We start from the raw sequence: 56,778 nt of genomic DNA, 5'->3' as shown, positions 1-56,778 counted from the left end.
CTGACCGATGCCCAGCCCACGGTCAACCCAAACTGGACCGTCGAGAAGGTCACGGAGACGTTGGCGGAGCCGAAGAAGCTGGATGATGGCACCACCATCACCAAGCGGACCAGCCAGATCGTCTACACAGCCAAGGCCCCGCTGGACCCGCATCTTCGTGATGCTTTGGTTCTCTCGGTCAAACTGCCCGACGCCGCGGGCAAGACGCTCTACTTCCCCACGCTGCAGACCTGCGAGCAGGGCCAGACTGACTGGTCGGAGATCCCAAAGGATGGACAAGACGAGCACGAGCTCAAAGCACCGGCCCCGTCCGTCACCATCACACCTGCCGAAGCCGAAGGTGACCACCACGCAGCAGGCACGGTGTCCACCGAGCAGGCGTCATCGGTAACCGACGATGGATCACAGGCCCGCAGCTGGGCCGGCCTTATCGCCGGCATCGCTGGTTTGGGCCTGGGCGGCGCCGCGTTCTTCCGCGGCCGGTCAGCAAAGACAGCAGTAGTCAAGGACGACGCCAAGTAAAAGCGTGAACCTTTAGAGGATTGGCGTTCGGAAAGATTACGATCCGGACGCCAATCCAATTTCCTTGCCGTGGCTCAATTGACTCCCGTCACACCCAGCGCAAGGCTGGTGCCCATGTGGACTCAGCGCATCAAAACTGGACTTGTGACGACGACGGCCGCAGCCTCGCTGCTGCTCCTTGCTGCTTGTGGGCCAAGCCCAAGCCCGGCTGGAAGCAGCAGCGCCCCTCCCACCTCCTCTTCCGCATCTCCGACGTCGGCCTCTCCCAGCGCGAGCAACTCGCCTTCGCCGTCCGGAACGGCCACCTCCGCAGCGCCTGCGGCCGAAGGCCAATGCAAGGCCGGTTCCCTCACCGCCGCCACTGATTCCACCGGCGGCGGCGCTGCTGGGAGCATCTACGAGAAACTGGTCCTGACGAACTCCGGAACCACGCCTTGCACCTTGGAAGGCTTCGCGGGAGTTTCCCTGACGGCCGATGCCAACGGCGCCCCTATCGGTGAGCCCGCTACCCGTGAAACCACTACGCCCGTCACCAAGATCGAGCTTGCCCCAGGGAAGTCGGCGTGGGCTGAACTGCGTTACACCCAGGCTGGAAACTATGGCGATTGCACCAAGGTTCCGGCGGCTGGTTACCGCATCTACCCGCCTAACGACACAGCCTCACTGTTCGTCGCCGAGCAACACGATGCCTGCAGCAACGCAGGCATCAAACTCCTGACCATCACTGCCTTCCAGGCTGTCTAACCATCAGCACACGGCTCGGGCTTATTCTGTCTGAGCCGTGGGGCATGATGGAGGAATGCAGGAGCAGCAGGCGTCCATCGGCGCCATAGGCCGTTTCAGCCAGGCAACCAGGGAATGGTTCCTTGGCGCTTTTTCCGCGCCCACTCCCGCCCAGGATGGTGCGTGGAACGCTATCTCGTCGGGCTCGCATGCCCTGGTGGTGGCCCCCACTGGTTCCGGTAAGACCCTCGCCGCTTTCCTTTGGGCCTTGGACCGGTTGCATTCCACGCCGTCGGATACGTTGCCCGGATTGGAGTCCGTCCCCGACGGGAAGGGCCGCGCGAAGCGTCCCAAGACAAAGACCCGCGTCCTTTATATATCACCCCTTAAAGCACTGGGTGTTGACGTGGAGCGGAACCTTCGCTCACCGCTCATCGGGATAACGCAAACTGCCAAGCGATTAGGGCTCCCGGCACCACTGGTGACAGTCGGCGTCCGTTCCGGAGACACGACGGCGGCAGATCGCCGCTCGCTGTTATCGAACCCGCCGGACATCCTGATCACCACGCCGGAGTCCCTGTTCTTGATGCTGACGTCCCGTGCCAGGGAAACGCTGAGCGAAGTAGACACCATCATCATTGACGAAGTTCACGCTGTCGCGGGAACCAAGAGGGGCGCCCATCTTGCGGTGTCCCTGGAAAGGCTTGATGCCCTTCTACCGAAGCCTGCCCAGCGGATCGGCCTCTCCGCTACGGTGCAGCCGCGTGAACTTGTTGCCCAGTTCCTGGCCGGTCAGGCCCCTGTGGAAATTGTGGCTCCGCAGTCCAAGAAGAACTGGAATCTCACAGTCACTGTGCCTGTGGAGGACATGTCGGACCTCCAAGGGGCTGCGGGCGCCTTTGACTCCGGCCCTGCTTCCGGGCTTCAACCCCAAGCATCCATCTGGCCCCATGTTGAGGAACAGATTGTCGATCTTGTCCTTTCCAAGCAGTCCACAATCGTCTTCGCCAACTCACGCCGCCTGGCCGAACGGCTGACAGCCCGATTGAACGAGATCTATGCCGAACGGCAAATGCTGGCCGCGGCCGGAGGAGAGTGGGGCGCTCCCGACAACGCGGAGGATTCGGGAAGCTGGGGCACCGGGCCGGCCACCAAGTCAGCGGGCGCTCCCGTGTCCACGGCGACGCCGGCCCATATGATGGCCCAGGCCGGCAGCACGAGCGGAGCGGATCCCGTGTTGGCACGCGCCCACCACGGCTCGGTTTCCAAGGACCAGCGGGCCATGATCGAGGATGACCTGAAGTCGGGCAGGCTGCGCTGCGTCGTTGCCACCTCATCACTGGAACTTGGCATTGATATGGGAGCTGTGGACCTGGTCATCCAGGTAGAGTCACCGCCCTCGGTAGCCAGCGGCCTGCAGCGTGTAGGGCGTGCCGGCCACCAAGTGGGCGAGATCTCCGAGGGCGTGTTGTTCCCCAAACACCGGGCTGACCTCCTTCACACCACCGTCACAGTCGAAAGGATGCTAAGCGGCCAAATCGAGCGCCTAAGCATCCCCACGAATCCTTTGGACATCCTTGCCCAGCAAACTGTGGCCGCTACGGCCCTGGGCAGCATCGACGTCGAGGAATGGTTCAGCACGGTCCGCCGGTCGGCGCCTTTTGCCAGCCTGCCCCGGTCCGCATTTGAGGCCACGCTGGACCTTCTTGCCGGCAGGTATCCGTCCGACGAATTTGCAGAACTTCGGCCACGCATTATCTGGGACCGGCATGCAGGAACTATTGAGGGCAGGCCAGGGGCACAGCGCCTTGCCGTCACCTCAGGCGGCACCATTCCTGACAGAGGCCTCTTCGGCGTGTATATCATCGGCACGGAAGTTGAAGGATCCTCATCCTCTGCCAACGCCGATGGGGAAGGTCCCAGCGCCTCCGCCCGTGCCGCGAAGGGTGGACGCCGCGTTGGTGAACTCGACGAAGAAATGGTTTACGAATCACGGGTAGGCGATATCTTTGCCCTCGGAGCCACCAGCTGGAAAATTGAAGACATCACTCACGACCGCGTTTTGGTCTCCCCTGCTTTCGGCCAACCGGGCAAGCTCCCCTTCTGGAAAGGCGATTCGCTCGGCCGTCCGGTGGATCTCGGCCGCGCTTTGGGGGCCTTCATTCGCGAACTCTCCGCGGCCGATCCTGCGCCGGCCATGGAACGCTGCCAAGCCAGTGGGCTCGACGCCTTTGCGGCGGGCAACCTGCTGCAATATCTGGAAGAACAGAAGCAGGCTACAAACATCGTTCCCAGCGATCGAACATTGGTCGTGGAACGCTTCCATGATGAGCTCGGGGACTGGCGTGTTGTCCTGCACAGCCCCTTCGGCATGCCTGTTCACGCGCCGTGGGCTCTGGCCGTTGGTCAACGCCTTCAGCAGCGCTACGGCTTGGATGGTTCCGCCATGGCCGCCGATGACGGCATCGTTCTTCGCGTCCCCATGATGGAGGACGAGCCACCCGGTGCCGAGCTGTTCCTCTTCGATCCCGAAGAACTCGAACAGATCGTCACCGCCGAGGTTGGGGGCAGCGCGTTGTTCGCCTCCCGGTTCCGTGAGTGTGCCGCCCGCGCGCTGCTGCTGCCCCGCCAAAACCCCGCCAAGCGCCAACCCCTGTGGCAGCAACGACAACGCTCTGCCCAATTACTGGACGTCGCCCGGAAGTACCCTTCGTTCCCCATCGTGCTCGAAACCGTCCGGGAATGCTTGCAGGATGTTTACGATCTGCCCGCCCTCAAGGACATTGCAGCCTCAGTTGAGCGCCGCGAACTGCGCATTGTGGAGACCACTACCCAGCAGCCGTCGCCGTTCGCGAAGTCCCTGTTGTTTGGCTATGTGGCACAGTTCCTCTACGAGGGCGATTCCCCCTTGGCGGAGCGTAGGGCGGCGGCCCTCGCTTTGGATTCCACGCTGCTCAATGAGCTTTTGGGCAGGGTGGAGTTGCGCGAGCTTCTTGACGCGGCGGTCATCGATGCCACGGAACGCGAGCTGCAGCGTCTGGTGCCGGACCGTCGCGTGCGCGGAATGGAAGGTGTCGCTGACCTCCTCCGGCTCCTTGGTCCACTCAGCGTCGAGGAAGTGATGGAGCGCCTTGAAGAAGCGGCGGATGCGGGCTCACACCTTGCCGCACTCCAGAAAGCCAACCGCGCGCTGAAGGTAACGATCGGCGGCGTCGAACGTTTTGCAGCAGTGGAAGATGCTGCCCGGCTACGCGACGCCATTGGTGTTCCCCTGCCCATGGGCGTGCCGCTTGCCTTCATTGAGCCTGTCCACGATCCCCTGGGCGATCTCGTCTCACGGTATGCGCGCACCCACGGACCGTTCACAGCAGCTGAGGCCGCATCCAGGCTGGGACTGGGGGTCGCCGTCGTCAATACTGCACTGAAGCGGCTCGCTGCCGATGGTCGTGTTGTGGAGGGTGAGTTCCGGCCGCATGCCGTGGCGACGGAGAGCAGCACCGTGGAGGCTGCAGATCCCGAGCTCATGTCCGCAGACGCACCGCCGTCCAGCGAATGGTGTGATGCCGAGGTCCTGCGGAAGCTCCGGCGTCGATCCCTGGCTGCCTTGCGCGCAGAGGTTGAGCCCGTTGACACTGCCGCCTATGGGCGGTTCCTGCCGGCCTGGCAGAACGTGACCGCACCCGGGAAATCCCGGAGCCAGGCATTGCGCGGACTCGATGGCATCATCACGGCGGTCGATCAACTCTCAGGCGTTCCCATCCCCGCTTCCGCATGGGAGCCATTGGTGCTCTCGAGCCGCGTGGCGGACTACAAACCAGCCATGTTGGACGAACTGATGGCCGCCGGTGAGTTGCTGTGGTCCGGGGCTGGGGCCTTGCCTGGGAACGACGGCTGGATCAGCCTCCACGTGGCTGACTCCGCCGAGCTGACGCTCAATCCGGCCCCCGATTTCGAACCCGGCGACGCCCAACAACGGCTCCTGGACTACTTGGGTGCAGGTGGCGGCTACTTCTTCCGCCAACTCACTGAGGTGGCGGGCGGAATGGACTCTGTGTTGAGCGATGATGCCGTGGTCTCGGCACTCTGGGACCTGGTGTGGGCCGGCCGCGTCACGGGCGACACCTTTGCTCCCGTGCGCGCCATGATCGCCGGCGGACGTACAGCGCACCGGCAGGTCGCCAAGGCACCTCGCGCCCGTGCCCCGAGAATGAGCAGGTTGGGGCGCTCCCACGGTACGGGCCTTCTGGGATCCCCCGGGCTTACAGGCGGGCGTTATGGTTCCGTCTCCGGCACCGCTCCCGCCCCGCCATCAGCCGTAGGACGCTGGTCCGCGCTGCCTTCGCCCGAACTTGACCCGACCATCCACGCACGCGGCACGGCAGAGCTTCTGCTGGACCGGTATGGCGTGGTCACACGGGGATCGGTCATGGCAGAGAACATCATTGGCGGATTCGGGCTTATGTATAAAGTTCTGGCAAGACTCGAGGAAGCAGGGCGTTGCCGCCGTGGCTACTTCATTGAGCATCTGGGAGCCGCCCAATTTGCCGTCCCCGCAACGGTGGACAGGCTCCGTTCCTTCACCGAAGACGCGCGTATCAACAAGGCAGAACCCGCGGCTTTGGCACTCGCCGCCACGGACCCGGCCAACCCTTACGGCGCCGCGTTGCCTTGGCCTGCACTGTCCATCGATGCCGGTTCCGGACACCGCCCCGGCCGGAAGGCTGGCGCACTGGTGGTGATGGTCGACGGCGCGTTGGTCCTATATGTTGAGCGCGGCGGTAAGACTCTTCTCACCTTCAGCCATGACGACGCCGTCCTGGCGGTCGCTGCCGAAGCTTTGGTGGACGTGGTGCGTCGCGGAGCAGTGGACAAGCTTTTCATGGAAAAGGTCAACGGTCACGACCTCCTGGATACGCCGATTGCTGCTGCGCTTGCGGCTGCCGGAGCCTACTCGACGCCGAAGGGGCTGCGGATCCGTGCCTGAGGGAGATTCCATTTGGCGTGCAGCCTCGCGCCTCAACGCGGCCTTGGCCGGGCAGGTCCTTACAGCTTCAGACTTCCGGGTGCCGCGTTTCGCCACCCTGAACCTTGCGGGTTGGACAATGACCGAGGTGGTTCCGCGGGGCAAGCACCTGCTCATGCGCGTGGTGGGACCTGAAGACGAGGAACCCGGCGCGAGCAGGAAACCCCGTGAGCTAACGATCCACTCCCATCTCAAGATGGAAGGCAGTTGGATGGTCTACCCGCCCGGAGGTCGCTGGACCAAACCCGGGCACACTGCACGATGCGTGTTGCGGACGGCTTCCGCTGATGCGGTCGGGTTCTCGTTGGGCATTCTCGAGGTGGTGCCAAGTGGCGAGGAAGATCGGATCGTCGGGCACCTGGGGCCTGATCTGCTCGGCCCTGACTGGGATGAGGAAGAAGCCCTCCGCCGGCTCCAGGCTGAACCCGACGTCCCCATCGGCTACGCCCTGCTCGATCAGCGGAAGCTGGCCGGGATCGGCAACATCTACCGCTGCGAATCATGCTTCCTTTCCGGAATCCACCCCGCGTTGCCTGTGGGCTCAGTGCCGGATCTCGCCAAGACCGTCAACGATGCCAAGAGACTCCTGGGCGAGAACCTCGGTCCAGGCCTGCGGACCACCTTGGGTCCCCGGGCGATGAGGCCCGGCTACTGGGTTTACGGCAGGGCACGCCAGCCATGCAGGCGCTGCGGAACGCCTATTCGCCGCGACGTCCTTGCAGCGCCGGATGGAACCGAGGAGCGCGACATCTACTTCTGTCCCAGATGCCAACCCCTCCCGTAGTCCGTGGGTAGCGTTGGGACGGCTGGCCGTCAGGCGGCCGGCGCGGCCTCCACAGCCTCCGTAGCTTCAGCCGGGGCCGGAGCCTTGGCAGGTTCAGGGACCATGAACTTCGGCAAGAGAACCTGCACGATCGGACCGATTGCCAGCGCGTAAACTACCGTACCGACACCTACGGACCCACCCAGCAAGAAGCCGACGGCCAGGACCACTACTTCAATTCCCGTTCGGACAAGGCGGACAGACCACCCTGTCCGGCGAACCAGCCCCGTCATCAGGCCATCACGGGCTCCGGGGCCGAGGCGTGCTCCGATGTAGCAAGCGGACGCGATCCCATTCAGGATCACCGCGCCGGCCAGCATCGCAATTTGTCCGCCCAGGTGTGAGAACTCCGGGATCAGCCATAAGCCCAGATCAGCAAATACTCCCACAAGGACGGCGTTTGCCAACGTTCCGAATCCGGGCATTTGCCGCAGGGGGATCCAGAGGAGCAGGACGAGGAAACTGACCGCGATCACCACAACCCCAATGCTGAATCCGGTCTTTTCCGAAACGCCCTGGTGGAAGACGTCCCAAGGGTCAAGGCCAAGATCGGCGCGGATGAACATGGCCAGGGAAATGCCGTACATCGCGAGGCCGATCAGGAGTTGTGTGATTCTTCGGGTCATCATAAAACCATGGTCCTCGAAAACTGGCCTTGTATTCCATAGCCAGTTTGCAATACTGGTCCTATGCCCGGCTCACTGAATCCCACCGCACTCGTCCGCCTCCTTGGCTCTTGGAGCAACGGCGCCCTGCCCGCCTACCGTGAGCTGGCCGATGTCGTGCGTTTGCTGGTGATGGATGGGCGCATTCCGCTGGACGTCGCACTACCCAGTGAGCGTGCGCTGGCGCAGACGCTCGGCCTGAGCCGCACCACTGTCACTGCGGCCTACGCGAGCCTTCGCGAACAAGGTTTCCTCACCGCAGGCCAAGGCAGCCGCGGCCGGACAAGCATCCCCCACCGCGACGCACCCGTGAGCGTTCCGGGCCTTGCTGCGCCTGAAGGACTCCTGGACCTGGCCTACGCATCGCTTCCGGCCGCCGGCGAAGTTGTCCACCGGGCGTTCGCCGAGGCCCTCACTGAATTGCCTGCGCTGCTCCCCGGCTTCGGGTACGACGCCCTTGGAGTGCCAGCCCTGCGGCAGGCAATCGCGGAGAAGTATGCCGCGGAAGGAGTACCCACTACCGCGGATCAGATCCTGGTGACATCCGGCGCGCAGCACGCCCTCAACGTAGTTCTCCATACCCTCGTGGGAAAGCAGGACAGGGTTTTGGTGGAACACCCCACATATCCAAACGCCCTGGATGCCATACGGGCGGCGGGCTGCAAAGTGCTGCCTGTCGCGTTGCCACCCCACGCTTCCCCTGCTTGGGACGTTGATGCCATGGTGTCCACGATGAACCAGCAGCGCCCCGCAATGGCCTACCTTGTCCCTGACTTCCACAACCCCACAGGGCGCATCATGTCCGATCTGCAGCGCCGCCGTTTAGCCCGGGCGGCCGCTGCCGCCGGGACCGTGCTGGTGGTGGACGAGACATTGCGCGGATTGAACCTCGACGCCGTCAAGACCTCGCCGATGTCAGCCTTCAGTGCCAGGGTCGTTTCGATCGGCTCGCTCAGCAAGTCGCATTGGGCCGGACTCAGGACGGGCTGGATCCGGGCGGACGAAGCGATGATCACCCGGTTCGTGGCGACCAGGACCACCATGGACCTCGGTGGACCCGTGGTTGAGCAGTTGGCTGCCGCGCGACTGGTGAGGTCATTCGCCGAACCGCTCGATGCCCGCCTGCACGAGCTGCGTCACAACCGGGAGTCCCTGCTCGCACTGCTTGCCGAACACCTGCCGGAATGGGAGGTGGAAAGGCCCCGCGGCGGACTCACGGCTTGGTGCCGCCTGCCCACAGCCTGCAGCACTGCTCTCACTGTGCTGGCGCCGGATTTCGGGCTTCGTTTGGCAGCCGGACCGCGGTTCGGAGTGGGTGGCGCCTTCGAGCATTACCTACGCGTCCCCTATACATTGCCACCAGCGCAGCTCGAATTCGCCGTGAGCGCCTTGCGCGCCGCCCAGGACAAGCTCGACGCCTCTCCCCAACTCCGCCGGACCCTCAAGGCCGGGCGGCCACCCGCCGTCGCAGTCGCCTAAGAGCCGCTCACCCGCTACTTGGGCGCCACGCCAGCAGCTGAACCCATGCGCTGTTTCGCCGTGTTGCTGCCCGGGCCGACGGGAACATGGGAAGTTGCCTTGGCCAAGCCAAAGAGCGGCATGCCGTTGTACACCACTTCAATGCCCGACGCCGGTACCTGGTACGTCTCGTGCCACACCCCGATATCGCCACTGCCGGAAATTTCCTTCATGAACTTCCGCCATGGACCCAAATGTGGGGATTCACGGTCCGCCGCGAAGCGCCTCAGATGCTCGGGACTTTCCCAATAACTGAGCAGAATGGTGGTGCGCCCGAACCATTGCTCACTCCCGAGCAACCCGGCCTCGGGATTGGCGGCAAGATGCCGCATCATCGTGGGCATGGATGATGCTACCCGCGCCACCTTGCCCATCTTCCACCACCGGTTGGCCCGCATCCCGATCAGGAAGACAGTCATTGTTTCTCCCCCGATGTCAGCCGTAAAACGTCCGGGAAAAATCTCCTGTGCCATGTCGCTCCTTTGGTTGGGAAACTTTGGATTCCCAGTTTCGTAACGTTGTTATAAAACGATGTTATGAAACACTTGGAGACATGGCAAGACCCATTGTTCATGATCAGCACGTTCAGCAACGGCTCCTGGAAGTAACCGCGGAGCTCGTGGACCGCGAAGGTCCCGCTCGTGTCACTCTCCGCGACGTCGCCGCGGCCGCAGACACCTCCACCTCGGCGATTTACTCGCTCTTCGGCGGGAAATCGCAACTCTTGACGGCCGCCGTCGACGACGGTTTTCGCTCTTTCGGCGAGTCTCAACAGGACGCGGCCAAAGACGGACTCCTGGGCCTGGGCCGGGCGTACCGCGTCTGGGCTTTGGAACATCCGGCGCTTTACCGGCTCATGTTCAGCGGCGCGGTGGCCGCGTATGTGGATTGCAGCCCGACGCCGGAAGTCGCCTCAGCCTCGATGCTCCCGCTGGTGGAGGCAGTAGTCGCCGCCCAAAGGGCCGGGAGGATCCGTTCCGATGATCCCTCCCTCATCGCAATGGCCATTTGGGGGCAGGTTCACGGACTCGTCAGCCTGGAGCTGGCGCGGATGAATGAACCCGAAACGGACTGGGCCGGGATCTATGACGCCTCCCTTGAAGCAGTCGCCCGCGCTTGGGCCCCTTAAGCCCAAAAGTAGGTAGCAGTTGATGCCGTTCTGAACGTTCAAAACGGCATCTACTGCTACCTACTTGGGGCAGGCCCGGAAGGTGACCCTACGCGTACACCTTCTCCAGGAACGCACCCCACGCCTTCGCCGTCAGCTCGGAGTCCCCCGAGCCACCGAATTCATGCACGGTCATGCCCACCGGCGCACCAAAAGCATTCCTGCCGAAGAAACGGAGCAGCGTGTCGGAGGTGCGCAGGCCCAGGAAGTTCTCGTTGGAGAAGTCCACCTCGCCACTCAGCCGACCCACGCCGTCGACGTCCACCTCAAACGGGGTACCGGCCGTCATGCCATCCACGCCCAAAGCCCTTTTCAGCTGCACGAATCCATCCGGAGTCTGCGAAGAAGCCGGCGCTTGGACATCCGTGAAGACCACGGGCTGCCCATCGAAATACTGCAGGTACTGGCCCAGGGTGTGGAGGTAAAACTCCGTGTGCTTGCTGGCGCCGTCGTACTGTTCGTCCCAGTTGTCGGCGAAGATGCCGCTGTGGACATAGTGCAGCTTGGCGCGGCCACCCTCGACGGGCTCCAGGACGTGCTCCAATTGGTTGAACCAACCATTGGGACCCTCCATCCGCGACACAAGGTGGCTGGGGTATTCTTCGACGGTTTTCACATCGGGCCACTGATCCGTGGGGAACATCCAGGCCGCCGTGTCCTTGGTAACCGCCTGCCACACCCGCTCTGGAGTGCCCGGCAGTTCGGCGTCCGCCACGATCTCGAATTTCCGGTTGTCAGTCATTGCGTTGTTCCTTTTCTGCTGTTTTTTCCGTTGACGGTGTCTTGAGTGTTGGATGAAGTACGACGACGAGCCGGTGCTTTCGTGCTCCGCCCGCCACTGCGGCAGCACCGCCGTCGTGGTACTTATCGACGAGCCGCGTGACCGCCACGCCGAGCTCTTCAGCGAAAGCGGCGCGTTCTGCGGCTGAGCGGAAGGTAATTTCGCCGTCGATCGCGAAGCTTGCGAGCTTCTTCTTGGCAGCGGCCGCACCGGAAATAAGCTTGCCCATTTCCTGGACTGTGCGGGAGGCGAGCGCCAGGAGCCAGAAGGCGGAGAACCTGTCGGAGAAACGCTGCGGATCCGGGGCCACCGAAGCCAACGCGACGGGCGAGATCAGGTACGAGGCCGCCGTCGCCTGAAGTACGCGCTCCGTGACGTTGCCTTTCCGGCGTTCTTCCACAAGCTCCACCAAGCCATGCCGCTCGAGAGCTTTGAGGTGATAGTTGACCTTTTGCCGGGGCAACCCCACCTTGGCGGCCAGTTGAGTGGCCGAGCCCGGCTCCGCCAGCTCTTGAAGTATGCGTGTGCGGATCGGGTCCAACGAGGCCTCTGCCGCCGCTGCGTCCTCAATCACTTCGATGTCCAACATGCTTCAAGTACGCTCACCGACAATTTTTATTGTCAAGAACTATTTTATCGTCGGCTAGAGCTGCGTTGTGGGAGCCACAGTAGAATTGTCCGGTGATGCAATCCCCCCTTCCCGTGCGCGACGGCGTAAACGCGACCCGCCTGCGCCTCCCGGACGAGGGGCCCTGGGACACTGCGATGGACTACATGATGCACCGCTGGGGACACATCGACCCCCAAGGCATCGAGGACCGTTTCGACGCCGGCGAAATCGTGGGCGAAGGCGGCGTGCGCCTGAGCAGGAGCACCAAGCTCGAGGACCACACCTTCATTTGGTACTACCGCACACTCCCCCCGGAAACGCGCCTGCCGGTGGACATCAACATCCTGCATCAGGACGAACACATCCTCGTGGTGGACAAGCCGCATTTCCTGCCAACGACACCCGGCGGCACGTACATCCAGGAGTCCGCGCTGGTCCGGCTCCGGAATCTGCTCGACCTTCCGGACCTCATCCCCATGCACCGCCTCGACCGCATGACCGCCGGCATTTTGCTGCTCTCAACCAACCCGGAAACCCGCGGGAGGTACCAGGTTCTCTTTGAGAAGCGCCAGGTACAAAAGGAATACGAGTGCGTGTCCGCCGCGGCACCTGCGAAGGGCTATCCCGCCGTCGAATTCCCCGTGGTGGTCCGCAACCGCATGACCAAGTCCCGCAGCTATCTGCTCGCCGAAGTTATCGACGGCGAACCCAACGCGGAAACGCGCATCGAACAGACAAAAACGTTCGACGCCGGGACTCACCAGCGCGCGCTGTATCGGCTGGAGCCGCACACCGGAAAGACACACCAGCTCCGGGTGCACATGGCATCGCTGGGTCTGGGCATCGTCAACGACGCCTTCTACCCGGACCTGTTGGACAAGGCCCCGGACGACTACAGCAAGCCGCTTCAATTGTTGGCCCGCGGTATCACTTTCGTGGATCCCATCACCAAGGAGCGCGTGGAATACCGTAGCCAACTGGAGCTCAGCGAAGCCCAAGGCTGACCTTGCTCTCAACGACGCCACAGCGCTGTGTTCAACGTGCTCGTCATCCCGGTGACCTGCCTGAGCGGGAGCAGCCCAGCGGAGGCTCAGGACTCAAACACAGACCGGAAGACCGCCGTCGTGTCCTCCGAAAACAGCACGAACTCTACCAACTCAAGTCCGCTGGCGGTCGTGGCACCAGCTGAAGACTCAGATGAGAACGACCTCACGGCGTCGAGTGCTACTTCGGCGACCTCGCGGGCGTCCCAACCATAGATCCCGGCGCTGATCGCGGGAAAAGCGACGGACAGCGCACCCACCTCCACAGCGGCTTTCAGGCTTTCGCGGAAGCACGAGGCGAGCAGCGCGGGATCGGTTTGCCCAGCGTGCCGGTTGGGGCCCACGGTGTGAATCACCCAGCGCGACGGCAGCCTGAATCCGGGGGTCACGACGGCGGCCCCAACAGGCAGCCCGTCCGGCAGTTTGCTGCGACGAACCTCGCGACAGGCCTCAAGCAGTTCTGGCCCGGCGGCCCGATGGATCGCTCCGTCCACTCCCCCTCCACCAAGCAGTGACGAGTTGGCGGCGTTGACGATCGCGTCGACGTCGCGCATGGTGATGTCCCCGTGCAAGATTTCGATCTGCATTGCGCCAGTCTCCCGCCGAGCGGCCGGAGCGGCAAGTGCGGTACGTTGTGCCAATGGACTTCATCGCCCCCGAGACGTGGGGATCCGCAATTTACTTGTGGATCGTTCCCATGGTGCTGGGCGATGCCATCTTCCCGCCGATCCCGTCCGAAATGGTGGTCATCACCGGTGGAGCTCTGGCAGCCGACGGACACGCCAATTTCTGGCTCATCCTGCTGCTAGCGGCCTTCGCGTCCTGGCTCGGAGACATGGCTGTCTACTTACTGTTTAAGCGGCGCGTGAGCCATGTACTGGATCGCTGGACATGGGGCAGGAAGGTCCACCGTGGAATCCATGAGGCCATCGCCAAGGCAGGCCGATCTTCCACTTACGGGGCTATCATCGGCGCCCGGTTCGTCCCTGGCGGCAGGCTCGCAACCTCGTCCGCAGCTGGAATCGCCAACGTCTCCGTCCGCGGTTTCAGCCTCTGCGCCGGATTGGGCGCCGTTCTGTGGGCCGTGTGGCAAGTCGGACTGGGCTACTTCACCGGCTCCGCAACCAAACTGCCGTTCTGGGCCAGCTCACTGATTGGCGTGGGCGTCGGCTTGGTCATTGGTGTGGTGGTCGGATTGATCGTCACGCGACGGCGCGGGAGCCGCTCCCCGGTGGATGAACCGTTCGACGGCGACGTGCCCCAGCCGGAGTAACGCAAGCCTAGATAGGCGACCAGCGTCCGCGGCTACGGCGCAACACGTAGAGGCTACCCGTCAGCGCAACGCGTTCGACGGCGTCGCGCATCATCGCGGCCGACGTCCGGGCTTCGTCGTTCTCACCCGAGTAGTCGCGGTCGTTCACTGTGAAGCGCAGGCTGAGCTGCGGGACGCCTGCGACGATATCGAGCTGGTTCGATTCGACATGATGACGGGTTTCCAAAGCTTCTATTGCAGCCGCCATGACCGATTCGGGAGGGTTGCCAGGCTTGAGGCCAGTGATCTTCAACTTGGTCTGGAACGACGGCATCCAACAACCTTAACGCCCAGGCGCAGCTGCTTTAAGCCGGAACGCTCCCCCGCCCCGTTGACGCTTCGTGGGGCGAGAGAGCATTCCGGAAAAACTGGCCGGATGTGAGATAAGGATCCGGAAAAACCAGCCGGATGTGAGTGAGCGTTAGCCTGTGTTCCGCAGGCCGGCGGCCACACCGTTGACGGTGATCAGCATGGCGCGCTGAAGCCGCTCATCAATCTCCGCACCGGACACCGATTCCTCGCGCACACGGCGGAGCAGTTCCACCTGCAGGTAACTGATCGGGTCCAGATACTGATCACGGATTTCCAGCGACCGCTTCAGGGTGGGCTGCGCGTCAAGGAGCTCGAGCTCCCCGGTCAGGCGCTCGATTTCGGCAACTGTGAGCTCGTACTCGTCCCGAATCATGTGGAACAAGCGGTGCAGTTCCTCTGGAACCAAGGAAGAAACGTAGTGTCCCGCAATCTCCATGTCGGTCTTGGCCAAGGTCATTTCGACGTTGGAAATCACCGAACGGAAGAAGTGCCAGCGGTCCATCATTTCCATGAGCTGGTCAGCGTCACCGGCTTCGCGTGCAGCCTTCAGACCCGAGCCTACGCCAAACCAACCTGGAACGATCTGGCGGGACTGCGTCCAACCGAACACCCACGGGATGGCCCGCAGCCCACCGAGGCCGGCCCCGGAATCGGGACGCTTGGAGGGGCGTGATCCGATGTTCAAGGAGCCCAACTGCTCCACTGGTGTGGACGCCAGGAAGTAGGCGGGAAGATCGGCGTCGTCGATCAATGCCCGATAGCGTGCAAAGGCAGCATCGGAAATGGTTTCCATGACATTTGCGTAGCGCTCGCGCTCGTTTTCGGAAGTACGCGGAGTCCGGTGCAAGGCAGAACCCTGCATGACAGCTGCCAAGGACAGCTCAAGGTTCTCGCGGGCAAGTTCGGGAAGGGAGTACTTGTCCGAGATGACCTCGCCCTGCTCCGTGAACTTAATTTCGCCCTCGAGCACACCATTGGGCTGGGCCATGATGGCGTCATACGTCGGACCACCGCCACGGCCCACGGAACCACCACGGCCATGGAACAAGCGGACCCTCACGCCGTGCTTGGCAGCCACATCACGCAGCTTCCGCTGGGTCTTGTGGATCTCCCACTGGCTGGTCATGACACCGGATTCCTTGTTGGAATCGGAGTACCCGAGCATGATTTCCTGGACGTCGCCGCGGAGACGGACCAAGTCACGGTAGGACGGATCAGAGAGCAACTGATCCACAATCTCAGCGGAGGCGCGGAGCTCCTCCACGGTTTCCAGCAGTGGAGCAAAGCCAATCTTGGCATGCGGCTTGGCCCCGAAGAGGTCAATCAAACCGGCCTCGCGTGCCAGCACAGCGGCGGCCAGGACGTCATCGGCGCCCCGGGTCATGGAAATGATGTACGTTTCCACGACGTCCGGACCATAAGTGTGCAGGGCCTGGCGGATGCTCCGGAAGACGTCGTAGGTGCCGTCCGCAGTGCCTTCGAGCTTGATCGGATGGCCGGAGAGCGGACGGCGTGAGGCCAGCTCGGCACCGAGGAATTCGAAACGTTCCTCGCGGGTCAAGGAGGCATACGGCTTCTCGGTACCAAGACGGTCCACGAGCTGTCCGACGGCGTCGTGGTGGTAATCGGCATGTTCACGGATGTCCAGGGTTGCCAAGTGAAGGCCAAAGGCGGCGATCGCACGGCGGACACGAGCCAAGGCACCGTCGGCAACAAGGCCCGCTGCGTGGTTCCGGAGCGACTCTTCGAGCAGGCCGAACTCGGCCAACAGCTCACTTGTGGTGGCGTAGTCGCGGCCGGGCTCGTGGTACGTCGAGGCGGAAACTCGGCGACCCGTGTTTATGAGCTTGGCTTTGATACACGTGAGCTTGAGTCGATAAGGCTCCTGGGCATTGAGCTCCAGGATGCGCTTGTCCAGACCGGGCAGGTTCTTGAGATCCACGTCGATCGAGTCCAACAGCTCCTGGTCAGCCCCGAACAAGGCGGTGGAGTTGGACAGGACCGAGATCAGCTCGTCGATCAACGCGATACTGATCCGCACCGCGTTCTGGTTCTGCAACTGCAGGATTTCGCGTGTAACGGCCGCAGTGACGTTGGGGTTTCCATCGCGGTCGCCACCGATCCAGGATCCGAAGCGCAGTGGCGCGCTGGCAGCGGGCAGGACCACGCCGTGCTCGGCAAGGAGCTCGGAGAGGTCAGTCAGCATCTCCGGCATGGCATCGGTGAGGATGCTGTTCAGGTAGTAGATCGCGTTGCGCGCTTCATCCACCGGCGTCGGCCGGACCTGCCGGAGCTCATCGGTCTGCCACATTTGGTCGATGATTTCCGAGAGTTGGCGATCCTGCCGGCGCCGGGCAGACGTTCCCTCTTCAGTGGGCTGGGCCAAGACGTCGGAGAGTTTGCGGACCTTGTCCAGCACTGAACGTCGGGAGGCCTCGGTAGGGTGTGCCGTGAAAATGGGCCGAACATCCAGCTCATTCACAACGTCCTGAAGGACCTGCGGCCCAGCTTGGCCGGCGATTTCCGTGACAGCCTTCGCAAGCCAGCCGTCCTTCTCCTGCCTGGTCCGAAGCCCACGGACGCGGTGGACCTGCTCGGCCGCATTGCTGAGGTGGAAATAGAACGCGAAGGCACGAACCAGATCCGTCGCCTGGTCCAGAGGCAGGGAGGCGAGCAACTCGCGGACCTGGGCAACGACGTCGTGCGCGCTCCATGGACCGGTCGCGTCGGCTCCGCCCCGCGCGGCCTCTTTGGATTCCTTGGTCAGCAGGCGGACCTGCTCCACGAGCTGCAGCAATTCCGGGCCGTGTTGTCGCACCAGGGACTCACCCAACAGGGTGGAAACGCGGCGCACATCGGCGCGCAGTTCTGCGGCGAGATCGGTGTCTTGATGGGCAGTGTGAACCATAGATACTTACCTTCGGGATCTGGTTTGGCTCGTACACTGCGCTGGATACTGTGAGCCGGGTTACTAATGTTTCCTACGGGATCTTACCCGCACGGGACTCTACTGCGGGAATACGTCTCAGATTTTGGCGTCACCGGATTGCTGCTTAGCGGCTTTACTCGTCGACGGCGGCAGGACCACCTTCCCGGCGAACAGTCCGGCCTCTGCGGTGCCCGGGCCGGCTACCAATTTCTCGTGCCTTCGCTGCCGCATTTCCTCCCGGGCTGCCGCCGCCTCCATTTTGGTCGGCGCACCTGTGGCTGGCTCGATCGTGGAGAGGACACTCCCGAGTGTGCCCGTTGCCCCCTTCGCCGAAACACCCTTCTGCACCAGTCGCGTGCCAGCCCAAACCGATCCCACAATCAGTGCAAGGCTTACTACTGCCGCCATCACGGATTCCATGCCCATGCGCTCAGGGTACGCCTTGGGATGAGCCCCGGACAGCCCGTAATTACCGGGACCAAGCGTTCCGCAACACCTCCCAATGCCCGGCGTCCATGAGGCTTGCGGGTGTCACCGACACGGATGTGGCCCCGCCCCGAACAGCCTCTTGCAAGGCCGTTCCGAACCTTTCCGCAGAGATCGTGCCGCCATCGGACCACAGCCCGATAGACAACGACATGCGGTCGCCCGCGCGGCGGGTCAGGGCTTCAGCGAGGTCCTTCGTCTGCGGCGAGCGCTCTGCATTGAGTCCTACGTACTCCCAAACGTGGAGCCGGTAGAGCTGCTTGAGCAAGAGGTCGTAGTCATGGCCGCTGTCAGCGCGATCCGCCGACGGTGAATCCCGCGGCGACCGGACGTCCATTTCCAGTCGTACACTATAGGGTTCGACGGCGGCTCCCACCCTCCGCACAATGTCCGCCATGGCTTCGCTCCGCCACGTGTTGATCCGGGCATCTGACTGATCAATGCCACCTTCATGGTTCCGGGGCCAGTCATCTTCACCGGTGGTGGCTTTGAAGTCATCGAAGTCTTCACTGCCAAAGGTGAAATCATCGAACATCAATTCCGTGAGATTCACGGCTGTGGGCCGGTACTTCTTCGCGACGGCGGCAGCCAAGGAAGCCAAGCGGGCGCCTGCCTTGCCGTGCCGCAGGGACGACACACTGGCGAAGGACTTGGATGGCTCTCCAGCGATATTTCGTCCTGCCAGGGAGGGGTCCTCACTCAGCGCACGGTCCAACAGGACATCGATCGTGAGGATCACATCACGTTGCGTGCCGTTTTTCGCCACCCCCAATGCTGAGATCGACTCCCCCACGAAGTCTCTTTTCGTGCTGGAAACCTCATAAGATCTGGCCTCTGCGTGGCCCGACCAGGGAAAAGCCGTCCAGTCTGTGCGGCCTACGGAAATCGACACAGCTGTTGCGTTCACTGTGTCCAATCGCTCCGCCAAGTCAACAAGGTGCGAGCTGTCCTCGTTGACGACGTCCTCAAAGCCAAGATTTACCATGCGGTCCACGGGACGATGCTCCGGTTCTCGTGCGCAGGCGGTGACGCCCGAGAATGCAACAACGAGGATCGAGGCGACCAACGAAGCAGTTAGCCTGGCAACGAACGTCGGAGGTCCAATAGCCTTCATACCCCTGCCTCGTAACGGGGGCTGGCCTCAGCGGCAGTTACGGAGATCACGCCGGTCCGTTGCAACTTGTTCCACACGGCAGGGCTGCCGCGGATCTCCTTGACGATTGCGCTGGCTAAAGCCAGTCCAACGAATACCGAGTACAGGGGCCACAGTGGCAACGTCCACAGAAAACGAAGATCCTTCCATGACCTGTTGAGGCCAATGGAGAAGACGATCAGCGCGAGGGATACAAACAATCCCAACCAACCAAGAATGGCGAGGACTTCAGCGGGTACGGGACCTGAACCAGCAAGGTACAGGAAAGGAAGCACCGCCAAGATGGCTAGTTGCAGCATAGGGATCACCACCATGGTGATGGCGTTGAACAAAAGGAACATGCCAAACAAGCCGTAACGCCTCCGCCCAAGCATCCCGATGTGCATCCGGAGGGTCTGCAGCAAGCCCCGGGACCACCGAACGCGCTGCCGCCACAACCCGCCCATCGTTGACGGCGACTCGGCATAAACCAGCGCTGAGGGCTGGAACCTTACCCGGTAGCCGGCCTTATAGACACGCCAAGTAAGCTCAAGGTCCTCACCGAGCGTGTCCTCGTGAAAACCGCCTACCAGCTGGACTACGTCACGGCGGAAGGCACCTATGTTCCCGGAGACGATTGGCAGGCAATGCAACAAGGACAAGGCTCTGCGGACCAGGCCGGTCCCGACATGGCTTAGAACGGCAAGCATCATCGTTTGAACGCGATTCAGGTTAACCGGCCGGTCGTCGCCGCACACCGCTCCCACCTTGGTGTGATCAAAACCCTCGAGCATGCGCATCAGGGTGTCAGGGGCAAAAATTCCGTCGGCATCGACAAACATCAGGATGTCGCCATTGGCCTTAGCGATGCCATAGTTGAGCGCAGCTCCCTTCCCCGCGTTCGTTTGGGAGAGAAATCGCACCCGATCATATTGATCTGCAAGCCCGGCCATGATGCTGGCGGTGGAATCAGTGGAACCGTCGTCCACCAGAATCACTTCCAGACGAAGATAACGGCTGGCAAGGATCGACTCGACGCAACTGGTGATCACGACGGCCTCGTTGTAGCCGGGCACGATCACCGAGACCAACGGCCGGTCAGTGATGACGGAATAACGATGCTTGGCAGAGTTGGAACGGTAAAGCCGATTGAAATACAAGGCCAGTGGAACATAGACGATTTTGACCACACCGAAACCGAGAATCAGTACGCCTCCAACCTGGACAAACGCCAGGGCAGCATCAAGAGGTGTCACGCAGGCCTTCCGGTCAATCGACCGGCCACATATCGGCCAAGAACGTTCTCCAGGAGTTCGGGGGCGAACGCACTGTTTGCGCCAAACCTCGCGTTAATTTCCAGTACCACCGGACTTCCGTCCTGCAGACGGCGCACGTCCACGTCGATAGGTCCAGTCAATCCGAGCGCGGTCACGGCTGAATCAGCCAATTGAGCCACGTCGGCACTCTCGGCTCCCTCAATCCTCCTGACGGACACGGCGTTACCCACCCGCCCCTCTTTGAGTTCTGTCTTCTCCAACACCACCACAAGATCGTCCTGACCCGGCTCCGGCCTGCTGTGGAGGACCACGGGCGCGTACTCCGTTCCAGGCGCGAATCGTTGCACGATCCAGGAATCGTCCAAGGAGGACCAGACGCGGGCCGCGTTCCGGCCGCCGTCGCCAGTCTTTTCCAGGATCTGAACCCCGCGTCCACCGCGCGAAATCCGTGGCTTGACCACCAGGGACCCCCCTAACCGCGCCATCGCCTCGTTGACAGAGGCGAAATCGCCGGGGAGCCCGAAATCGGGGACAGCGACGCCTGCATTGGCAAGGCACCTCATGGTGAGGAATTTGTCATTCGCGATTCGAACGGGCGCGGGTTCGGCAATGAGGACCTCGACATTAGGAGCGAAGCCTTGCCGGGCTTCGGAAACCAGCACGAGTTCATCGCTGACGGTCGGCACCACGAGCTCGATGCCATGGGCGCCCACGAGTCCCCGCAATTCCCACAGATAGTCGGGAGAACTGGAGGCCGATACCAAGGAGACCATGTCAGCCGCTGAACCGTGGACCGGTTGCATATCAACGCCCAGGACCCAATGTCCCAGTTCCCTCAGCTGACCCGCCAAGGAGGAGCCAGCTGGCCCTCCAACGCCTGTTACGAGTACCCGAACCATCAGAACTCCCCTACGGCAGAGCCAAGTAGTCGAACAGGTTCGAAACCCTCTGCATATGTCGTCTTCACTTGCGAGCCCCTGAACGCTGCGAGGCTGCGGACTCTTTCTGCACTCATATACGGCTTGCCCTTTTGGTTCCGGTGCATGGCAACGGCGTGAATCTTCACGTCCACATACCCCGCGATATCCACGAAGACACTGGGATCGAACTGCCGTGTGGATGAAGGACTCTCGAAGCACAGGATGGAGGAGTGCTGGCGGGCCGCCCGCATAGTCGCACTGTGTACGGCCTGATGGTCCTGGTGGTAGTCGTTACGGGAATGGGTGATCACAACGTCAGGGCGAAAATCGGCCATCACGGCTTCAATCGCTTGGACCATTTCATCCCCATGTTCCGCGAGGCTGGTGTCCGTAAAGTCGTGGACATGGACCTTGGACGCACCCATGAAATCCGAGCCCGATGCGGCTTCGGTGACACGGATGGAGCTGTCTCCTCCCTTTCCCCCCGAGCTCATCACCATGGTTCGGACTTCATGCCCGGCATCGGCCAATTTGGCGAGGGTGGCACCGCAAGCCAATTCCAGGTCATCAGGGTGCGCTCCTATGGCCAGCACCCTTCGAGGCTGAATGGCCACACCATGGTGAATCCTGAAGGCTGGCGCGACAAGAAAGCCCACAATCAACCCGGCTCCTGCGAGCAGGACTACAACCTCAAGCCATGGGCGCTGCGTCGGCCCCATTGCGCATCCCACCAGAGACAGCAGCAACAGGGCGCCCAAACTTGCCATGGCCCATCGGAGGCCATGCGGCGAGCTGAACCTGCGAACGAACCAGTTTTGACCGATCGGGAGCAAAGCCCAAACCGCCGCCAACGCGCCCAGCAAGCCCGCAGCGGCCAACAACGTCGCTTTCATATTTCCCCTAAATTGCACAGATAAATGGGCGACTGCCCTCTCGGGGCACCGCCTCTGAGGTAGTGGCCTGAGCAATAGGTTCGTGACGCTGTATCCAGCAGTGATTCGGGGTCAGTATTTGTGCACAAATTCGCCAGCTGCAAGACCACTTCCACTCAAGGAATATGTCAGGACACCGGCGCCCTTTTTTCGCTTGGACTGGGCTGAAACCTGAAAATGGAGGTCGCTCCGCCGTGCCGAACCTGTAATGCACGTGACGGCTGTCCGCCCCTCCATCGAGCACGACCACCCTTCCGGAGCAATCAATGAACTCTCCTGGATCCGTGCATCCGGCTCCACAGAGAACACGGCTTTGGCCGGTCCCAGGGACTGTGAACCGCCGATCCCAAAGTCCACCTCCATGGCCGTCATGCCGGAACCATGGTCCTTTGGTATCCGCACCGAGGCTGTCACCGCTACAAGTGACGCGGGAAGGGCAGTTGCCGCTGATGAGGCGGGGTCCGGCGAAGGAACAGATTGTTGCGAGGGCGGCTGGGATTCCATGCCGGAAGGTACCGGGGCGGCGACCAAGGGTTCGGCCCCAGCGTTTGAGCCCTCATGCCCGGCGCTTGACGGCGCTGGCTCAACTGCAGCTGGCGACGCCGGCGATGGCAGGCTCGGCATCGGCGTCGCTGTGGGAGTGGGGGCATGAGTCCCTACGAATGACTCCTGATGGGAGGAACTTGTCTCAATGGCCAACTGCTCCATGGGGACATCCGGCGTCAAGCGACCAACGATTCCAACCGCGCCCAGAGCCAGGCCCAATCCTGCTACCGCCACCATGGCCATTACCGCTGGTTGCCCGATAGCCGGGACCACTATCGCTGCCTTGATGGGGACCAGCCCTCCCAGGAAACCCAGTCCGGCACCCTTGGCTGCCAAGGTGGCGAGAGGTACGCCGGTCACCAGCGGAATAAGCACAGCCCTCATGGTTCCCTGAACGTCCTTTAGTTCCGAGAGAGCGCCGGTGCATTTCGAGCAACCATTAAGGTGTTGACGCATCTTGCGTTCAGCAATCCTTGAAAGTCCACCTCGAATGAAGGTACCGAGTTTCGACGCGAATCCAGCGCAGTCGCTGTCCGGTTCTTCCGCCACATGGGCCTGCAGGTATTGCCTCCTCAGGCCTTCCCGTGCCCTAAGCGCCAGTGCTGACACGGCATTCGCGGACAGACCCAGAAGCGGCGCCACCGCCGCTGGCTTCATTCTTTCCACGTCCAGATACCACAGCACGGCCTGCCACCGTTCGGGAAGGGCGCGAAATGCCTTTGCGACCGTATGGGATTCGAAGGCTTTGACTACAGCATCGGGATCCGGCAGCGTACGGTCAAGAATTGCGTCATCGCTACTGGGCAGCGACCTCCCGGCCTTCCGGTTCCGATGATGTGACAGACGGGTGACAGTGGACAGCAGATACGCCCTGAAGAAGGTGTCCGGCCCCCGTCCCGCAACCAGGCTCTGCAATACGGCTTGGAAAGCCTCGGCCACAACATCCTCGGCGTCACTTGGATTGTCCACGTTTCGCCGGGCCACTGTGGACGCGACGGACATGTGGCGTTCGTACAGTTCGTCGAATGCGGACATGTCACCGCCCCGCACCAACCCGATAAGATGACCATCGCTCTCAACTCCCGCGCTGGAAGCGTTGTCAGTACCTGTCCCGGATGCCATTTAAGGCAGCCCCACAACGTATAAAATCGTGCCCATATATACGCAGTGCGCATCAAGCTCAAGTCATGACGCGAATTTGTATAGGCTCTTTACCAAAGAGATCCTTCCACCGCTTTTCGTCATGAATCCTTAGTCGGACGCACTATTCGGATATGACATCGTTCCGGACAAAATCATTCGCCGAATGTACATTTTCCCGACACCTGTTGATGCGCAGATGGCAGACCACCAGTTATCAGAATGGTTGGCGGTTCCCCGCAGACTGGTTCCTGCCCGAGGTCCGCACGGTGGTGACATCGCTGGCAACTCGAGCCAATGTTCCACCTCCTACAGCAAGATCCTTGGGCGCGGCGCGGGCTAGGAACGGCGTTGGAATCAGCGAAACCATGACGGACTTCCGCGCCCTCTTCCTCGCGGCAGACCGGAACATGGATATAGAGGCTCTCCAATCCTTGGCTGAGGGATGGGCAGAGGCCGCCGATTCTGCACCAGCGATTTCGTGCACGGACGTTGAGACGGGCCTGGCCACGCAAGCCCATTTCCAGCGACAAATCCACGAACTCTCCATTTTTGGAACGGCATGTTCCCACCCTTACGCCCTTGCGATCCTGTCACTGCCCCAGCCCCTTGAGAGCCGCAGTCATCGCTGGACCCTGCTGGCGCGGCTCGGAGAAACTGTTCAACGGCAGCTGCACGGGACAGGTGCTACTGCCATGTACAAGAATTCTGCTGTCCACGTGCTGTTACCTCTCTCGGCGAACAACCTTGGGCAACTGATGGAGTGCAGGACTGCCATGGAAAGCCTGGGCGAAGGAGCCCTGCGACCCGCGCGCATGCAGTTCTTCCCGTTGGCAAATGCCTCTTCAGAGCCCGCGCCCCAGGACTACATTCCCGAGGCAATGTGAGTGAAGCCTGTTGGTGCCGTCACGAACAGCGTTGAGCCGCCACTCACCATGCGACGAGACACGCTTCCGCATTCGAAGGACCATCCAACACATGAAGAATCAGCTCCATCTAAAGTCTGCCTCCTTGGTGGCCGCGCTACTGGCTGTTGTGGTGACAGCCTTCGGGCTCGCCTGGTCGGCAGGGCCAGCCAATGCTGCCGTGATCCCGGGTGCGGCGGTCACCATCAGCACGGATTCGGTAGTTACGAACCAATGGGACCAAGTAGACCTGACCTGTCAGTGGTCCGTTCCTGACAACTCGCAACCGGGCGATACCTTCAACCTCCAGCTACCACCAGAGCTTCGATGGTTTGGTGCCGCGTCATTTGATCTTGACAACGCCGACGGCGTAACGGTCGCCAAGGCAGCAGCGAACGATGCCGGACAAGTGGTCTTCACGTTGACCGACTTCGTGGCGGACCATCCCAACAATGTGGGTGGGACGTGCAATTTCAGTACGCAATATGCTGTGCAGCCGGGCACCGGCGAAACGACGGAACTGAACTTCACCGTGGGATCCACAGTGGTACGCGTGCCTGTGGATGTCGATGGTCCATGCACCAAAGACTGCGATCCCGCTCCCCCTACTTCGGCGGGGAAGTCCATGTGGTGGGCCGACGCTCCCCAAACTGAACTTGAATCCATCTTTTACATGCCTCCGATGCCTTCAGAATCAAACGACGTCGTTGTCACCGACACGCCCTCCGCTGGCATGGAAATCGATTGTGACCACATCACTCCACGGGTGGGCAAGGTTGTCAGCAGCTCCGGAAACATCACCGAGCCAATGGACAACGAGCGATACCCCGCAACTGTCGAGTGCACTCCCCAAGAAGCAACGGTGCGATGGACAGGCCTGCCCAAGGGCGAACGGGTGGAGCTGTTCGTCGTCACCAAAGTGACCGACAAGAAGCTGGACGTCTACACCAACAGCGGAATCGTGACTATTGCAGGCGAGGAAACCCCCGTTGGGGCCGAAACCCGGCGGACGCGCGCTGACGGAACAGGCAACGGAACGGCAAGCCCGACACCGACGCCCACGCCGACGCCGAGCCCCACCACCGCAACACCCACACCCACGCCCAGCCCGAGCCCGAGCCCCAGCACCGCAACACCCACACCCACGCCTACAACAACACCCACGCCCAGCCCGAGCCCCACCACCGCAACACCCACCCCTACAACAACACCCACGCCGACGCCGAGCCCCAGCACCGCAACACCCACGCCCAGCCCTAGCATCAGCACCGCAACACCCACGCCCAGCCCTAGCATCAGCACCGCAACACCCAGCCCAAGCGCCAGCACCACAAGCCCGGTACTTGTAGCCACTGACGAGCCCACTCAGCCCGCAGAAGTTGCAGGACCAGAACCCCTGGCTACTACTGGCGCTCAAAGCCCAGCCTTCATCTACGCAGCCGCTGCACTGTTGGCCTTGGGATCGTTGCTCGCTTTCCTGGGCGTCAGGCGATCGGCTCGTCGTCAGCACTAAATAGCAAAAGGCCGAGTCGGATGGCCACGGACATCCCGATAGCCATGCAAGACCGCAAGGACTCATAGGCTCCACTGCGAATGGCGATCTCAAGCAAACGATGGGCCGCGCACACGATGCGCGGCCCATCGTTGCACGCATAGGGTTGCACTCATAGGGTTGCACGCATCCGGACGCATGGTCGGGGTTCCACACTCAATGCTGCACGCTTCCGGGAATGCACCGGTGCGGCGCATAGTTGAGGAGATTGCAAAGCCGCCCAACCGTGGCTCACATCTGACGAGGAGAATCATGAGCTCGCCCACCACTGCAACAGACGCCCAGCTTGCCCGTTGGGAGCGGTTCCGAACGTCTAGGAATGCAGCACTGGCGTCGGACCACGGGTGGCTGACGCTCACGTCGTTTCAGTGGCTCGAGTCGGAGCCGGCAGAAGTCGAGTTTGCCCCGGGCCTGTGGTCAACGGATGGCAGGACTGCAGCCCTCACGGCCACCAGCGAGGACGGCCTGACCCTCGTTGAGACCGGCGAAAGCGTTGATGGAACCGTGACGGCAACCCTGCAGGATGAAGAGTCCCTGATGTGGGTGCAGTACGGCGGCGATGACGGCAAGCAGGTGGTGGTGGAGCTTGCGATGCGCGCGGACAAGTATGCCATCCGGACCAGAGATGCGGGCTCGCCTGTTTTTACGGACTTCACTGGGGTTCCGACCTACGATTACAACCCGGACTGGGTGATTCAGGGTCGGTTCGAACCCTATGACCAGCCGGTGGATGTACCCATCGGAACGGCCAACCCCTTGGTGGACGGCGTTCATCGTTCGGTCGGGGAGGTGGTGTTCCGCGTTCCTGGCGTTGCCCATGAAGTCCGACTCCATGCTGAGGAAGAGAAACTCGGCGCTTTGAACGTGACCTTCCATGATGAAACCAACGGCGACACGACGGACGAGTGGCGGAAGGTATTCATCCCCCGCCCACGCCCTGATGGATCTGTGGTGATCGATTTCAACCGCGCCATCAACTACCCCAGCGCCTTTACCCCTTATGGCACCTGCCCGATGCCGGTCCGCGGAAATTCGATCGACGTCCGCGTTGAGGCTGGCGAAAAGATCCCTCAGGAGTAAAGCGCCGGGAACCCGGACAGCGGCTGGCTAGACGATGGCAGAGACACCCGTTACTGCACGGCCCACGATCAATGAGTTGATCTCGTATGAGCCCTCGTAGGTGAAGATGGCCTCAGCGTCGGCGAAGATCTTGGCAATTTTGTAGTCGGTGACGATACCGTTTCCGCCCAGGATGGACCGTCCCAAGGCCACGCTTTCACGCATGCGTGCACTGCAGTAGGCCTTTGCCAGAGCCACCTGTGACATGTCGGCACCGCCGTGCCGGGCACCTTGTGCGTCGCGGGAAATGCCCTCCTGAAGTTGGGCGATCCGCACCATCATTCCCATGCTGGCCACGGCGTTGCCGAGCATGTCCACCAGGTGCTGTTGGATCAGCTGGAACCGGGCAAGGGGTTTACCGAACTGCAGTCGTTCCACCGCGTACTGCCGCGCAACATCGAAGGCCGCCAACTGCTGGCCGACTGCCTGCCAGGCAACCATGATCCGTGAGCCGCGCAGGAGGTGGTTCGTGTCCGCGAAACTGCTGATTCCTGCGAAACGGTCTGATTCCGTGACGTGGACGTCTTCGAAGAGAATGTCGGCATTCTGGACTGTCCGCAGGGCGATCTTGTTCTCAATCCGGCTCCGGGTGATACCCGGTAGCGAGGCGTCAACGATGAATGCTCGTACAGCGCCATCGCTTTCATCTTTGGCCCACACCAGCATGTAGTCGCAGAACGTCCCGTTGCCGATCCAGCGCTTGGCGCCGTTGATCACCCAGTAATCGCCGCCGTCGGACTCGGCCCTTTCCACACGGCGTGCTGTTGTCTGCATACCGCCCGCGACGTCGGATCCGTGCTCTGGTTCGGTGAGCGCAAAGGCGCCTGTGGTGCGGAGGTTTGAGGCGTCGTCGAGGTATTTGTCCTGCTGGGCGTCGCTGCCAAAGTCGTAAAGCGATTCAACGAAGAGATCGTGGTGGACCATGAAGAATGTCGCGATGGAGGTGTCCACCCGTGTCATCTCGGCAATGACCAACCCGGCGAACAAATGTGTGTAGCCGCGCTGGGCCGGAGCACTGAGCCGGAGGGCCGCGAGCTTGGGCAGGATGTGTTCGGGGAACTCGGCTTTGTCCCACCACTGCCCTGCATAGGGGGCGATCTCAGAGGCAAGGAAGGAGCGGAGCTCGTTGAGCTTTCGCTGTTCCTGGACGCTCAGGAGAGACTCAAAGTCGAAGAAGTCAGCCGTAGGAAGGTCTGCCACAGACGCCGGTATATAGCGCCCCGAAGCCGCGGGAGCCGGCCCGCCGCTGTAGTCCCCCATCATTTCAGGCCCATGCGGATGGCGCCGTCCAACCGGATCGTCTCGCCGTTCAGCATGGCATTCTCGACGATGTGGGCGGCAAGATTGGCATATTCGGGCGCGCGGCCGAGCCGTGCAGGATGGGGTACTTGCTGGCCGAGCGACTCCTGGGCAGCTTGGGGCAATCCGGCCATCATCGGAGTCTCGAAGATGCCGGGGGCAATGGTGGCAACCCGGATCAGGGAGCGGGCGAACTCGCGCGCCAGTGGCAGTGTCATCGCCGCAACAGCACCCTTGGATGCGGCATAGGCTGGCTGGCCGATCTGCCCTTCGAAAGCGGCGACGGACGCCGTATTGATGATGACTCCGCGTTCCGGGCCGCCTAATTCGGTAGTGACCGGCTCATTTTCCACCATGGCCGCAGCTGCGAGACGGATGACGTTGAAAGTTCCAACGAGGTTGATCTGGATGACTTTGTTGAATGCCTCGAGCGGCAGGACGCCATCACGACCCAGGACCTTGCCCGGCGTCGCGATGCCTGCGCAGTTAACTACGATCCGCAGGGTTCCCAGCGAAGCGGCGGCGTCGACGGCGGCCTGGACCTGGGCTTCGTTGGTCACGTCTGCGGGGGCAAAGACAGCCCGTGGAGCTGAATCCCCACCAGCGGAACCCGCGGCATTCGAGCCAGCTCGGTTCGAGCCAGCCGCCGAGCCAATGGCGTTCAACTCTGCCGCGTAATCCTCCCCGGCAGAATTTGGCAGGTCCACCAACACCACCGACGCTCCGCCGTCGAACAAGCGCTTAGCGGTTGCCGCGCCCAAGCCTGACGCCCCGCCGGTGACCAGCGCGACCGTGCCCTTGATGTCCATCCATCCTCCTTGATGCAGAACTCAAATCCGTTAATGCATGTTAACTGGAATTGTGATCCGGCGCACCTTGGGCCCCCGATAGGCTGATTCCATGTCCACCGAAAGCAACCCCGCCAGCCAGCAACCACCCGCAACGGAGGCGGCAATGTGGGCCATTCGGGCAGATGAGGCCGCCCGTTCTGTCACACGCGCCTTCGGCAGACGGCTGCTTTTCCTCCCAGGCACCCACATCGGCGCCATCAGCATCCCCTCCCGGGGCATTCGCAGCCTTCTCGGTCCATGGCACTACTGGTGGCAGGCGCACTACGTCGACTGCTTGGTGGACACGGGTCGGCGGGAACTGGCCGCCAAGAGAAAGTTCGACGGCGACTCCCGCCCGAGCGCGGGACGGCTCGCTTCCCGGCTGGTCACCACCATGCGGTTCAGAAACTTCTTCCGGTACGTCAACGATTACTACGACGACATGGCCTGGCTGGCATTGTCCACGCTCCGGCTGGAAAAGCTGGCCGAGGAGACGCGAAAGCCCGGACGTCGCCGGAATGCATACATCCGCCGGAAGTTGACGCTTCAATTCGACTCAGCCTCCACGGACGACCTGGGTGGCGGAACATTCTGGAGTACCAAGAGGGACTTCAAGAACACCCCGGCAACGGCCCCTGTGGCCCTCTACTTCGCACGAACCGATCACCGTGAGAGGGCTCAAGCCCTGGTGAATTGGCTGAACGGTAAGCTCCTTCACCCCGATCGAGGCCTTTATCTCGACGGATTACGGCTGCGCAAGGGGCAAGTAATCCTCGAAGATGCGATCTACACCTACAACCAAGGGCCAATCCTTGGGGCACTCCTGGAACTGGGCGGAGTGGAGAACCTGGACCGCGCCGCCCATCTGGTCGAAGCCGTTGCGAGGGAGCTCACGGTGCCCGGCACGCAAGTAATTCACGGTGATGGAACCGGGGATGGGGGCCTCTTTACCGGCATCCTGATCCGTTACCTTGCACTCGCCGCGAGGGATCAGCGTCTCCCGGAAACCACGCGCAAGGCAGCCAGAGGCCTTGTATTCAGCACAGCCGGGGCCTTCTGGGATGGCCGCTGGGAGTCCACCAATGATCCCAAGTATCCGGGTCCCACCTTCTCCCCCAACCCCCTGCGCCCGGCGAGTGAGACGTATCCGGCGGGGACCGCCGTCGAGCTTTCCACCCAACTGCAGGCCTGGATGACGCTGGAGGCGGCAGCCACATTGGCGAGCTAGCAATTACGGCACGCAATAGTTCCGTAATTGTTGTGATCCTTGTCACATAAGCCCTTCAGGCTTTGGAAGCATAGGTTTGCCTAACCTACGCTTTTCTCAGCGGGTTCCCCCAAACCTTCCCGCTCACACGGAACAAGCCCAAAGCTTGGCACTCTGTGTCTTTGTTCGCAGAAAGAAGCCCTTATGAAGCTCTCCAAAAACGCGCTGGCGGGCATCGCCCTGCTCGCATCCGCCGCCCTTGGCCTCACCGCCTGTGGGTCCAATGCCGGCGCCCCTGCCGCCTCGGGTTCACCGTCGGATGCGGCCGCTTCGGGCGATGGCATCACGGTGTACAACGCGCAGCATGAGAGCCTGACCCAGGAATGGGTGGACGCCTTCACCAAGGAAACCGGCATCAAGGTCACCATGAGGCAGGGCTCGGATACCGAACTTTCCAACCAGATCGTCCAGGAAGGTGCTGCTTCTCCGGCAGACGTATTCCTGACGGAGAACTCCCCCGCAATGGCGCAGGTTGAGAATGCAGGACTGTTTGCGGACGTGGACAAGGCCACGCTGGATCAGGTCCCCGCTGAATTCCGTCCTTCCACGGGCAAGTGGACCGGCATCGCAGCCCGCTCCACCGTCCTGGTGTACGACAAGAACAAGATCAGCGAAGACAAGCTGCCCAAGTCGATGCTGGACCTGGCGAACCCGGAGTGGAAGGGCAAGTGGGCCGCTTCACCCTCCGGCGCTGACTTCCAGGCGATCGTCGCAGCGCTGCTCGAACTCAAGGGCGAAGCCGCCACGGAAGAGTGGCTCAAGGGCATGAAGGAAAACTTCAAAGCCTACAAGGGCAACAGCACGGCAATGAAGGCCGTCAACGCCGGTGAAGTGGACGCCGCCCTGATCTACCACTATTACTACTATGGCGACCAGGCCAAGACCGGCGAGAACTCCAAGAACGTCACGCCGTACTTCTTCAAGAACCAGGATCCTGGCGCGTTCCTCTCGGTCTCCGGCGGCGGTGTCCTGAAGTCGTCCAAAAAGGCCGCAGATGCCCAGGCATTCTTGAAGTTCATCACTGGCAAGACGGGCCAGGAAGTCCTGAAGAACGGTACGTCGTTCGAGTACGCCATTGCCTCGCAGGTGGACGCCAATGACAAGCTTGTCCCCATCAAGGAGCTGCAGGCACCCACCGTTGACCCGGCAAAGCTGAACTCCACAAAGGTCACCGATCTGATGACCAAGGCAGGACTCCTGTAATTCTGTGAGCACTGAACTATCGGCTCCCGACATTCCACAGTCGGCAGGGAGCACGACGACGGCGGGCAAGGGCAAACGTCCTCGCCCGCCATTCGGCGTTTCCACGGTGTCGTTGCTGGCGGTGTTGATCGCGCTGTTTTCCCTGATGCCCTTGGGCTACGTCATCTTCATGACGGCAGCGACAGGCTGGGACACCGCCGTCGAACTCATTGTTCGCCCCCGCGTAGGCGAGCTGCTGTTGAACACCATCATGTTGATGGTCCTGACAGTGCCGTTGTGCCTCATTCTTGGGGTGGGTGGCGCTTGGCTGGTTGAGCGCACCAGGCTACGCGGGAGCCGCTGGTGGGCAGTTGCACTGGCGGCACCGCTTGCCATTCCCGCCTTCGTCAACAGCTACGCATGGGTATCGGCCGTCCCTTCAATGGAAGGCATCTGGTCCGGCGTGCTGATCGCCACCCTCTCCTATTTCCCTTTGGTTTACATTCCCGCCGCCGCCACGCTGGGGCGCTTGGATCCGGCGATCGAACAATCCGCCGCGTCGCTCGGCTTGGGTTCCTGGGCCGTGTTCTTCCGAGTGGTGCTCCCCCAGCTTCGTATCGCAATGACCGGAGGTGCGTTGCTGGTCGCCCTGCACCTCCTTGCGGAGTACGGCGCTTTCGCAATGATCCGCTTTGATACCTTCACGACGGCGATCATGGTCCAGTTCCAGTCGACGTTCAACGGTGCCGCTGGAAACATGCTGGCCAGCGTCCTGGTCTTCCTCTGCCTGCTTCTGCTCGTTGCCGAAGTGAAGAGCAGAGGCACGGCCCGCTATGCCCGGATCGGCTCAGGTGCCCAGGCCAAAGCAACTCGGGCGCCCCTGGGCGGATACCAAGCCCCGGCGCAGCTCGCTTTGCTCGCGCTGACTGCGCTGGCGTTTGGGCTTCCTCTCTGGTTCGTCCTGCGCTGGCTTTTTGCCGGAGGTGCTGAGGTATGGGCCGCCGACGAATTCATGCCCGCGCTGCTGCAGACCCTCGTGTACGGCGCTGCCGGTGCCGCCGTAACCACAATCGTGGCTTTTCCCATGGCCTACTTGGCGGTTCGGCATCCCAGCTGGTTCAGCAAGATGCTCGAACTGTCCAACTACGTCACCAGCTCCCTGCCCGGAATCGTGGTGGGCCTCGCCTTCGTCACCGTCAGCATCCGCGCAGTTCCCGGCATCTACCAAAGTGCCAGCGTGCTGGTGGCCGCCTATGTTCTCCTCTTCCTTCCCCGGGCGCTGGTCAACATCCGCTCCGGACTGGCCCAGGCCCCCAAAGAGCTCGATGAAGCCGCTCAATCCCTTGGCAAAGCTCCGCTGGTGTCCTTCTTCAGGGTGACCTTGCGGCTCACCGCACCGGCGGCGGCAGGCGGGGCTGCGCTTGTCTTCCTGGCCATCGTCAACGAACTCACGGCCACGCTTCTTCTCTCGCCCAATGGAACCCGCACCCTGGCAACAGAGTTCTGGAGCAAGAGCAGCGAGATCGACTACACAGGCGCCGCACCCTATGCGCTGCTGATGATCGTGCTTTCCGCCCCGATGACCTACCTTCTTTTCCAACAGTCCAAGAAAGTGGCCGGACAGTGACCGAACAATCTCCACCCAGGCTCCCGTCACCCCGCGTGGCGCCGTCCATTGTGCCCACCACCAACACGCACTTGGACATCTCTGAGGTCACAAAGAATTTTGGTTCCCAGGCTGTGCTGAAGGGAGTCAATCTTTCCGTGGCCAAGGGCGGAACCACGGCCATTGTTGGTCCTTCCGGCTCGGGCAAAACTACACTGCTTCGCTTGATCGCAGGCTTCGAGCACCCAGACACCGGGACGATCTCCCTGAACGGCTCAACGGTTGCGGGCAATGGAGTGTGGTTCCCTGCGCACAAACGGCAGGTGGGATACGTCGCCCAGGATGGAGCGCTTTTCCCGCACCTGACCGTGGGACAGAACGTCGCTTTTGGGCTGGATTCCGGAAAGCTCGACGGCGGCCGCCGGGCCGTTGCTTCCCGCGTCCAGGAACTGCTCGAAATGGTGTCGTTGGACGGCTCCATGGCGAAGCGGCGTCCGCACCAGTTGTCAGGCGGGCAGCAACAGCGCGTTGCCCTGGCACGTGCCCTGGCCCGCGAACCGGAGCTCATGCTGCTGGATGAGCCGTTCTCAGCGCTAGACGCCGGGCTTCGCGTAGCTACTCGGCGAGCGGTGGCCAAGGTGCTCAATGCGGCAGGCGTGACAACCATCCTCGTAACGCACGACCAAGCCGAAGCCCTTTCCTTTGCCGACCAAGTAGCCATCATGCGCGGCGGAAAGCTGGCACAGATCGGCAACCCGTTTGTGGTCTACACACGCCCAGCCGACCGCGCCACAGCAGAGTTCCTCGGCGACGCCGTGATCCTGGATGCCTGGATGGAAGGGTCCCTGGCCACGTGTTCCCTGGGCGGGATTCCCGTCCGCCGGCCACCAGCACAGGGCAAGGTGCAGCTCATGCTCCGCCCGGAGCAGATCCGCATCGCACCGGACGGCCCGATCCGCGGCGTGGTTGTGGACACGGACTACTTCGGCCCTGAAACGACCGTCCGAATAAGGCTCGGCGCTTACACCGCGGCGGACGGCGTCCTGTCCGGAAATGGCCACCGCTACCCCGGCGGAGGGGAAATCATCACCATCCGGCACTGGAACGCGTCCATCACGAAGCCCGGCACCGAACTCTGCCTTCGCGTCGTGGGCGAAGGCGTGGCGTTCGCGCCCGAGGCCTGAGTTATCCGCGCTGGGAAGCCTGCCTGGGCTCCGAGGCCGGACGCTTCTTCTGCGGGTATGGCGCCTCGTGCCGGGCAAGCATCTCCACGAAACCAGCGATCTTCCGCTCCCTCGTGTCTGCCCTTTTGACGAGGTTGGTCCGGTGTATGAGGGCGAAGCGGTTCTGGGAGGTCAGGACATCGAACATGGCCTGCGCCTCCGGAACAGCGGCGATGGCAGCTGCGAGATCATCGGGAACCACTGAATCCGCAGGACCGGCGTAGGCAGCTTCCCAACGCCCATCGGCTTTGGCGGCGTCGACGGCGGCCCATCCCGCTGCGGTCATCTTGCCTTCCTGGTCCAAGCGGGCGATGTGCCCGACGTTTCGTGCTGACCAGATGCTCCGGCGCCCCCGGGGTGTCATGCGCTGGAAGAAGCTGTCGGCGTCGCGGCTTTTTGATTGGCCGTCGATCCAGCCGAAGCACAGCGCCTCGTCCAGCGCGGCGTCGTAATCCAGCTCCGTGACGTTCCCACCCTTTTTATGCAGGACCAGCCACACACCCGGGCTGTCGGCAGCGTGCGCCTCAAGCCACGCACGCCATTCGGCCGCGTCCTTGACGATCAATTCTTCGAGCTCGATGGGCATGGATTCATTCTGCGGCAAACCCGACCGCATAGTGTGGAGGTCAGAAGCCGGAGTGCCAGCGAAGCCAGCCCAGGAGGACCCATGTTGCGAGCCCGCCCCATCCACTACACATCGCACTTTGAGCAGTGGACCACGCTGCTGCAGGCGCTGGGTTTGGTGAAGACGGTGGACGACGGCGACTGGCAGGAGTTCGACGCCGGCTCGGGTCGCCTCGCGATGGGTCGGCTGGAGCACGGCCACCCACTGGATGGTTACACGATCTTCAGTGTCGAGGTAGGGAATTTGGAGGAGTTCGCACGCCGTACTGAGGAAGAGGGCAGTCAAGCAGAGCTCCATCAGGCCTCCTACGGGCCCACGGTGCGTATCTCGGCCGATGACGGTTTCGAGTTCTTTGCTTTCCCCGCGCGACGGGCAGCAGATGGCAGCTGGGCCACATCCAGTGATGCCGACCCAGCACTCACGGTGGCAGGGACGTGGGTGAGCCCTTTGGTGGCGTTCTCCGGAAATGTTTTGCGCAACATCGGCGCCCGGCCCCGCACCTCGGATGATGAATCGGCGACCTTCACCACCAAGAACGGCGGCATACTGCGCATCATCCACGGTGCGGACGCCACCAACGGGGACCTCGCGTTTGAGTACGACGGCGATTTGGAACCACTGCTGGAGCGCCTTAAGGCTGCGGCCATCGAGGCCAGGATCACCGAAGACGTCCTGTACGTCGCCAACCCGGATGCTGTGAGTGGCGCGGCGCCGGCTTCGATTGTCGTGGAGAAGTCACCAGTCCCGGCCGCGTAATACAGCCGAGAGCGTAACCCCGCAGCCACGGCGCCGCTGCCACCAAACTTCGGCTGGGGATGCGGTAGAACTTAACCATGAGCGTACGTACACCCGACCCGTATCCAGGCTGGCTTTCCGACGAAGACCTGTTCGAAGCCCGCGGCCGCCTTCCCATGGTCTACGTGGAGGCAGTCCCCGTTCGCCTGGATCCGCTCGGGTACGTCAATGAAGTCGGCTCCCTCCTGCAGGGCGACGCCGACGGCAACATGGTGCGCTACCTCGTCTCCGGCCGCGTGCTTTACCGTGAAACCATCCGGGCAGCCCTGCTGCGGCACATGGAAAAGGACCTTGGCCCCCTCGCATTCCCGCAACTGCCCATCAGCCCGGTTCCCTTCACCGTGGCCGAATACTTCCCCGCCCCGTCCCAGACAGGCTTCACCGACGACCGTCAACACGCGGTGTCGTTGGTCTTCATCATCCCCGTCACCGGCGAATGCGAACCGCGCCAGGACGCGCTGGAACTCACGTGGATGACGCCGCAGGAAGTCCTGAGTGACGACGTTCAACAGGAGTTCGAGGGTGGCCGCGGGAACCTCGTGCGCCAAGCTTTGGCCTTCTCCGGCATCGTCTTATAGTCCGTCATCGTCCTTTAGTTCGGCAGCGTCCTTTAGCGGGTCCCGCGTCCTGCGGCGGCTGGAGTTTGTAGACTGGACGGCGGACCGCAAGAGAACCAAAGGACTTCCGATGACTCACAGCCCAGCCTCACAGCAATACCGCGAAAAGCAGGCTGGGGACCTGCAACCCGGAGACTTTGTGTTCCTGCCCGGAGACGGGCCTGCCGAGGAAATCGGCAGCATAGAGGTTCAAAACGATGATTATGGTGTTGCCGCGCTGTTGCTGGTGACAACGGTCGACGGCGGGACGGTGCGGATCGCTGTTGGCTCCAGTGTGCCAGTGGGTGACGGAGCTTCCGCCGGCTCGGCCGCGCCCGAAGCCGCCGTCCGCCTGCCTGAATCCGAAGCCGACGCGGAGTCCAGCACCTCGCTGGAAGGCGACTCTGACGCAGCAGCGGGTTCCGCCGTCGTCGTTCCCCCACGCCCGGAAACGCCTCCTGCGGTTACCACGCCCGTCCCCGAAGAGCTCGCGCTGATCCCCGAGCCGGACGGGACGCCAGAAGCCGTGGTGCGGGCCGCCGTCGCCAATCACAAGGGCAAGAACGGCGTTCAGGTGCTCGCCGAAAGGCTTGCGAAGGGCATCAACACCAAATCCGGCAGCTGCCTCCGGGATCTCAGTAACCTGGCGTTCGATCTTTGCATCGTGCTGCGCGATCCGGACAACGCCCTGGCTGTGGCGGATCTCCTGAACGTGCTTCCCTTTGACGGCAACCCCGACCGCTGGGCGTCGATCGAACGCGCCCTGGCACTCTCGAGCTTCATCTGCCGGGAGGGCGGGCAAACCGAACGCGCGGCCGTCTACGAGAAATTGCTGCGGGCCCATGAGTCTGAGGAAACAGACCCTTTCAAGGCCCGAATCGCCGCGAAGGTCCGCCAACGCGCCCTGAACGAACCGAATTTGTACGACAAGGAAATCTTCCGCGCGATCGATAACGGCAATCATGAAGCCGAGCGCGAATGGCGGTTCCTCCGTCTGGAGTCCCTGTTGTTCCTGCGGGCCCACGGTGGATCCGAGACACTCGGAGAAGAGGAGCTGGGCCGACGCATCGGCGTCGAACTGGACGCTGTGCGGGCCTGAAAGAGCAGTGCCCTGACCAACCCGCCTAGTCCCGGCACTTGTAAACTTCAAGACCTGTATTACGGACGCGAACGGCGGTAGATTCGGGGCCATGACGAACAATCTGAGCGTTGTGATTAATGCCGACGCGCAGCAGGTTTGGACAATGCTGCGCGAACCCTCCCTGGTGGCTCAATGGCACGGATGGGAAGCCGATGACCTCGCCGATGAAATCAAACAGATCTACTTCCACCCGGATGTTGTGGAAAATGCGGATCACACCAAACTGACTGTCCACGCCGGGGATGAGTTTGAGCTCCACCCTGTTTCCGGCGGCACTGAAGTCAAAGTCACCCGCGCCGCGCTGGACCATGACTCCGAGTGGGCGGAATGGGACGAGGACATCACGCAGGGCTGGCTGACCTTCCTGCAACAACTCCGTTTCGCCCTCGAGAGACACCCTCATGCTCAGCGGCGCACCCACTTCGTGTCCCTTCCGGGAAGTGGTGGCCTCGCCATCGAAAAGCTGGGGCTTGGCGACCTCCCGCCGGTCGGCGACGAGTATTCGCTCACACTTTCCACCGGTGAGGAGATTTCCGGCAAGGTCTGGTTCAAGAGCCGTCACCAGGTGGGCCTCACAGTGCACAGCTACGCAGAGCACGGCGACGGGTTGCTGATCGTTGCAGAGCAGCTGCCGATCCCCGAGAAAAGGCCCGACGGCGGTTCCATGGTGATTGCCTCCACCTACGATTTGGGGGCCCACACTTTGGCGGACATCAGGTCCTCCTGGGATAACTGGAAGGCTGAGAACTACAACTCCTGAGGACGGGTTCCGCAGGTTACCCGGGGTAAAGCTGGCACACTTGGTAGCGTGCCAGCTTCCGCTTTCCTGCCCTCGTCTCCTCCGTCCACTGCCTTGCCGGGCCCTTCTTCACGGCAAACCGAGTTCTCGTTTTCGGTGGGCCAGCGCCTGACCGAAACGTCTTCGCCGTCGGACGCCTTGATCAATGCCAATGGCGGCACATTCCTGGGCCGGACCGGAACCATCACCACGCCGCACGGAACAATCCAGACGCCCGCGTTCATCGCCGTCGGGACCAAAGCAACAGTCAAGGCCGTGCTGCCCGAGTCCATTGCCGGGCTCGGCGCGCAGGCAGTACTGGCCAACGCCTACCATCTGTACCTGCAGCCGGGCCCTGAGATCCTCGATGCCGCCGGCGGCCTGGGCGCCTTCATGAATTGGTCCGGGCCGACGTTTACCGATTCCGGCGGATTCCAGGTGATGAGCCTGGGATCGGGGTTCAAGAAGGTCATCGACATGAAGAATGTGGACACCTCCGGCCCCGATGACGCGGTGGCACCCGGCAAGGAACGGCTGGCACACATTGATGACGACGGCGTGTGGTTCAAGTCGCACCTTAACGGGGATCGGCACCGCTTCTCCCCTGAGATCTCCATGCAGGTCCAGCATCAGATCGGCGCTGACATCATGTTCGCGTTCGACGAGCTGACCACGTTGCAGAACTCCCGGGCCTACCAGGAGGAGTCGCTGGAACGGACACGGCTCTGGGCCCTGAGGTGCTTGGAAGAGCATGCCCATTTGACTGTTTCCCGGGTGGGAAAGCCGTACCAGGCACTGTTTGGTGTGATCCAGGGTGCACAATACGAGGACCTCCGGCGAAAGGCCTGCCGGGACCTCGGGGCCATGCCTTTTGACGGGTACGGGATCGGCGGTGCCCTGGAAAAGGAGAACCTGGGCACGATTGTGCGCTGGTGCAACGAGGAACTCCCCGAGGACAAGCCACGGCACCTGCTGGGCATTTCCGAGCCGGACGATATCTTCACGGCAATCGAGAACGGCGCGGACACCTTCGACTGCGTCTCGCCCACCCGCGTGGCCCGGAACTCAGCGTTCTATACCCCGTCTGGTCGGTTCAACCTCTCCGGGGCCCGCTATAAGGCCGATTTCGGACCACTGCAGGACGGCTGTGACTGCTACACGTGCGGAAACTACTCGCGCGCGTACATCCACCATCTGTACAAGGCCAAGGAAATGGTCTCGGCCACTCTGATCTCCATTCACAACGAGCGCTTCGTGGTGAAGATGGTGGACGATGCGCGGTTGGCCATCGAGTCCGGGGACTTCTTCGAGTTCAAGGCGGAGACGCTGGGCCGGTACTACTCGTAGCTCTGGTTGGCGTGGCAGGTCTCGCGGGGTTCCTTAGGCTGCGACCGGCCCGTAGCTCGGCTCGCGCTTCTTGATATAGCCGACCACCAACACCGTGATCGGGACGAACAGGAACTCCACGCCAGTCTTGTAGACGAAGCCCACCAGAACGTAGTTGGCGAACATGCCAAAGTCCGTGATGCCGATGACCGAGGCCGCGATGCTGCAGAAGATCAAGGTGTCCACGAATTCGCCCACAACGGATGAACCCATGAGCCGTGCCCACAAAGTCTTCTCGCCCGTGCGCTCCTTCATTTTCACCAGGATCCACGAGTTGATGGTCTGCCCGGCCAGGAAGGCCAGAAGTGAAGCGAGCACGATCTGCGGGACCGGGCCAAGTGCGCCTTCGATAGCCGCTTGCTTGGCGGTTCCGTACTCATCCGTGAAGCCAGGCAGCACGATGATCACCCAGTAGCAGAGTGAAGCAAAGACTGAGAGAGCGAACGAGGTAATGATGGCCTTGCGCGCCACCTTGAAGCCGTAAACCTCGCTCATGACGTCGCCCAGGATGTAGGCCAGGGGGAACAGGAAGAATCCGCCATCGGTGATGATCGGACCAAGCACGACGCCCTTGGATGCGCCGATATTGGACAGGATCAGCACCACGGCCATGATGGCGAGCATGATGCCAAAGTACGGGGATCCGATCGAAGCGAAGCGGGGTGCAGGCTTGCTCAAGGTGCTGGAGCCGGAAGGCGAGGGCATGGGTCATCCATTTCGTAGTGGTTCGCGCGGGCGCTGTTGGTTCAGGCACCCGGCTGTATTAGCACTGTTGTTGGTGGGGCTCAGCCCGACACCAGCTTTATTGTCCCACCCACCAACGTTCTCTCACATCCTGACCGGTTTCCACCGATCTTCTCTCACATCCTGACCGGTTTCTGCGGAACGTTCTTTCACACCCCGAAGTGCACAGCAGTCATCAGCGTCGTGATCTTGTGCCTAGGTAGCGGCGAACCCTTTTCTCGTATTCCGCGTAGGGCCGCCCAAAGGCCTCCAAGAGTGCAGCCTCTTCACGCAGCACGCCCATCTGGTCCACGAGCATTCCGACCGGCAATGTCACGAGCACCCATGATGAACCGGCGAGTGTCCCCGCACCCAAATGGATGAGCCACCACCCCACGTACATAGGATGGCGGGTCATTGCATAAGGACCGCTTGTCACGAGTTCCTCAGGCCTCTCCAAATCGAAACTGCCCGTGGAGCGGCGGTCTCGTTCGGCCAAGGCCCAGGCATTCAGCCCACAGCCAATCACCAGCAGCCCGGAACCCACCATCCGGTGAAGCGTGTCGGACCCCGGCAACGACCACGGGCTAGCCCTTCCGAGAAGGACCATCACGGTCATTCCGGTCACTTGGCCCGGCGGGAGTGGCAGGTTCCTGAATAGCCTCCTCAAGGTGAGCCGAGGGGTCGGGGATGGCTGAGAAATAGTCGCCATACCTGAACAGTAACCCCGCGATCCGCTCTTGTCCGCAGCAAGTGAACGGGACGTGAGAGAGCAACCGCCGAAAGCGGTCAGCATGTGAGAGAACATCCGCCCAAACCGATCAGGACGTGACGGAGGAACTGCCAAAAGGCCAAAGGATGTGAGAGAACATCCGGAAGGGGCCACAGCGCAAAGGCGGGATCAAAGCAAAGCCGCACACCGCCGTCGGGCGTTCAGGTCGTTCAGGGTGTTCACGTCGTTCAGGGTGTTCACGTCGTTTAGGGCGTTCAGGGGCTTGAAACCTAAGGAAGTGTTAGGAAATCGCTTCCAGCGTTGGCTGTGCCCTGCATCACCAATAGTTTGGATTATGTCCTCTTCACCCATGGAGGACCTTTCTTAGTCGACGAAGAGCCATGCGCAAGGACGCCATGAGCAAGAGCTTCATGGACAGAACGAACTCATGCAAGACACGGCTGCCATCGCAGGCGCCGTCCAGGAAGGTTCATTGATGAGCACCCAACAAGCTGCGCCCCTCAGCGAGGCCGCACAGACACGCAAGGCCGTGAGCAACATCCTCAAAGGCTCCGCGGGCAACCTCGTGGAGTGGTTCGATCTCTACGTCTATACGGTTTTCGCGGCGTATTTCCAGTCGCACTTCTTCAACTCCTCGGACGATCTGCAGGCTGGCCTCGAAGCTATGGCGGTCTTCTCGACGTCGTTCCTCATGCGTCCAATCGGCAGTTGGTTCTTCGGCCGCTACGCCGACCGCAAGGGCCGCAAGGCTGCGCTGACCCTCAGTGTGACCATGATGTCGGCCGGTTCGTTCGCCATCGCGGTACTGCCAACCCAGAACGTGATTGGGCTCTGGGCATTGATCCTGTTGGTCTTCATCAGGGTTGTGCAGGGCTTCTCAGTCGGCGGCGAATACGGCACCAGCGCCACTTACATGTCTGAGGCTGCCACTGCCAAGCGCCGTGGCTTCTTCTCCAGCTTCCAGTACGTAACACTCATTGGCGGGCAGATGCTGGCGCTCCTGGTGCTCGTGATCCTGCAGAACACCATGAGCAAGGAAGACCTGACGGCTTGGGGCTGGAGGATTCCATTCGCTATCGGTGGCGTCGCTGCGTTGGTCGTGCTCTGGCTTCGCCGTTCCATGGAAGAAACGCTTTCCGCGGATCAGCTCCGCGCCGCCCATGTGAAGGTTGAAGGCGAGGCACAGCCGGGGACCATGAAGCTGCTGTTCACCAAGCACTGGAAGCCGCTGCTCATCTGCATTGGCATCACGCTCGGTGGCACGGTGGCGTTCTACACGTACACCAACTTCATCCTGAAGTTCATGAATGATACGTCCGGCATCGCCAAGACCGATACCTCCGTCATCAACTTCTGGGCTTTGTTCATCTTCATGCTGCTGCAGCCGGTCTATGGCTTGATTTCGGACAAGATTGGCCGCAAACCGCTGCTCATCTGGTTCGGGGTCACGGGCGTACTGTTCACGTGGCCGTTGCTCTCCACGCTGTCCGGAACCAAGGATCCGTTCATGGCGTTCCTGCTCATGCTCGGCGGTCTGCTGATGGTGGGTGGCTACACGTCGATCAATGCGCTCGTGAAGGCTGAGCTTTTCCCGGCATCGATCCGCGCCCTGGGTGTTGGTCTTGGATACGCGATCGCGAACTCGCTGTTCGGTGGCACGGTCCCGCTGATAGGCGCCGCTCTGCAGAAGGCTGGGCAGGTGGACATGTTCTTCACCTACGTGACTGCCGCGATCTTCATCTCGCTGCTGGTGTACATCTTCGCGCTGAAGAACAAGAAGGCCACGCACTTGGACGCCGAGCAGGGAAGCGCGTTCGCCGCGAAAGGCTCTGCTTCGCGCGACGCCGACGAGGACAAGAAGGATCTCGCCAAGGCCTAACCCTGCCGCTTGTGAGGCCCGTTCTGCGCTCTTTGGTCACTCCGAGGGGCGCAGAGCGGGCCTCGCAACGTTAACCCGGCGGCCGCGGGACGTGAGAGAGCGTTCCGCCAAACGGTGCACGACGTGAGGGAACGTTCCGCCAAACGGCGCACGACGTGAGAGAACGTCCTGCCAAACGGCGCACGACCTGAGAGAACGTTCCGGCAAACGGCGCACGACGTGAGAGAACGTACGACGGCGGGTTGGGAACCGGGGGCGCGCCGGCGCTGGAAGGCGGATCGGCGAGGAAGGGAGTAATCTCCAAGACGGACCATCGGGCCTCCAACCGTCACCCATCAGCCGTCAACCGACCAACCAACCCCGTCCAACCAACGGGCACAAGCCCACCAACCAAGCGGCAAAGGATCACACAGTGCACGTGCTCATCGTCGAGGATGACGACGCGATGGCGTCCGCTTTGAGCGCTGCCGTTGCATCCGCCGGCCACAAAGCCACCAGGGTATCCCGCGGCGAGGACGCACTCCTGGGGCATCGGCACCACGAGGTGATCCTGCTCGATCTCGGTTTGCCGGACTTGGACGGCCTGGACGTCCTGCGGAAACTGCGTCAGGTCACGCAAATTCCCATCCTGATCCTCACGGCGCGCGACGACGAGCGCAGCGTGGTCCTGGGTCTGCGTTCCGGGGCAGATGACTACCTGGTCAAACCTGTGAAACTCGTGGAATTGCTGGCGAGGATCGAGGCAGTGACTCGCCGTACCAACCGTGCCGGGCAGTCGGCGCCCCACAACATCCAGGTGGGAAACGTCAGTGTGGACCTGGACCGAAGGATGGCATCTGTGGGCGAAAGGGAACTCTCCCTGACCGCAACAGAGTTCGAACTCCTCAGCCTCCTGGCAAGGAACGCGGGGTCAGTGGTGACCAGGGAACAGATCCTCGATGCCCTCTGGGGTGATGCCTTCCTGGCAAATTCCCGGTCCCTCGACGTGCACCTCACCGGCCTCCGGTCCAAGCTCCAACTACCCGGCTTCATCATCAACGTCCGCGGGGTCGGTTACCGCGTCGAGCAGCCGTGAAAATCCGTGTCCTGGCCATCCTGAGCGTGATCGCAGTGCTCATAGTGGTCACCGTGTCCAGCGTGATACTGACATCGGCCGGCAGGGAGCTTGCCCAGGAACTCCAGATCAACCGGGTCACGTCTTTGAACCGCTTCGCCCAGCTCGCCAATGATGCTTCTTTGGACAACGACACCACCCTGCTGCAACGCGAAATGGACCGCTATTCCGAGCTCTACGGCGAGGGGATCCTGATCCGCTTACAGCAGCAGACAGTCCGCTCGGGCGGACTCAGCGAGGACCGTGCCGAAGTCAGTGACGCACTGAACCGGGCCAGCCTGAACCTCAGCGACACCACGCTCAGCCCGCTGAGGCCCTTCGGATCCGGGACGGAGGTTATCTCGAGGTCCTTCGGCACAGCCAGCCAGGTGCTTGGTGAGGCCGTCCTTGAAGTCAACCCCGAAGCGGCCCGGCAGAAACTACGGGAGCGGTGGCTCGTCGTCGGGCTTGCCGCGGTGGCGCTCGGTGCGCTCCTCCTCCTGGCCGCGGCCCGCCTCACCGGCTGGGTCCTGCGGCCGGTCCATCGCCTGAGCAAAGCCGTTCACGAACTTGAGACGACGGGCAAGACGAGCCATCTTCCCGACGCCGGCCCACCCGAGCTCAGGGAGCTGAGCCGTTCGTTCACCGCGATGGCCAACACTGTCACCGAGAGCATCGATTCGCAGCGCCAACTGATCGCCGACACATCGCACGAACTACGGAATCCAGTGGGTGCCTTGCGGCTCCGGATCGATCTGCTGCAGCTGGCACTGAAGTCCGAGCCCGAAAAAGCCGCCGCGGCCGGCGTGGTTGCTGAACTTGAGCGTGTGGAGGCAATTCTCGACGGCGTGCTGAAGCTGGCGACGGCGGAACACCGCGCCTTCGAGGGCTCGGCGCGCGTGCACCAGGAAGTTGAGCACATACACCACACCGTCGTTGACCCCTTCCCTGTCCTGCAGGGAGAAGTGGAGCGGGCGATGCCGGCTGCTGAACGCGCTGGCTCGACGATCACGCTGGCGCAGCCGGAGCAACCGCTCCACGTCGCCTGCAATCCGGACGAGCTGGCACATATGGTGGGTGAGCTTCTGGCCAACGCCATCAAGTACGCCCCCGCCGCCCGGATCACGGTGGCAATGAGGCGGACGCCAGGAGGGGTCGCCGTCGAGATTTCCGACGACGGTCCCGGGCTTTCCGCCGAGCAACGCACTGCCTCCACGACGCGGTTTTGGCGGGCGCCGCAGCACAGCAAGATCGCAGGAAACGGTTTGGGCATGACGATCGTGGACCGTTTGGCGCATGCGAACGGCGGTGAGCTTGTGCTCGAGGGAAGACAACCACACGGATTGACGGCACGGCTTGAATTCCGGCAGCCTCAGGGTGATCAGGATGAGTAGCAGGATCCTACCAAGGCGGGCTGTTCTCAGAGCCGGGCTATCAGCTGGTTTGGCTGGACTTCTGCTGCCGGTCTGGACCGCTTGCACCCCCGAGGAGAAGCCGCAAAAGTTAACGGTCGCCGGCGGTGAACCAGGTGGCTTTTACCTGGAGTTCGCAACGTTGTTCGCGGAGTTGCTCCAACGCGAGGGTGTAGCCGAAACCGCCGTGCCTCTGACCACTGGCGGAAGCCTGGAGAACATCCGGCGCGTGTTGTCCGGCGAGGCGACGTTTGCCGTCGCGCTCGCGGACGCAGCTGCCCAGGCTGCGGCCACCCAGCAGCCCGGGGGGAATCTTGTGGCGCTGGGAAAGGTGTACCAAAACTATGTTCATTGCATCGTGCGCGAGGACAGCACTCTCCGTTCCTTCGCCGACCTGGCTGGCAAGACCGCCGGTGTTGGCGAAGTAGGCTCGGGCACATCGCTGACCGTTCCGCGCATCATCTCTGCAGCTCCTGCAGACATGGGCCTCAGGCAGGTGAATCTCGGCCTGAACCAAGGGTTGGCCGCCTTGCGGGACGGGTCCATTGATGCCCTGTTCTGGTCCGGCGGCGTGCCAACCGCTGCCATCGCATCAACCGCCAATGACATTGGCCTTCGGCTGATCGACCTCTCCGAGCACATCAAAGCCATGCGTGAACAATTCGGCGTTTTCTATGATCGCGTCCTGATCCCCGCGAAGAGCTACGGGGACGCCGATGCAACATGGACCGTGGGCGTGGCCAACCTGCTCCTTTGCCGCAGCGACCTCGCTGACCACCTGGTTTCGGAGACCGTGAGACTCCTGGTGGAACGGGCTCAGGACCTGGTCCCGAAGACGAGCACCGGAGTGCAATTCCTCAGCCCTGAGACGCTCATCAACACCGCAGGCGTGCCCCTTCACCCAGCCGCCGAGGCAGCCTACCGCCGCTTGCACGGCTAGGGGTTACGTGCGCCGCCGCCCTAACGGCACGGGCGAAATCGGCTAGCCGGGCCGAAATCGGCTCCCCGACGGCGAGCTGGCAAGATGGAAGACATGACTTCAGCCGTTGCCCCTGCCATTGCACTGACCATCGCCGGCTCCGAAGCGACCGGCGGCGCCGGCGCGCAGGCCGACCTCAAGACCTTCCAGGAACTGGGGGTTTTCGGCATCGCGAACCTCACGTGCATCGTTTCCTTCAACCCCCAGGACAGTTGGAAGCACCGCTTTGTTCCGGTTGACCAGCAGGTCATCGCGGACCAGTTGGAAGCCACGACGGCGGCCTACGGTCCCGCTTCCGGCGCACCTTCCGTGCTGGACACCGTGAAGATCGGCATGCTCGGAAGCCCGGCAACCATCAGCACAGTGGAGCAGGCGTTGTCCGATGGCTCTTTCGCGAACGTAGTCCTTGATCCGGTCCTGATCTGCAAGGGACAGGAGCCGGGCCACGCCTTGGACACTGACCAGGCTTTGAAAGCGCAGATCCTACCTTTGGCTACCTTCGTCACCCCGAACCACTTTGAGGCCGAATCCCTGTCCGGACTCAGCATCACTGACGAAGAATCGTTGAAAGCCGCTGCCATTCGCATTCACGAGATCAGCGGCGCAGCAGTCCTCGCCAAAGGTGGGGTGAGGCTGGAAGGCCCTGACGCCGTCGACGTTTACTATGACGGCGAAACGCTGGAAGTCCTGCGCAGTCCCAAGGTTGGCGACGTGGCTGTGTCGGGTGCCGGTTGCTCCCTGGCTGCTGCCGTGACGGCTGAATTGGCCAAGGGCGCCACGCCACTGGAAGCTGCCCGCACCGCCAAGGCGTTCGTCACAGCCGGCATCCAGAATCGCGTGTCCTCGGGTGCTCCGTTCGATGCCCTGTGGCAGGGCGGACCCCGCTAGCGCGAGACCTTGCCCATCAGCGAGGCGACCGGGCGCAGGAACAGCGGGCGGGCCAGAAACCAGGCGGCGGCCGTGAAGACGATTGAGGCGGCGAAAATGCCGAAGCCCCACCAGCTGTAGTCGTTGTTCGAGGCGTACATGTGGTTCAGGTTGTTCAACGCACCGGTGGCCAAGACCAAGGTGACGTGGACGATCACGAACGCCACAAAGTAGATCATCACCGGGAAGTGGATCTGGCGGGCGAGTTCGATCGGGTAGAACTTGTTGATCGCCGCCTTTTTCGGCCACGCACCGGACATCCGAACGCCGGTGATGATTGCCAGCGGGGCGGCGATGAAGACGGTGACAAAGTACGTCAGGAGCTGAAGGCTGTTGTAGTTGTTCCAGCCGTTCTCGATGGGCCAGTTCAAGGAGGCATACTGCAGCGCTGCGGACAGGGCGTTGGGGAAGACGTCCCAGTTGGTGGGGATGATCCGCAGCCATTGGCCGGTCGCGAACAGCAGGACGATGAAAATGATGCCGTTCAACACCCACAAGGCATCCAGCGTGAGATGGAACCAGAGATCCAGGCTGATCTTGGCCGGCGCGTTCTTGGTCTTGATGAAGCCCTTGTTGTTCCGGGTCCAGTAAGCCGGCGGCCTGGTGGTGGTCCGCACCTGCCAGCCAGAGCGGATGATCAGGACCAGGAAGAACATGTTGAGGAAGTGCTGCCAACCGAGCCAGGCCGGGAAGCCCGTGGGGGTGCCTTCGGGGATCGCTGAGTGTCCGGGGTAGTCCACCAGGAACTGTTGGACGGGTTGGAGCGTCCGGAGCCACTGCGCGATGAGCACCAGGATCAGCGCCACCACCAAAGCTATGGCGGTAACGACGACGGGTTTGAACCACCTGTTCGACGTGATCCCGGACGACTTGCTTGAAACGGACATCAGGCCGCGTTCCTCTCTGGCTTTGTTTGGCGTGCGACCAGTTGGCGCTCTCTCATAGCGATTCAACCAGTTGCAGCGCGACGGTGAAAACGGCACCCGGGTTTCGGGGCGTTTGACGTCAAAAATCGCAGCATTCGGATACATACTGCAACACATATTTCTAGAACGAGCTTCTAAGATTCTTTCCTTTAGTTGATTGATGGTCAAGGGGTTTGATTGCTTCAAGTTTCGGACTTGGTGAAGGTACGATTCCAGAAAGAAGCCCGGCGACACTCCGGCAAACTGCATGTCGCGGCGAAGGGAGCATCCTTGGTTCGGAAAACCTCCAACGTGGCAGTCCATGCCGGCTCGTGGCAATGGACCCGGACAGCCGCCACCCGAAGAAGCCTCCTGGATGCGGCCAGGGAAGTTTTTTGTGAGCACGGCTTCACCGATGCCAACATTTCGGACGTCGTTGCCCGTTCCGGGTCAAGCGTCGGCAGCCTGTATCACCACTTCGGGGGCAAGACCGAACTCTTCCTGGCCCTGTGGGATGACTACCAAAACGAACATGAAAGGCTCGTCGCCGCTGCTGTAGCCAAGGCCCGCACGTCAGGCGAGAACGATCCGTTGGCACTGTTCAACGTGGGCAGCCGCAGCTATTTCGATTACACCTGGACGCACCGCGCATTGGAGCGGGTGTTCATCGAGGGAGACACTCCCCCGGGGTTCGAGGTACTGCGACGGGAACGTGGACGCGAGTGGGTCCGCCAAAACTCCGTGCTGCTGGGAGCCAGCGATGACACTCTGGGAAAGCTCACGGTCGCGGTCATCACGGACATCATCACTCTGGCCGGACACGAGGTCGCCTTGAGTTCATCCAAGCGGCAGGCGGACGACGTCGTTGAGGCTGCGGCAGTGCTGGTGGCGCGGCTGGTTCACTAGCCATCGCTCTCTCACATCCCGATGCCTTTTCCCGGACGCTATCTCACATCCCGGCTCTTTCCGACCGATGCTCTCTCACATCCGGGCGCGTTCCGGCCGATGCTCTCTCACGTCCCGGCCCGTTCCCGCCGATGCTCTGTCACATCACTCCTATAGCGAGCGCTACCAATCTTCTGCTGAGCTCTTGCCGGATGGGTGATTAAAGGCGTGGAGTAGTCTGGCGAGGGTCTCGACGTCGGCGTCGTTCCAGTCCTTGATTCGGTCGAAAAACGAAGTTCCACGCAAATCCAGGGCTTTCTTGACCCGGGCTTCTCCTTCAGAAGTGAGCGACACGATGACGGCTCGCTTGTCACTGGGGTCAGGCGTGCCTTTGAGCAGGTTGAGTGCTTTCATGGATCGGATCAGGCTGCTGGTGGAACTTCGGTCCATCCCAACGGACTCTGCCAGGGTGCTTGGCTTTACCGGCCCGTAAGAGAAGAGCCATCGAGCGAGATGAAACGCAGCAGGCTGGAGATCCGGGTGAAATGCCGCAGCACTCCGCTCGGTAAGAACCCTTGATGCGCTCAGAAGGGCGCTCAATTCTGAGCCGAGGGCGAGTTCGAGATCGCGGCGGCCTGAATTCTTGTCGTCGTTGGGAACACTAGAACTGATGGACATTTCCACATTAACTCCTTATGGTTAGGAAATCCCCACTATATCCCAGCCGCCTCGAAGCCCTGCCGAAGGAGAAACCTTTGCGTTCCACACCTCTGATTGTCATGACAGGAGCAACAAGCGGCTTGGGCCGCATCGTAGCCATCGAATTGGCCAGACGGGGCGCCCGTCTGGCGCTGACTACCCGGGATGCCGAGCGCGCAGCCGCAGTCTCGGCCGAAATCGAACTCTCGGCACCTGGGACTTCAGTGGATTTCTTCACAGCGGACTTCTCGCGCACGGGAGACGTCCGACGCGTCGGCCGTCAGATGGCACAGCGGTACCACCAGATCGACGTCCTGATAAACAACGCTGGCCTCCACGCCTTCGAGCAGCGCATCACGGCGGATGGGTTTCCGGAGATGATGGCCGTCAACTACTTGGCACCGTGGATACTTACGCAGGAACTGCTTCCCTCCCTCAAAGCCACACCGAATGCTCGGATCGTGAATGTCGCCTCGGAGGCGTCACGTCGGCATGGATCCCTGGCTCTCCCTGGGGATCTCACCGATACTTCCCCTTTTTCCGCGCGAGGCTCTTCTGCGGTGTATGGGAAAAGCAAACTTTTGGACATCATGTTCACGTTGGAATTGGCCCGACGTCTGGAGGGGACCGGAGTCAGTGCCAACTGCGTAGACCCTGGCTTCAACGTCACGGGCCTAGGGCGGGAACTCAGGTTCGCGCCACTGATGGAGAAGATCCTCGCTCACCTTCATATTGGGGATCCCGAACGCGGCGCAGGCCTCACCATCAAACTTGCCAGCGACTCCACATTCTCAGGAAAAAGCGGCGGCTACTACACAAGGCGGAACACGAAGCGCCTCACGCCGGTTCACCCGGCAGATGACCCAAACTTGTGCAGGCAGCTATGGGAGCACACGGAGCAGTTGCTTGCCGCATCACGTGACGGTGATGTCGCCAGCAGGTGAGAGAACATCCCGCCAAAACGGTCGGGAAGTGACCGAGCATCGGGGAAAAACCCGCAGGACGTGATAGAACATCCAGCCCAAGACCGTCAGGATGTGAGAGAGCGTTGGGGAAAAGCAGGCACGATGTGAGAGAGCGTCAGCGCTCGGAGTGGGCCGCCAGGAAGCTGTACACCTCGGTCTCGTCCACGCCGGGGAACGCGCCGGGAGGCATCGCTGCAAGCAGATGCGAATGAGCCCGGGCGGACGGCCAGGCGTTGCCGGACCACTCGTTCGCGAGTGAGGCAGGTGGCCGCTTGCAGCAGTTCGGGTCAGGGCAGGTCGAGGTAGCACGGGCAGTGGTCTCGCGCCCACGGAACCATTTCACATGCTGATACGGCACCCCAATACTCAAGGAAAACTCACCAGCAGCCGAGCGCTCGGTTCGGGCCGTGCACCAATAAGTACCGGAAGGCGTGTCCGTGTATTGGCTGTACGCGCTGAACTTGTCCGGCACGTCGAACACTGCCCGCGACGTCCAGGCCTTGCACGATGGCTGCCCCTCGATGGCGCCCGTGTGATCCTGCGGAAAGGTGACGCCGTCGTTCTCGTAGGCCTTGTAGATGATGCCTGACTGGTGTGTCTTCTGGAAGTGCGTGGTGATGCCCAGGTGCTTGGTGGCCAGGTTGGTGAAGCGGTGGGCGGCGGTCTCGTAGGACACAGCGAAGGCGTCGCGGATGTCCTCCACAGCGATTTCTTTCGCTGCCTTGGCTTTTTGGAGGAATTCAACGGTGGCATGCTCGGGCAACAGCAGAGCCGCGGCGAAGTAGTTGGTGGCCACTCGCTGTGCCAGAAAATCGCCGTAGTTCCGGGGAGTTTCATGTCCCAGGACGTAATGGCCAAGCGCCTGCAGCAGCACGGAACGCGGATCGTGATCCTGGCGTTGGTTCTGCGTTAGATAAATTCTGCGGTTCTTCAAATCCGTCACTGACCGGGTGGAATGGGGCAAATCGCCCACGTGGTGCAACGAAAATCCGAGGTTCTCGGCGATGTCCGCAATGACATGCTGGCTGAGCGGCCCAGTGGTGTAGCCGACCCCTTTGAGGACCTTCTGTGCCTCGGCCTCATACTCCGGGAAATAGTTACCGCGCTCGCGCATCATGGCACGCAACTCGCCGTTCGCGCGGCGCGCTTCTTCCGGCGTCGCGACCTGCTCATTTAGCTTGCGCTCGAGCTCCTGAAGCAGCCCCACTTGCGACTCCAGCACATCCAGCGGAAGCCGCGAGCTGATGCGGATTTTCGGCAGGTTCAGCGACTCGTACAGGGGTCCGCGCTGGTATCGTTCCAGCTCGATTTCCAGGGCCGCACGGCGGCTGGGCGGCTCGGCCCCCAACAGCTGATCGATACTCACATTGAGGGCCGCGGCGAGTTGCTGAAGGAGCCCCAATTTGGGTTCGCGCTTACCGTTTTCGATCAGGCTCAACTGACTCGGCGCGGTCCCGACGGCGGCACTCAAGTCGTCCAGCGTAAGGCCGGCTTGCTTGCGCAGATGGCGCACGCGGCGGCCGAGGCTAATGACGTCCAGTTCGGGGGACGTCGTGGACGACGACGGCGGCGCGACTTCGCGATTCCAGCTCACAGGGGACATTTCTTGAGAATACGCGAAGAAGTGCATTTCTTTCCATAGTTTTCCTCTAGAAAGCCTGTTGTAAGTACAGAAAAGTAGGTCTTACGAAAAAGAAATACAGAGCCCGGGTAAGCCGGCCGATGCAGCAACGGCGCAGCGGAGGCCGGCCCGGGGAGCCCCGCTTGGATATTAGGAGAATGCAATGACCGCATCATTTGAACCAGCAGAATCGGCACAGACTGCAGAGCAGCAGGCAGCAGCGCTGGAACTTGAATGGTCCGCCAACCCGCGTTGGGAAGGCGTCACCCGTGATTACTCGGCCACCGACGTCGTCCGCCTCCGTGGTCGCGTCTCCGAAGAGCACACCCTGGCCCGTCGCGGTTCGGAAAAGCTCTGGAAGCAGCTGACCGAGGAAGCTCCCACCGGCGGCTACACCAACGCCCTCGGTGCCTTGACCGGCAACCAGGCCGTTCAGCAGGTCAAGGCCGGCCTCCGCGCCATCTACCTTTCCGGATGGCAGGTCGCCGCTGATGCAAACCTCTCGGGCCAGACCTACCCGGACCAGTCCCTGTACCCGGCCAACTCGGTACCCCAGGTTGTCCGCCGCATCAACAACGCGCTGCTCCGCGCAGACCAGATCGAATACGCCGAGGGCGTCAAGACCGTTGAAGACTGGCTCGTCCCGATCGTCGCCGACGCCGAAGCCGGCTTCGGTGGCCCGCTCAACGCCTACGAACTCATGAAATCCATGATCACCGCAGGCGCCTCGGGCGTTCACTGGGAAGACCAGCTCGCATCCGAAAAGAAGTGCGGCCACCTCGGCGGCAAGGTCCTGATCCCCACCCAGCAGCACATCCGGACCCTCAACGCAGCCCGCCTCGCGGCCGACGTCGCCGGCACTCCAACCGTCGTTATCGCCCGCACCGACGCCGAAGCAGCAACGCTAATCACCTCCGACGTCGACGAGCGCGACCAGGAATTCATCACTGGTGAACGTACGGCCGAGGGCTTCTACAAGGTCCGCAACGGCATCGAACCCTGCATCGCCCGCGCCAAGGCCTACGCGCCGTACTCCGACCTCATCTGGATGGAGACGGGCACCCCGGACCTGGAGCTTGCCCGCAAGTTCGCCGAATCGGTCAAGGCCGACTTCCCAGACCAGATGCTCTCCTACAACTGCTCCCCGTCCTTCAACTGGCGCAAGCACCTGGACGACACCACCATCGCCAAGTTCCAGCGCGAACTCGGTGCCATGGGCTTCACGTTCCAGTTCATCACCCTGGCCGGCTTCCACGCCCTGAACTACTCGATGTTCGATCTCGCCCACGGCTACGCCCGTGAAGGCATGAGCGCCTACGTCGAACTCCAGGAAAAGGAATTCGCCTCCGAGTCCCGCGGCTACACCGCCACCAAGCACCAGCGCGAAGTCGGCACCGGCTACTTCGACGATATCGCTACTGCGCTCAACCCGAACGCATCCACCCTCGCATTGGTCGGATCGACCGAAGAGGGCCAGTTCCATTAACCAACACGCCCAGGTGAGCTGTTCGCTTCGCTCACCACAGGGCACGACGGCGGCACTCACCGCCATCGGCCGGGAAGGGGAATCCGGAAGCGTGCGTAAAAGGGGCCCTGTCCCGGACGTCGGCCGAGCCCCGCGAGGCCATGCGGCCGGGACGGGGAATAGCACGCGGAGGATTTCTCTTCCCGGCCCCACCAACCCAGGCAAGTGCCGCCGTCGAACCTTTTCTTAGGAGTTTTGAAATGAACAGCTTCACTGACAACTTCACTATTAATGGCATCACGATCACGGCTCAGCCCATTTGCCGTCAGAACGAGGTTTTGACGCCGGACGCCCTTGAGTTCATCGGCAAGTTGCACCGGGCTACGGCCGATCGTCGTCAGGAGCTGATGCAGGCCCGGCATGCCCGCCGGAACCAGATTTCTTCCGGCCAGGATCCCCGTTTCCTCCCGCAGACCGAGGGCATCCGCAACGATCCTTCCTGGCGCGTTGCTCCGCCGGCTCCGGGTTTGGAGGACCGCCGCGTGGAGATCACGGGTCCGGTGGACAAGAAGATGACCATCAACGCCCTGAACTCGGGTGCGAAGGTCTGGCTCGCTGACATGGAAGACTCCTCGACGCCGACGTGGCGCAACGTCATCCAGGGCCAGCTGAACCTGACCGATGCTTTGGAGCGTCGCATTGATTTCACGTCCCCGGAGGGCAAGGAGTACAAGCTCAAGGCTGCCGAGGACCTGCCCACCATCGTGGTCCGTCCGCGTGGCTGGCACCTTCCCGAGAAGCACATGCTGATCGACGGAAAGCCGATCGCCGGTGGCATCGTGGACTTCGGGCTGTTCTTCTTCCACAACGCCCGCCGCCTGCTGGCCCAAGGCAAGGGACCGTACTTCTACCTGCCTAAGATCGAGAACCACCTCGAAGCTCGCCTGTGGAACGACATCTTCGTCCTGGCGCAGGACCTGCTAGGCATTCCGCAGGGCACCATCCGCGCCACGGTCCTGATCGAAACCATCACGGCCGCGTTTGAGATGGAGGAGATCCTGTACGAACTCCGCGATCACGCCTCGGGCCTGAATGCCGGTCGCTGGGACTACATCTTCTCCCTGATCAAGAACTTCCGCACCCGCGGACCGCGTTTCGTGCTCCCGGACCGCGGCCAGGTGACCATGACCCAGCCGTTCATGCGTGCCTACACCGAACAACTCGTGCGGGCCTGCCACCGCCGCGGGGCCATGGCGATCGGTGGGATGGCTGCCGCTGTTCCCAACCGCAAGGACGAAGCCGCCAACCAGGCATCGTTCGAGAAGGTCCGTGCGGACAAAACCCGTGAAGCCAACGACGGCTTCGACGGTTCATGGGTGGCCCACCCGGATCTCGTGCCGGTCTGCCGCGAAGTTTTTGACTCAGTTCTCGGCGACCGCCCCAACCAGCTGGAGCGCTCCCGCGAGGACGTCACCCCCGACGACCGCGCCCTGATCGACATCGCCAGCACCGAGGGAACCATCACCGAAGCCGGCGTACGCCTGAACATCGAAGTAGGCATCCGCTACATCGAGTCCTGGCTCCGCGGCAACGGAGCCGTGGCCATCCACAACCTCATGGAAGACGCCGCCACCGCCGAGATCTCCCGGTCCCAGCTCTGGCAGTGGATCCACTCACACGCCATCACCGATCACGGCGACATCATCAGCCGAGAATGGGTTCAGGACATGCTGGACGAGGAATTCGCCCGGCTGGAACGCTTCGACGGAGACCGCTTCGCCGACGCCCGCGCCATCTTCGAAGAAGTCACCCTGGCCGAGGAATTCCCCACCTTCCTGACCATCCCGGCCTACGCCCGTTTCCTCACCGAGGCCCGAGAAGAGGCCACGGAAGAGGAACTCGTCGCCGCCTAGGGCTACTGACCTGAAAAGGTAGCGACAAACCAAGCCCCGACGCTGGGCTGCCTGCACTCTTCGCAACAAGTGACCCCGATGGTCGGGGAGGCAGCCCAGCAGCGGGGCTTCTCCATGCCACCTCGACGGTTCGCTCGCTCCGTTTCGATGGTTGGCTGCGCACCATGCCGTGCGCACGGCACGTTCGGCAGCGCACCCCCGAATCGGGCAGGCACGGCGAAAGGCCGACCCATTCGATGGCTTGCTGCACACAAGACGCTTCCTCCGTGTGTGTCAGGCTGTTGTGTGACAGGTTTGCTGTTCCCACCAGGTGATACACGCGGCAGGGAAAGGTCCGTCATGGATTTTATTGTTCCTCCCCGTCGTTCGAAGCGGAGCCACTTCACTCTCGATCAAAAGCACGCGATTCTGGA

50 protein-coding genes (1 of these 50 only partly in view) are annotated in these 56,778 nt (G+C 62.0%); 29 read left to right on the top strand and 21 right to left on the bottom strand.

Going from position 1 to position 56,778, the window contains the following annotated elements; all coding sequences use genetic code 11:
• From AB4Y87_RS12700 to AB4Y87_RS12685, 4 genes are all read left to right on the top strand, one after another.
• Window positions 1–522, top strand: partial view of a YcnI family copper-binding membrane protein gene (locus AB4Y87_RS12700; protein WP_442004700.1) — the 3' portion only. The gene continues 216 nt to the left of window position 1, outside the view; 522 of the gene's 738 nt are visible here — the last part of the coding sequence; its start codon lies beyond the left edge, outside the window; it ends in the stop codon at window positions 520–522.
• Between the two features lie 114 nt (window positions 523–636).
• On the top strand, window positions 637–1,266 hold the full coding sequence (locus AB4Y87_RS12695; protein ID WP_442004699.1) for a DUF4232 domain-containing protein: 630 nt from the start codon (window positions 637–639) through the stop codon (window positions 1,264–1,266).
• A gap of 55 nt (window positions 1,267–1,321) precedes the next feature.
• The gene (locus AB4Y87_RS12690) at window positions 1,322–6,229 is read left to right on the top strand and encodes an ATP-dependent helicase (protein WP_442004698.1); all 4,908 of its coding nucleotides are present in this window, start codon (window positions 1,322–1,324) and stop codon (window positions 6,227–6,229) included.
• Window positions 6,222–7,052, top strand: a complete 831-nt coding sequence (locus AB4Y87_RS12685) for a DNA-formamidopyrimidine glycosylase family protein (protein WP_442004697.1) — start codon at window positions 6,222–6,224, stop codon at window positions 7,050–7,052. Before AB4Y87_RS12690 ends, AB4Y87_RS12685 begins: the two co-directional genes overlap by 8 nt.
• 29 nt (window positions 7,053–7,081) lie before the next feature.
• Here the strand turns inward: AB4Y87_RS12685 and yczE are convergent, their stop codons facing one another.
• Window positions 7,082–7,720: a membrane protein YczE gene (gene yczE, locus AB4Y87_RS12680; protein ID WP_442004696.1), complete on the bottom strand. Its 639-nt coding sequence runs from the start codon at window positions 7,718–7,720 to the stop codon at window positions 7,082–7,084.
• A 60-nt stretch (window positions 7,721–7,780) separates the two neighbouring features.
• On the opposite strand from yczE, the gene yczR reads away from it, so the two are divergent.
• The gene (gene yczR / locus AB4Y87_RS12675) at window positions 7,781–9,235 is read left to right on the top strand and encodes a MocR-like transcription factor YczR (RefSeq protein WP_442004695.1); all 1,455 of its coding nucleotides are present in this window, start codon (window positions 7,781–7,783) and stop codon (window positions 9,233–9,235) included.
• A gap of 14 nt (window positions 9,236–9,249) precedes the next feature.
• Here the strand turns inward: yczR and AB4Y87_RS12670 are convergent, their stop codons facing one another.
• A complete protein-coding gene (locus AB4Y87_RS12670; protein WP_442004694.1) occupies window positions 9,250–9,747 on the bottom strand; it encodes a DUF4188 domain-containing protein in 498 nt (165 codons plus the stop codon).
• A gap of 80 nt (window positions 9,748–9,827) precedes the next feature.
• Here AB4Y87_RS12670 and AB4Y87_RS12665 point away from each other — a divergent pair, with 80 nt between their 5' ends.
• Window positions 9,828–10,403 (top strand): TetR-like C-terminal domain-containing protein, encoded by a 576-nt coding sequence (locus tag AB4Y87_RS12665; RefSeq protein WP_442004693.1) that lies wholly within the window; start codon window positions 9,828–9,830, stop codon window positions 10,401–10,403.
• 88 nt (window positions 10,404–10,491) lie between these two features.
• Here the strand turns inward: AB4Y87_RS12665 and AB4Y87_RS12660 are convergent, their stop codons facing one another.
• Both AB4Y87_RS12660 and AB4Y87_RS12655 read right to left on the bottom strand, forming a co-directional pair.
• Window positions 10,492–11,184 (bottom strand): SRPBCC domain-containing protein, encoded by a 693-nt coding sequence (locus AB4Y87_RS12660; RefSeq protein WP_442004692.1) that lies wholly within the window; start codon window positions 11,182–11,184, stop codon window positions 10,492–10,494.
• Window positions 11,177–11,812, bottom strand: a complete 636-nt coding sequence (locus AB4Y87_RS12655; RefSeq protein ID WP_442004691.1) for an ArsR/SmtB family transcription factor — start codon at window positions 11,810–11,812, stop codon at window positions 11,177–11,179. Before AB4Y87_RS12655 ends, AB4Y87_RS12660 begins: the two co-directional genes overlap by 8 nt.
• 95 nt (window positions 11,813–11,907) lie before the next feature.
• Between AB4Y87_RS12655 and AB4Y87_RS12650 the strand changes: the two genes are divergently transcribed.
• Window positions 11,908–12,837, top strand: coding sequence for an RluA family pseudouridine synthase (locus tag AB4Y87_RS12650; RefSeq protein ID WP_442004794.1), 930 nt, complete (start codon window positions 11,908–11,910; stop codon window positions 12,835–12,837).
• Between the two features lie 86 nt (window positions 12,838–12,923).
• Here the strand turns inward: AB4Y87_RS12650 and AB4Y87_RS12645 are convergent, their stop codons facing one another.
• Window positions 12,924–13,463 carry an O-acetyl-ADP-ribose deacetylase gene (locus AB4Y87_RS12645; RefSeq protein WP_442004690.1) on the bottom strand — a complete coding sequence of 180 codons (540 nt, stop codon included), beginning with the start codon at window positions 13,461–13,463 and terminating at the stop codon, window positions 12,924–12,926.
• 53 nt (window positions 13,464–13,516) lie between these two features.
• On the opposite strand from AB4Y87_RS12645, the gene AB4Y87_RS12640 reads away from it, so the two are divergent.
• Complete coding sequence (locus AB4Y87_RS12640; RefSeq protein WP_442004689.1) at window positions 13,517–14,149, top strand: DedA family protein; 633 nt, start codon at window positions 13,517–13,519, stop codon at window positions 14,147–14,149.
• Window positions 14,150–14,156: 7 nt separating this feature from the next.
• Here AB4Y87_RS12640 and AB4Y87_RS12635 read toward each other — a convergent pair whose 3' ends face one another.
• The 8 genes from AB4Y87_RS12635 to AB4Y87_RS12600 all read right to left on the bottom strand — a co-directional run bounded on the left by AB4Y87_RS12635 (window position 14,157) and on the right by AB4Y87_RS12600 (window position 23,844).
• The gene (locus AB4Y87_RS12635) at window positions 14,157–14,462 is read right to left on the bottom strand and encodes a hypothetical protein (RefSeq protein WP_431118257.1); all 306 of its coding nucleotides are present in this window, start codon (window positions 14,460–14,462) and stop codon (window positions 14,157–14,159) included.
• 147 nt (window positions 14,463–14,609) lie between these two features.
• The gene (gene ppc, locus AB4Y87_RS12630) at window positions 14,610–17,408 is read right to left on the bottom strand and encodes a phosphoenolpyruvate carboxylase (RefSeq protein WP_442004688.1); all 2,799 of its coding nucleotides are present in this window, start codon (window positions 17,406–17,408) and stop codon (window positions 14,610–14,612) included.
• Window positions 17,409–17,525: 117 nt separating this feature from the next.
• Entirely contained in the window at window positions 17,526–17,855 is a 330-nt protein-coding gene (locus AB4Y87_RS12625; RefSeq protein ID WP_442004687.1) for a hypothetical protein, read from the bottom strand.
• Window positions 17,856–17,898: 43 nt separating this feature from the next.
• Window positions 17,899–19,029, bottom strand: a complete 1,131-nt coding sequence (locus AB4Y87_RS12620) for a hypothetical protein (protein WP_442004686.1) — start codon at window positions 19,027–19,029, stop codon at window positions 17,899–17,901.
• On the bottom strand, window positions 19,026–20,303 hold the full coding sequence (locus AB4Y87_RS12615; protein ID WP_442004685.1) for a glycosyltransferase: 1,278 nt from the start codon (window positions 20,301–20,303) through the stop codon (window positions 19,026–19,028). Before AB4Y87_RS12615 ends, AB4Y87_RS12620 begins: the two co-directional genes overlap by 4 nt.
• Window positions 20,300–21,223, bottom strand: a complete 924-nt coding sequence (locus tag AB4Y87_RS12610) for an ATP-grasp domain-containing protein (protein ID WP_442004684.1) — start codon at window positions 21,221–21,223, stop codon at window positions 20,300–20,302. The genes AB4Y87_RS12615 and AB4Y87_RS12610 overlap by 4 nt, the downstream gene beginning before the upstream one ends.
• Window positions 21,223–22,137: a PIG-L deacetylase family protein gene (locus AB4Y87_RS12605; protein ID WP_442004683.1), complete on the bottom strand. Its 915-nt coding sequence runs from the start codon at window positions 22,135–22,137 to the stop codon at window positions 21,223–21,225. Before AB4Y87_RS12605 ends, AB4Y87_RS12610 begins: the two co-directional genes overlap by 1 nt.
• Window positions 22,138–22,248: 111 nt before the next feature.
• Complete coding sequence (locus AB4Y87_RS12600) at window positions 22,249–23,844, bottom strand: sigma-70 family RNA polymerase sigma factor (RefSeq protein ID WP_442004682.1); 1,596 nt, start codon at window positions 23,842–23,844, stop codon at window positions 22,249–22,251.
• 209 nt (window positions 23,845–24,053) lie between these two features.
• On the opposite strand from AB4Y87_RS12600, the gene AB4Y87_RS12595 reads away from it, so the two are divergent.
• The 3 genes from AB4Y87_RS12595 (at window position 24,054) to AB4Y87_RS12585 (ending at window position 27,399) form a co-directional block, all read left to right on the top strand.
• Entirely contained in the window at window positions 24,054–24,749 is a 696-nt protein-coding gene (locus AB4Y87_RS12595; RefSeq protein WP_442004681.1) for a hypothetical protein, read from the top strand.
• A 91-nt stretch (window positions 24,750–24,840) separates the two neighbouring features.
• Window positions 24,841–26,280, top strand: a complete 1,440-nt coding sequence (locus AB4Y87_RS12590; protein WP_442004680.1) for an Ig-like domain-containing protein — start codon at window positions 24,841–24,843, stop codon at window positions 26,278–26,280.
• Window positions 26,281–26,571: 291 nt separating this feature from the next.
• A complete protein-coding gene (locus AB4Y87_RS12585) occupies window positions 26,572–27,399 on the top strand; it encodes a DUF1684 domain-containing protein (protein WP_442004679.1) in 828 nt (275 codons plus the stop codon).
• 27 nt (window positions 27,400–27,426) lie between these two features.
• Here AB4Y87_RS12585 and AB4Y87_RS12580 read toward each other — a convergent pair whose 3' ends face one another.
• Together AB4Y87_RS12580 and AB4Y87_RS12575 are read right to left on the bottom strand one after the other, a co-directional pair.
• Window positions 27,427–28,698, bottom strand: a complete 1,272-nt coding sequence (locus tag AB4Y87_RS12580) for an acyl-CoA dehydrogenase family protein (protein WP_442004793.1) — start codon at window positions 28,696–28,698, stop codon at window positions 27,427–27,429.
• Window positions 28,698–29,546 (bottom strand): SDR family NAD(P)-dependent oxidoreductase, encoded by an 849-nt coding sequence (locus AB4Y87_RS12575; RefSeq protein ID WP_442004678.1) that lies wholly within the window; start codon window positions 29,544–29,546, stop codon window positions 28,698–28,700. Before AB4Y87_RS12575 ends, AB4Y87_RS12580 begins: the two co-directional genes overlap by 1 nt.
• 91 nt (window positions 29,547–29,637) lie before the next feature.
• Here AB4Y87_RS12575 and AB4Y87_RS12570 point away from each other — a divergent pair, with 91 nt between their 5' ends.
• From AB4Y87_RS12570 to AB4Y87_RS12555, 4 genes are all read left to right on the top strand, one after another.
• Window positions 29,638–30,795, top strand: coding sequence for a glycoside hydrolase family 76 protein (locus AB4Y87_RS12570; protein ID WP_442004677.1), 1,158 nt, complete (start codon window positions 29,638–29,640; stop codon window positions 30,793–30,795).
• 183 nt (window positions 30,796–30,978) lie between these two features.
• The gene (locus AB4Y87_RS12565) at window positions 30,979–32,037 is read left to right on the top strand and encodes an iron ABC transporter substrate-binding protein (RefSeq protein WP_442004676.1); all 1,059 of its coding nucleotides are present in this window, start codon (window positions 30,979–30,981) and stop codon (window positions 32,035–32,037) included.
• A 4-nt stretch (window positions 32,038–32,041) separates the two neighbouring features.
• Entirely contained in the window at window positions 32,042–33,643 is a 1,602-nt protein-coding gene (locus AB4Y87_RS12560) for an ABC transporter permease (RefSeq protein ID WP_442004675.1), read from the top strand.
• On the top strand, window positions 33,640–34,806 hold the full coding sequence (locus AB4Y87_RS12555) for an ABC transporter ATP-binding protein (protein WP_442004674.1): 1,167 nt from the start codon (window positions 33,640–33,642) through the stop codon (window positions 34,804–34,806). The genes AB4Y87_RS12560 and AB4Y87_RS12555 overlap by 4 nt, the downstream gene beginning before the upstream one ends.
• 1 nt (window position 34,807) lies before the next feature.
• On the opposite strand, the gene AB4Y87_RS12550 is transcribed toward AB4Y87_RS12555, so the two are convergent.
• Window positions 34,808–35,431, bottom strand: coding sequence for a YdeI/OmpD-associated family protein (locus AB4Y87_RS12550; protein ID WP_442004673.1), 624 nt, complete (start codon window positions 35,429–35,431; stop codon window positions 34,808–34,810).
• Window positions 35,432–35,512: 81 nt separating this feature from the next.
• Between AB4Y87_RS12550 and AB4Y87_RS12545 the strand changes: the two genes are divergently transcribed.
• The 5 genes from AB4Y87_RS12545 to tgt all read left to right on the top strand — a co-directional run bounded on the left by AB4Y87_RS12545 (window position 35,513) and on the right by tgt (window position 40,127).
• On the top strand, window positions 35,513–36,226 hold the full coding sequence (locus AB4Y87_RS12545) for a hypothetical protein (protein WP_442004672.1): 714 nt from the start codon (window positions 35,513–35,515) through the stop codon (window positions 36,224–36,226).
• A gap of 77 nt (window positions 36,227–36,303) precedes the next feature.
• On the top strand, window positions 36,304–36,843 hold the full coding sequence (locus tag AB4Y87_RS12540; RefSeq protein ID WP_223935793.1) for an NUDIX hydrolase family protein: 540 nt from the start codon (window positions 36,304–36,306) through the stop codon (window positions 36,841–36,843).
• A gap of 109 nt (window positions 36,844–36,952) precedes the next feature.
• The gene (locus tag AB4Y87_RS12535; RefSeq protein WP_442004671.1) at window positions 36,953–37,960 is read left to right on the top strand and encodes a DUF6707 family protein; all 1,008 of its coding nucleotides are present in this window, start codon (window positions 36,953–36,955) and stop codon (window positions 37,958–37,960) included.
• Between the two features lie 91 nt (window positions 37,961–38,051).
• Window positions 38,052–38,762, top strand: coding sequence for an SRPBCC family protein (locus AB4Y87_RS12530; RefSeq protein ID WP_442004670.1), 711 nt, complete (start codon window positions 38,052–38,054; stop codon window positions 38,760–38,762).
• A gap of 48 nt (window positions 38,763–38,810) precedes the next feature.
• Window positions 38,811–40,127, top strand: coding sequence for a tRNA guanosine(34) transglycosylase Tgt (gene tgt, locus AB4Y87_RS12525; protein WP_442004669.1), 1,317 nt, complete (start codon window positions 38,811–38,813; stop codon window positions 40,125–40,127).
• A gap of 33 nt (window positions 40,128–40,160) precedes the next feature.
• On the opposite strand, the gene AB4Y87_RS12520 is transcribed toward tgt, so the two are convergent.
• Both AB4Y87_RS12520 and AB4Y87_RS12515 read right to left on the bottom strand, forming a co-directional pair.
• Window positions 40,161–40,871, bottom strand: a complete 711-nt coding sequence (locus AB4Y87_RS12520; protein WP_442004668.1) for a queuosine precursor transporter — start codon at window positions 40,869–40,871, stop codon at window positions 40,161–40,163.
• 214 nt (window positions 40,872–41,085) lie between these two features.
• Window positions 41,086–41,439, bottom strand: a complete 354-nt coding sequence (locus AB4Y87_RS12515) for a methyltransferase family protein (RefSeq protein WP_442004667.1) — start codon at window positions 41,437–41,439, stop codon at window positions 41,086–41,088.
• Between the two features lie 658 nt (window positions 41,440–42,097).
• On the opposite strand from AB4Y87_RS12515, the gene AB4Y87_RS12510 reads away from it, so the two are divergent.
• The 5 genes from AB4Y87_RS12510 to AB4Y87_RS12490 all read left to right on the top strand — a co-directional run bounded on the left by AB4Y87_RS12510 (window position 42,098) and on the right by AB4Y87_RS12490 (window position 47,873).
• Window positions 42,098–43,501, top strand: coding sequence for an MFS transporter (locus AB4Y87_RS12510; RefSeq protein WP_442004666.1), 1,404 nt, complete (start codon window positions 42,098–42,100; stop codon window positions 43,499–43,501).
• Between the two features lie 412 nt (window positions 43,502–43,913).
• On the top strand, window positions 43,914–44,576 hold the full coding sequence (locus AB4Y87_RS12505) for a response regulator transcription factor (RefSeq protein WP_442004665.1): 663 nt from the start codon (window positions 43,914–43,916) through the stop codon (window positions 44,574–44,576).
• Window positions 44,573–45,988 (top strand): HAMP domain-containing sensor histidine kinase, encoded by a 1,416-nt coding sequence (locus AB4Y87_RS12500; RefSeq protein WP_442004664.1) that lies wholly within the window; start codon window positions 44,573–44,575, stop codon window positions 45,986–45,988. The genes AB4Y87_RS12505 and AB4Y87_RS12500 overlap by 4 nt, the downstream gene beginning before the upstream one ends.
• Complete coding sequence (locus AB4Y87_RS12495; protein WP_442004663.1) at window positions 45,981–46,946, top strand: TAXI family TRAP transporter solute-binding subunit; 966 nt, start codon at window positions 45,981–45,983, stop codon at window positions 46,944–46,946. Before AB4Y87_RS12500 ends, AB4Y87_RS12495 begins: the two co-directional genes overlap by 8 nt.
• A gap of 93 nt (window positions 46,947–47,039) precedes the next feature.
• Window positions 47,040–47,873 (top strand): hydroxymethylpyrimidine/phosphomethylpyrimidine kinase, encoded by an 834-nt coding sequence (locus AB4Y87_RS12490; protein WP_442004662.1) that lies wholly within the window; start codon window positions 47,040–47,042, stop codon window positions 47,871–47,873.
• Here the strand turns inward: AB4Y87_RS12490 and AB4Y87_RS12485 are convergent.
• Window positions 47,870–48,799, bottom strand: coding sequence for a cytochrome b/b6 domain-containing protein (locus tag AB4Y87_RS12485; RefSeq protein WP_442004661.1), 930 nt, complete (start codon window positions 48,797–48,799; stop codon window positions 47,870–47,872). The two genes, AB4Y87_RS12490 and AB4Y87_RS12485, sit on opposite strands and share 4 nt — an antisense overlap.
• Window positions 48,800–49,108: 309 nt before the next feature.
• Here AB4Y87_RS12485 and AB4Y87_RS12480 point away from each other — a divergent pair, with 309 nt between their 5' ends.
• Window positions 49,109–49,723, top strand: a complete 615-nt coding sequence (locus tag AB4Y87_RS12480; protein WP_442004660.1) for a TetR/AcrR family transcriptional regulator — start codon at window positions 49,109–49,111, stop codon at window positions 49,721–49,723.
• A gap of 162 nt (window positions 49,724–49,885) precedes the next feature.
• Here the strand turns inward: AB4Y87_RS12480 and AB4Y87_RS12475 are convergent, their stop codons facing one another.
• Complete coding sequence (locus AB4Y87_RS12475) at window positions 49,886–50,380, bottom strand: MarR family winged helix-turn-helix transcriptional regulator (protein ID WP_442004659.1); 495 nt, start codon at window positions 50,378–50,380, stop codon at window positions 49,886–49,888.
• Between the two features lie 77 nt (window positions 50,381–50,457).
• Between AB4Y87_RS12475 and AB4Y87_RS12470 the strand changes: the two genes are divergently transcribed.
• On the top strand, window positions 50,458–51,345 hold the full coding sequence (locus AB4Y87_RS12470; protein WP_442004658.1) for an SDR family NAD(P)-dependent oxidoreductase: 888 nt from the start codon (window positions 50,458–50,460) through the stop codon (window positions 51,343–51,345).
• A 136-nt stretch (window positions 51,346–51,481) separates the two neighbouring features.
• Here the strand turns inward: AB4Y87_RS12470 and AB4Y87_RS12465 are convergent, their stop codons facing one another.
• Entirely contained in the window at window positions 51,482–52,996 is a 1,515-nt protein-coding gene (locus AB4Y87_RS12465) for a helix-turn-helix domain-containing protein (RefSeq protein ID WP_442004657.1), read from the bottom strand.
• A 154-nt stretch (window positions 52,997–53,150) separates the two neighbouring features.
• Between AB4Y87_RS12465 and aceA the strand changes: the two genes are divergently transcribed.
• Both aceA and aceB read left to right on the top strand, forming a co-directional pair.
• The gene (gene aceA / locus AB4Y87_RS12460; RefSeq protein WP_442004656.1) at window positions 53,151–54,473 is read left to right on the top strand and encodes an isocitrate lyase; all 1,323 of its coding nucleotides are present in this window, start codon (window positions 53,151–53,153) and stop codon (window positions 54,471–54,473) included.
• Window positions 54,474–54,712: 239 nt separating this feature from the next.
• Window positions 54,713–56,365: a malate synthase A gene (gene aceB, locus AB4Y87_RS12455; protein WP_442004655.1), complete on the top strand. Its 1,653-nt coding sequence runs from the start codon at window positions 54,713–54,715 to the stop codon at window positions 56,363–56,365.
• Window positions 56,366–56,778 lie beyond the last annotated feature (413 nt).

Source organism: Paenarthrobacter sp. RAF54_2 (assembly GCF_052113945.1).
In the GTDB taxonomy this organism is placed as follows: domain Bacteria; phylum Actinomycetota; class Actinomycetes; order Actinomycetales; family Micrococcaceae; genus Arthrobacter.
Note: the sequence above shows the minus strand (reverse complement) of the source record. Positions and strands in the feature narration are given on the sequence as shown.

What these genes read in the sequence shown, in the direction of transcription:
- AB4Y87_RS12570 (WP_442004677.1), top strand. Translation starts at nt 29,638, where the DNA reads ATGTCCACCGAAAGCAACCCCGCCAGCCAGCAACCACCCGCAACGGAG.
- AB4Y87_RS12515 (WP_442004667.1), bottom strand. Translation starts at nt 41,439, where the DNA reads ATGGTGGGTTCCGGGCTGCTGGTGATTGGCTGTGGGCTGAATGCCTGG.
- AB4Y87_RS12645 (WP_442004690.1), bottom strand. Translation starts at nt 13,463, where the DNA reads ATGCAGATCGAAATCTTGCACGGGGACATCACCATGCGCGACGTCGAC.
- AB4Y87_RS12510 (WP_442004666.1), top strand. Translation starts at nt 42,098, where the DNA reads ATGAGCACCCAACAAGCTGCGCCCCTCAGCGAGGCCGCACAGACACGC.
- AB4Y87_RS12465 (WP_442004657.1), bottom strand. Translation starts at nt 52,996, where the DNA reads ATGCACTTCTTCGCGTATTCTCAAGAAATGTCCCCTGTGAGCTGGAAT.
- AB4Y87_RS12520 (WP_442004668.1), bottom strand. Translation starts at nt 40,871, where the DNA reads ATGCCCTCGCCTTCCGGCTCCAGCACCTTGAGCAAGCCTGCACCCCGC.
- AB4Y87_RS12535 (WP_442004671.1), top strand. Translation starts at nt 36,953, where the DNA reads ATGACTCACAGCCCAGCCTCACAGCAATACCGCGAAAAGCAGGCTGGG.
- aceA (WP_442004656.1), top strand. Translation starts at nt 53,151, where the DNA reads ATGACCGCATCATTTGAACCAGCAGAATCGGCACAGACTGCAGAGCAG.
- AB4Y87_RS12540 (WP_223935793.1), top strand. Translation starts at nt 36,304, where the DNA reads ATGAGCGTACGTACACCCGACCCGTATCCAGGCTGGCTTTCCGACGAA.
- AB4Y87_RS12670 (WP_442004694.1), bottom strand. Translation starts at nt 9,747, where the DNA reads ATGGCACAGGAGATTTTTCCCGGACGTTTTACGGCTGACATCGGGGGA.
- AB4Y87_RS12650 (WP_442004794.1), top strand. Translation starts at nt 11,908, where the DNA reads ATGCAATCCCCCCTTCCCGTGCGCGACGGCGTAAACGCGACCCGCCTG.
- AB4Y87_RS12660 (WP_442004692.1), bottom strand. Translation starts at nt 11,184, where the DNA reads ATGACTGACAACCGGAAATTCGAGATCGTGGCGGACGCCGAACTGCCG.
- AB4Y87_RS12545 (WP_442004672.1), top strand. Translation starts at nt 35,513, where the DNA reads ATGTTGCGAGCCCGCCCCATCCACTACACATCGCACTTTGAGCAGTGG.
- aceB (WP_442004655.1), top strand. Translation starts at nt 54,713, where the DNA reads ATGAACAGCTTCACTGACAACTTCACTATTAATGGCATCACGATCACG.
- AB4Y87_RS12695 (WP_442004699.1), top strand. Translation starts at nt 637, where the DNA reads ATGTGGACTCAGCGCATCAAAACTGGACTTGTGACGACGACGGCCGCA.
- AB4Y87_RS12600 (WP_442004682.1), bottom strand. Translation starts at nt 23,844, where the DNA reads ATGGCATCCGGGACAGGTACTGACAACGCTTCCAGCGCGGGAGTTGAG.
- AB4Y87_RS12625 (WP_442004687.1), bottom strand. Translation starts at nt 17,855, where the DNA reads ATGGGCATGGAATCCGTGATGGCGGCAGTAGTAAGCCTTGCACTGATT.
- AB4Y87_RS12495 (WP_442004663.1), top strand. Translation starts at nt 45,981, where the DNA reads ATGAGTAGCAGGATCCTACCAAGGCGGGCTGTTCTCAGAGCCGGGCTA.
- AB4Y87_RS12575 (WP_442004678.1), bottom strand. Translation starts at nt 29,546, where the DNA reads ATGGACATCAAGGGCACGGTCGCGCTGGTCACCGGCGGGGCGTCAGGC.
- AB4Y87_RS12485 (WP_442004661.1), bottom strand. Translation starts at nt 48,799, where the DNA reads ATGTCCGTTTCAAGCAAGTCGTCCGGGATCACGTCGAACAGGTGGTTC.
- yczR (WP_442004695.1), top strand. Translation starts at nt 7,781, where the DNA reads ATGCCCGGCTCACTGAATCCCACCGCACTCGTCCGCCTCCTTGGCTCT.
- AB4Y87_RS12635 (WP_431118257.1), bottom strand. Translation starts at nt 14,462, where the DNA reads ATGCCGTCGTTCCAGACCAAGTTGAAGATCACTGGCCTCAAGCCTGGC.
- AB4Y87_RS12640 (WP_442004689.1), top strand. Translation starts at nt 13,517, where the DNA reads ATGGACTTCATCGCCCCCGAGACGTGGGGATCCGCAATTTACTTGTGG.
- AB4Y87_RS12595 (WP_442004681.1), top strand. Translation starts at nt 24,054, where the DNA reads ATGCGCAGATGGCAGACCACCAGTTATCAGAATGGTTGGCGGTTCCCC.
- AB4Y87_RS12620 (WP_442004686.1), bottom strand. Translation starts at nt 19,029, where the DNA reads ATGAAGGCTATTGGACCTCCGACGTTCGTTGCCAGGCTAACTGCTTCG.
- AB4Y87_RS12580 (WP_442004793.1), bottom strand. Translation starts at nt 28,698, where the DNA reads ATGGGGGACTACAGCGGCGGGCCGGCTCCCGCGGCTTCGGGGCGCTAT.
- AB4Y87_RS12690 (WP_442004698.1), top strand. Translation starts at nt 1,322, where the DNA reads ATGCAGGAGCAGCAGGCGTCCATCGGCGCCATAGGCCGTTTCAGCCAG.
- AB4Y87_RS12475 (WP_442004659.1), bottom strand. Translation starts at nt 50,380, where the DNA reads ATGTCCATCAGTTCTAGTGTTCCCAACGACGACAAGAATTCAGGCCGC.
- AB4Y87_RS12490 (WP_442004662.1), top strand. Translation starts at nt 47,040, where the DNA reads ATGACTTCAGCCGTTGCCCCTGCCATTGCACTGACCATCGCCGGCTCC.
- AB4Y87_RS12665 (WP_442004693.1), top strand. Translation starts at nt 9,828, where the DNA reads ATGGCAAGACCCATTGTTCATGATCAGCACGTTCAGCAACGGCTCCTG.
- yczE (WP_442004696.1), bottom strand. Translation starts at nt 7,720, where the DNA reads ATGATGACCCGAAGAATCACACAACTCCTGATCGGCCTCGCGATGTAC.
- AB4Y87_RS12590 (WP_442004680.1), top strand. Translation starts at nt 24,841, where the DNA reads ATGAAGAATCAGCTCCATCTAAAGTCTGCCTCCTTGGTGGCCGCGCTA.
- AB4Y87_RS12585 (WP_442004679.1), top strand. Translation starts at nt 26,572, where the DNA reads ATGAGCTCGCCCACCACTGCAACAGACGCCCAGCTTGCCCGTTGGGAG.
- AB4Y87_RS12565 (WP_442004676.1), top strand. Translation starts at nt 30,979, where the DNA reads ATGAAGCTCTCCAAAAACGCGCTGGCGGGCATCGCCCTGCTCGCATCC.
- AB4Y87_RS12605 (WP_442004683.1), bottom strand. Translation starts at nt 22,137, where the DNA reads ATGAAAGCGACGTTGTTGGCCGCTGCGGGCTTGCTGGGCGCGTTGGCG.
- AB4Y87_RS12655 (WP_442004691.1), bottom strand. Translation starts at nt 11,812, where the DNA reads ATGTTGGACATCGAAGTGATTGAGGACGCAGCGGCGGCAGAGGCCTCG.
- AB4Y87_RS12610 (WP_442004684.1), bottom strand. Translation starts at nt 21,223, where the DNA reads ATGGTTCGGGTACTCGTAACAGGCGTTGGAGGGCCAGCTGGCTCCTCC.
- AB4Y87_RS12530 (WP_442004670.1), top strand. Translation starts at nt 38,052, where the DNA reads ATGACGAACAATCTGAGCGTTGTGATTAATGCCGACGCGCAGCAGGTT.
- AB4Y87_RS12550 (WP_442004673.1), bottom strand. Translation starts at nt 35,431, where the DNA reads ATGCCCATCGAGCTCGAAGAATTGATCGTCAAGGACGCGGCCGAATGG.
- ppc (WP_442004688.1), bottom strand. Translation starts at nt 17,408, where the DNA reads ATGGTTCACACTGCCCATCAAGACACCGATCTCGCCGCAGAACTGCGC.